Below are 56,504 nucleotides of genomic sequence, written 5' to 3' on the forward strand. Positions count from 1 at the left end.
GGAACCAAGCTGCACAAAATTTGAAACCAGCTGTAAAAACCAGACCACACCACAGGGGCGGCGCAACCTGGTCAATTCAACCAATTCATATAAAATAAACCGGTATCAACAAACTTGGCACACTATTGAGTTCTCAAACAACAGACACATTCGAATACTTCTCGAAACAATTCGCAAGTCTATTCGCAAATTTCATTTGTTTCGCATTTCTTCGCTGCGATGTTTTTAGCTTATTTCATTCATATTCACTTTGCAAATCCGGGTTGTTTTCCCGATATTCACTTCGTGGTACGAATCCGCCCATAGCAAATGGAAGCTTTTCTTCATTTCGTGCGTTGCACATGAAGAATCGCTTCTCAAGTGAAGGGGGGTTTGTCACCACTCAGCGGCGGCGACTCAGAAAACATTACACGCTCCCCCGCGGCCGTGCAAATCGGCTGCGAAGGAGCGTGCAATTGGGTTTTTGCGGCGCCAGAAGTGCTAGACGCCTGACACCTGAACGGTGGCCAGGTTCTTCTTTCCCCGGCGCAGCAGCAAGTACTTTCCGTGAAGCAGCTCGGATGCAGGAATCACAGCATCCGGATCTGACACCTTGGCATTGTTGACGTAAGCGCCGCCCTCACCGACGGTCCTGCGGGCAGCGGATTTGCTCTCCGACAGTCCTGAGGCAACCAGGAGATCGATGATGCCCAGGCCCGCCCCGTCCACTGACGCGGAAGGCAGTTCGGCGGTCGCGGCCGCGAGGGTCTGCTCGTCAAGCAACGAGAGGTCGCCGTTGCCGAACACGGCGGCCGACGCAGCGATGACCTTTTCTGTGGCGTCGACGCCGTGAACCAGCGAAGTCACTTCGTAAGCAAGCTTGCGCTGGCCCTCCCGGGCGAAGGGACGCTCAGCAATGGATTCCGCCAGTGCCTCAATCTCTGCCCTGCCTAGGAACGTGAAGACCTTAAGGCGGTCCACAACATCGGCATCCGCCGTGTTCAGCCAGAACTGGTAGAACGTGTACGGGCTGCACATGGCCGCGTCCAGCCAGATGGCGTTGCCCTCGCTCTTGCCGAACTTGGTGCCGTCGGAGTTGGTGATGAGCGGGGTGCCGAGCGCGTGGACGGTCTTGCCCTCCACCTTGCGGATGAGTTCCGTACCGCTGGTGAGGTTGCCCCACTGGTCGGATCCGCCGGTCTGCAGAACACAGCCGTAGTCGCGGTGGAGCTGGAGGTAGTCCATCCCCTGCAGGATCTGGTAGCTGAACTCCGTGTAGCTGATGCCTTCGTCCGAGCTGAGGCGTGACGCGACAGCGTCTTTGCGCAGCATGGTGCCTACACGGAAGTGCTTTCCGATCTCGCGCAGGAAGTCGATCGCGCTCAGCGGCGCGGTCCAGTCGAGGTTGTTGACCATGCGGGCAGCGTTGCCGCCCTCGAAGCTGAGGAACCTGCGGACCTGGGCCTGCAGGTAGCCCACCCACTCAGTGACGGTGTCCTTCGTGTTCAGGGTGCGTTCCGCCGTCGGCCGCGGATCCCCGATCAGGCCGGTGGAGCCGCCCACGAGACCCAGGGGCTTGTGGCCGGCCAGTTGCAGCCTCCTCATAAGGAGGAGCTGGACCAGGTTTCCCAGGTGCAGGCTCGGCGCCGTGGGGTCGAACCCGCAGTAATACGTGACCGCATCCCCTGCGAGGAGTTTCTCCAGCTCCACCTCGTCGGTGGAGACGTGGACAAGGCCGCGCCATTTGAGCTCCTGCCAGACGTTGGCAAAGCTGGGGTCGTTCTGCTGGGATTCGAGGTCGTTTAGGTGTGACACGACTTCTAAGTTAGCAGGATCGGCGGCGCCTGGCCCCCGATGAAGGTTCGGATGTCAGGCGCCCGGGCCGTTCTCTTCAACTTCTAGCGTTCGATGCCCGCCGGAATGCCGTCAGCAGCGATGAGCCGGAGCCGTTGGGTGGGCCGGGTCATCGCCACATAGAGGTCTCCCACGCGTCCGTGTTCATGATTCAGCATCACGGACGGTTCAAGGACCACCACGCCGTCGAACTCGAGGCCCTTGGCTTCCCTGGGACTGATCACCACAACGTCCTGTTCGTAGCTGCCGGCGCCCGTCCCGATGCGGCGGCCGTAGGCCGCGCGCAGCGCTGACGTCGCTTCCGCCAGGAGATCGCCGTCGGCAATCACCGCCAGCAGGCCGCCGTCGATCGCGTCCAGCTCCTCCGGGAGCACCTCCACCAGCCGGCTCACCAGGCCGCCCGGCTCCACGCGGTCGATGACGGGCGACCAACGGCCCTCACGGACAGCCTTGGGTGCGGACACCACGAGCCCGGCGGCGTTTGCCATCCGGGCTGCGGCCTCGGCGATCTGCGACGGTGTCCGGTAGTTGACCGTGAGCTCTTCGAGCTGCCAGCGGTCTCCGAACATCGGAGCGAGTGCACCCTGCCACGAATTCGCGCCGGCCACGGAGCTGGTCTGGGCAATGTCCCCCACGATGGTGAAGGACTTCAGCGGGCAGCGCCGGACGAGGAGGCGCCACTGCATGGGCGAAAGTTCCTGGGCTTCGTCGACCACGATATGGCCGAATGCCCAGGTGCGGTCGCTGGTGGCACGCTCGGCGGCGGTCAGCCGTGCCTCGCGTTCCTCGTTCTGCTCAACCAGTTCCTCGGCAGAGACCAGGACATCGACGCCGGCCGTCTCCATGTTGACGAGCGTCTGCCGGGCGTTTGCCAGATCGCGGGCGCGGTCGTGCTCCTGCTGTGCCAGTCCGCGGCCCGCGGCGGGATCGAGCTCGCCGAGGAGTTCGGCTGCCTCGTCGAGCAGGGGAACGTCGGCCTCGGTCCACCGGGCGTCAGGTGCCCGGAGCAGGAGTTCGCGCTCCTTGGCGGTCAGCTTGGGCGTGCAGGCTTCCAAAATCGCGGGTTTGCTCAGCAGTTCACTGACAAGCTTTTCGGGCGTCATCGGCATCCAGCAGAGGTTCAGGGCCACGCGGACATCCCGTGCGGAGCGCACATCCTCGGCGAGGTAGGACCGGTCGGCATTGTTGCCGATGTTGCCGGCTTCCACCAGTTCCGTCATCTGCTCCGTCAGTTCCCGGAGCAAAATCTTGACGAAGGTAACGCGTGCCTCGTTGTGCGGCTTGCCGGTGGAGCGGGCGCGCTCCCGGGCCCGCCGGACCTGCCGCGGCGTGAGGACCAGCTTGCGTCCGTCCACTTCCAGAATGCGGTTTTCGGCGGGGATGCGCTGGCGGTTTGCCACGGCGTTGGCGACGACGTCGGCCATGTCCAGCCGCCCCTTGATTGCAGCGACGTCCGCCTCCGGCTCGGGCACGGCATTGATGCCCGGCATCAGCCGGCCAACGCTCGCCATCACCACTCCGGTCTCGCCGAGCGAGGGCAGGACGCGTTCGATGTACTTCATGAACGACGACGACGGTCCCACGAGCAGCACGCCGGCGGTCTTGAGCCTGTCCCGGTGCGTGTACAGCAAGTATGCGGCGCGGTGGAGCGCAACGGCGGTTTTGCCCGTTCCCGGACCACCCTGGACGACAAGGGCTCCGGAGATGGAGGACCGGATGATGCGGTCCTGTTCGGACTGGATGGTGCCGACGATGTCCGACATCCGGCCGGTCCGCTTCGAGTTCAGGGCAGCGAGCAGGGCACCTTCACCCTGCAGGGAGTCGTTGTCTGCCAGCATGTCCGCGTCGAGGACGTCGTCTTCGATGGCCTTGACCTCGCGGCCCTGCAGGATCAGGTGCCGGCGACGGCGAACACCCTGGCGGTCGAAGGCCGTGGCCTGGTAAAAGTGCCCGGCTTCGGGCGCACGCCAGTCCACCATGAGGCGCTGGAGGTCCTCGGTGGTCAGGCCGATGCGGCCGATGTACTGCGCCTCGCCCGAGTCGAGGTCCAGCCGGCCGAACACGAGGCGGTCGTCGACGGCGTCGAGTTGCGCCAGGCGGTCTTCGTACAATGCAGCAAAGGCGTCGCGTTCTGAAACGTTCTGCATGGTGCCCACAGCGCCGGCACGGCGCACGTGCGCCAGCTGGGTGCGCTTTTCCTCGCGCAATTCATCAAGCCGTGCGTACAGACCGGCAACATAGTCCCGTTCGTGGGCCAAATCGGCGTCGAGCATCTAAACGTTCCCCTATCGCAAAAGACAGACCGTCCATTCTACAACCATTTTTGTCAGCGCGCCCGTGGTGCCATGTATTTCCGGCGCCTCAGAGAACTGTCGCCAGCGCTGGATGCTCACACGAGCTGCTAGAGGCGGAGCAGCGAGCGGACGCGGTGCCCGGCAAGGGCTGCGCGGCCGCGCAGCTCCCCCAGTTCCATGACCACTCCCACGCCGGACACGTGGACACCGCACCGTTCGAAGAGCCGCACCGCTGCACTGAGTGTTCCGCCGGTGGCCAGGACGTCGTCCAGGATCAGCACCCGGCTGCCGGCGGGCAGGTCCGTCTTGTGGAGTTCAAGCGTGGAGGTTCCGTACTCCAGGGCGTAATCCTCGGCGTAGACGTCACGGGGCAGTTTGCCCGCTTTCCGCACGGTGATGACCCCTGTTCCCGTGGCGTAGGCTGCGGCGGCGGCAAGCAGGAAGCCGCGGGCCTCGACGCCTGCCACGGCATCGAACTGGCCCTTGAACGGTTCCACCAGGGAGTCCACGACGGCCCGCAGCGCACGGCCGTCGGCGAACACGGGAGTCAGGTCCTTGAACACGATTCCCGGCTTCGGATAGTCCGGCACGGTGGCGCAAAGCCGGGTGATCAGCTGGTCCACGGGAACGGATTTGGGGGCCGGGGTCTGCTCGCTCTGGTTCACCCGTCAAGCCTACGACGTGTTGCCGAGCCGCCGCGTTACTGAACCCCGCCGGTCACGGACTAGGCCGAACGCACCTTCGCCGCCTTATAGCGGGAAACCGTGGGGTCCCCCGTCAGCCAGAAACGCCAGGGATAGTCGTGCGATCCGCCGTCCCCGGCGACGCCCACTCTGGGTCCGGCGCTTACGCCGGCCACCGGCGCCGGGGGAAGTTCGAGGCTGAACGGGTGCGTGAGCGCGTCCCGGCCGCTGTCCGCCGTCGTCAGTCCGAGGGCGGTGGCCAGGCGGGCAGGTCCGCTGGCCAGGTCCTTGGCCGATTTCGACGTCGGCCGCCTCGCCAAGGCAAGCGGCAGCCCGTCCACAATCTCTCCCGCACGCAGCAGCACGGCGGAGGCGTGGCCGGACGGCCCGCAGACGATGTTGGCGCAATTGTGCATGCCGTATGTGAAGTACACATAAAGATGCCCGGCCGGGCCGAACATCGGCGCGTTCCGGCGCGTGGGGCCGCGGAATGTGTGGGACCCGGGATCGGGATGCAGCGAATCGCCGGGCCCCATGTAGGCCTCGAGTTCCGTGATCCGCACGGACACAGGACCATCCGGGCTGTGGTGGGTGAGGACGGCGCCCAGGAGCAGGGGCGCTACCTCGCGGGCATCGCCGGTGAGGAATTCCCGCACGTGATCCTCGTCCTCCGATGCGGGGTGGCTGCTGCTGACGGTCATGCTCCGACTTTACCCACCCGTGCCCCCGCCACCGACGGGAGGGCGCAAACTATCGCACGGCGATGTCCGATTTCCGCTAGCTGCGTCCTGCTTCGGCTGGCAGGATGGAGTCATGGACTTCTTGCAGCGCTACCGTGCAATCGACGCACGGGACACCCGTTTCGACGGGCAGTTCTATACGGCGGTGCGGACCACGGGAATCTATTGCAGGCCCTCGTGCCCGGCCAGGACGCCGAAAGCCGAGAACGTCACCTTTTACGAAACCTCGGCTGCGGCCCACGACGCCGGCTACCGCGCGTGCAAGCGCTGCCTTCCGGAAGCAGTGCCGGGAACGCCTGCGTGGAACGTGCGCTCGGACATCGCGGGCCGTGCCATGCGGCTCATCAACGACGGCGTGATCAACCGCGACGGCGTGGAAGGACTGGCCGCACGCCTGGGATATTCGTCCCGGCAGCTGAACAGAATCCTCAGCCACGAGCTCGGCGCCGGGCCGCTCTCCCTCGCCCGGGCCAGCAGGGCACAGACCGCCCGAACACTGCTGGTGTCGACGCCCATGAAACTCGCGGACATCGCTTTCGCGGCCGGGTTCAGCAGCGTTCGCCAGTTCAATGAGACCGTGGGCGAGGTGTTCGACATGACCCCCACCGCCCTGCGCGCCACCGCGCGGATTCATCCGTCGCCGGCTGCCAGTACCGCGCTCACGCTGAACCTTCCCTACCGTGAACCCTTCGACCCGGGCATCTTCGGCTTCCTTGCGGTCCGCGCCATTCCCGGAATCGAGGCGGGCACGCCGTCGTCCTATGCCCGTTCGCTGCGGCTGCCGCACGGTGACGCGCGCTTCAGGGTCGAGTACGACGCCGGCGCCCCTGGGCGGCCCCTGGTGCTCACCATCGGCGCGGTGGACCTGCGCGACCTTTCAGCCCTGCTGAGCAGGGTCCGCCGGCTCTTCGACCTCGACGCCGACCCCCTCGCCATTGACGGAGCACTCGGCACAGATCCCCGGCTGTCAGAGGCTGTTGCCGAAACTCCCGGCATCCGCATGCCCGGCGCCCTGGATCCGCACGAGCTCCTGGTCCGCGCCATGGTCGGGCAGCAGATCACGGTGGCCGCGGCCAGGACGGCCCTCACCCAGCTGGCCGCCGCGGGCAGCCCGAGCACCGCTCCCGGCGAAGGCTTGGACAGGATGTTCCCGACGCCGGAGCAGATCGCACTGGCCGGCCAAGGACTGCTGCGCGGGCCGCGGCGGAGAATAGACTCCCTTGTGGCAACCGCCGCGGCGCTTGCTTCCGGGGACCTGGACCTGGGCTACGGGGACGATCTGCCCGGTCTTCGCGCGAATCTCCTTCCCTTGGCGGGCGTGGGCCCCTGGACAGTGGGATACGTTGCGATGCGAGTGATCGGCGCACCGGATATCCTCCTGGCCAACGACGCCGCGGTACGCAATGGAATCCGGGCACTCGGGCAGGTGTCCGCCACTCAAGGCGCCTCGCCTGATTCCACGCTGTCCTCAGATTTCAGCGAAGTCAGCCCGTGGCGGTCGTACGCCACCATGCACCTCTGGCGCGCCGCAGCGGCCGCGCCGAAAACCACCACAAAGAAGGCTTTGAAATGACATCTCAGCACAACGGCGCAGACATGAATGCGCAGCTGCTCACCATGACCACGCCGGACGGCCCATTCACGATCATCGCCCGCGACGGCGTTGTGCTGGCTTCGGGCTGGACCGCCGATTCGGGCGAACTCACCGGGCAGATCCATCCGGAGCTGCAGCCCGTGGCGTACGACAGCGTGGACGACCTCGGCCCCATCTCCTCCGCGGTGGAAGCCTTCTACGCGGGGGATCCTGTTCCGGCCATGAGCGTGCCGGTGCTGCAGAAGTCAGGCCCGTTCCGCGCCCATGCCTGGGATGTGCTGCGCACCGTCAGCCCCGGCGCGCCGGTGACGTACACCGAATACGCGGTGCTGTCCGGCAACGCCAAAGCGGTCCGCGCCGCGGCCAGCGCGTGCGCCTTCAACGCTGCGGCCCTTTTCGTGCCGTGCCACCGTGTGGTCCGCACCGACGGCACGTTGGGCGGTTTCCGGTGGGGGCTGCGGATCAAGGAAAGCCTGCTGGCCCGTGAAAAAGAGGCCCTCACCCGGACCTAGGTCTTAGGCGGCTGTCGGCCCGGTGGGGCGTGCGCGTTTGTGGGCCTTGGCTTGGTGCCGGAGTTCGCGTCTCTGGCGGGTTTGAGGCTGTGGCATTTCCGGACCCTGAACGCCGCGCTGCCGGCATCGCCGGAGTCACCGGCGGGCTCAAACGCGACGGCGATCCGGGCCTGAGTGGCCGCCGCCGCGGACTTAAGATCCTCCAGCTCCCGCAACTGGTCAATCATGGTGCCGCTACTGGCTTCTGGTTGCCGTCCATAACCAGAGTCTGCCAGCGACCCCTGACAAAAATGCGATAGGGCGGGCAAGGGTCCGGCATCCGGCTAGTGCGGCACTCCCGAGGGCCAAGGAAGCAGCTCCGGCAGGTCCACTCCGTCGGCGGCTGCCGAGGCACGCAGGCTGCCCAACGAAGGTTCGCGCCCGGCCAGCCACGCAGCGATATCCGTGACCATCCCGCTGATCACCGTGGAACGCCCGCCGGCTCCGATGGCCACGGGCGGCAGGCCCAGCGGCTGGAGCACAAACTTCTGCCCCTCCGGAACCCGTGCCGTCAGGAAGTCGAACAGATGCTCGCAGAAAAGCCTGCTCCACGCTTCAGGGCCAGGACCCGTGCCGAGGTCCGAGGCATGGATCACGAGTTCGCGCCAGAGGGCGCGGCCGCCGTCGAAGACCACTCCCCCGCGGTAGGCGATGGGGACCTGCCAGCCGGCGGCATCCAGCGCGTCGAAGGCCCGGAGCGCCCGTTCCAGCGCGGCGTCCAGGTCGGCGCGGTGTTCGTCGATGCTGTGCCCCGCGGCCATCCCGATCGCCTTCGTGCGGCCCTCGTAGCCGCCGTCGTACAACTCCACGGAAGCGCCGCGAGCGGCGAACTCCAGCTGTCGGGCCATCGCGTTCGAGATCCCGGTGATGTGGGCCAGAACATGTCCCCGTGTCCAGCCCGGAAGTTTCGACGACGCCGGGACGTCATCAGCGGTGAGTTTTGCCGCCTGGGAGGCAACGGCGTCGGCCGCTTTGTGCAGTTCCGTGAGTACTGTCTCAGGTGTGATTGCGGTCATACGGCAATCGTAGCGGACGGTTAATCGGCCTTAACGCAGCTCGGCGTTCCCCGCCGGCCGGTAGAAGTGCCTGATGTGCCTGCGGTCGTGCCGGGCCTGCCAGAACTCGATCTCCAGAGGCTGGATGGCGTAAAGCTGCCAGTCCGGATTGTGGCTGCCGTCCGCCGCTGGCCGGGCGTCCCAGTCCGCCGCCGATGCCTCCGCGGACAGCTCCACCGCGTGGCCAACCACACGGACCTGCCTGCCCTGCAGCGGCCAGTAGAAGTTCAGCGCGGCCCTGGGGTTCGCCGATAGTTCCCTCCCCTTGCGTGAGGTACGGGACGTCGCGATGTGCCAGCCGTCGTCGTCGATGTCTTTCAGGATCAGCATCCGGGACGACGGCTGGCCGTCGGAATCCGCCGTGGCCAGGCTGCACGCATGCGGCTGCCGCTCCCCGGCATCCAGGGCAGCCGCCAGCCACTTCCGGAACAGCTCGGCCGGGTCCGCGGGGGCAGTAGCCGCATCAAAGTCCGGAAGGTTTTCGTGGAAATCCGGCAGGGCACGCAATTGCCGGCGGAAGGATTCGCTCATGGCGCAATGGTAGCGGGGAGTTTTCGCTCGTTAACGCGCAACGCTCTCTCACTTTTCGCAGGAAAATCGGCAACGCTCTCTCCCTTTCTTGAGGAAAGTGAGAGAGCGTTGCCCAAAAAGCTGCAGGAAGTGAGAGAGCGTGCGGCTGTTAGCCGGCGTACTCCCGCACACCGGCGAGCTCGGCTTCCAGCGCACCAAGCTGGCGTTCGACGGCGGCCGGTGCCGTGCCGCCCTGCGAGTTGCGGCTGTTGAGCGAACCCTCGGTGCTGAGGACTGTGCGGACCTCCGGCGTCAGGTGCTCCGAGATGGCGGCGTATTCCTCATCCGTAAGGTCCCAGAGCTCGACGCCGCGGCCTTCGGCCTGCTTCACCGCGGCACCGGAGAGCTCATGCGCCTCGCGGAACGGGACGCCCTGGCGGACCAGCCATTCGGCAATGTCGGTGGCCAGCGCGAAGCCCTGCGGTGCCAGCGACTCCATCCGTTCGGTGTTGAACTTCAGCGTCGCGATCATGCCGGAGACTGCCGGGAGCAGGAGCTCCAGCGTGTCGGCGGCGTCGAACACCGGCTCTTTGTCCTCCTGGAGGTCGCGGTTGTACGCGAGCGGCAGTCCCTTGAGCGTGGCCAGCAGCCCGGTCAGGTTGCCGATCAGCCGGCCGGCCTTGCCGCGTGCCAGTTCAGCCACGTCCGGGTTCTTCTTCTGCGGCATGATCGAGGAGCCCGTGGAGTAGGAATCATGCAGCGTGACGAAGGAAAACTCCTTCGTGGCCCACAGGATCACTTCCTCCGAGACACGCGAGAGGTCCACGCCGATCATGGCGGTCACCCAGGCGAACTCAGCGAAGACATCGCGGGAGGCGGTGCCGTCGATCGAGTTGTGCGTTGCCGAGAAGAAGCCCAAGTCCGCAGCAACAGCTTCCGGGTCCAGGCCCAGCGAGGAGCCCGCAAGAGCGCCGGAGCCGTAGGGCGAAACGCCGGCGCGTTTGTCCCAGTCCTGCAGCCGCTGGACATCGCGCAGCAGCGCCCAGGCGTGGGCCAGCAGATGGTGGCTGAGCAGGACCGGCTGCGCGTGCTGGAGGTGCGTGCGGCCAGGCATGGCCACGCCCCGGTGCGCCTTGGCCTGCTCCACGAGAGCATCGATGGTGGCCAGGACTCCTCGGGCAATGATCCGGGCGTGGTCGCGCAGGAACATGCGGCCGAGGGTGGCCACCTGGTCGTTGCGTGACCGGCCGGCGCGGAGCTTGCCGCCCAGCTGGGTGCCGGCGCGCTCGATCAGGCCCCGTTCCAGCGAGCCGTGCACGTCCTCGTCGGACTCCGCGGCCGTGTAGGCGCCGGAGGCGACGTCCGCGTCCAGCTGCTTGAGGGCCGCGAGCATGCCCTCCAGCTCGGCATCGTCCAGGAGGCCTGCCTTGTGCAGCACGCGTGCGTGCGCCACCGAGCCGGCAATGTCGTAACGGGCCAGGCGCCAGTCAAAGTGCGTTGACTTGCTCAGCGCTGCCAGGGCGTCTGCGGGGCCGCCGGCAAAGCGGCCGCCCCACAGGGCTCCAGTGTTCGTTGCTTCCGATTTGGTGGTTTCCTGCTCAGCCACAGGGGCTACTTTCCGGCGACGCGGAGGTCGCGGCCGGAGGCAACCTTGGCGGACATGCCCCACAGTTCGATGAAGCCGCGGGCCATCGACTGGTCGAAGGTGTCGCCGGTGTCGTACGTGGCGAGGTCGAAGTCGTAAAGCGAGGTCTCGGAGCGGCGGCCGTTGACGATCGCCTGGCCGCCGTGCAGCACCATGCGGATGTCGCCGGAGACATACTTCTGGGTGTCCTCGATGAAGGCGTCCAGGGAGCGCTTGAGCGGGGAGAACCACTGGCCGTCGTACACAAGCTCGGCCCAGCGCTGGCCAACGGTGGCCTTGAAGCGTGCCTGTTCGCGCTCGATGGTGATGTCTTCGAGGTGCTTGTGCGCGGTGATCAGCGCCATGGCACCAGGGGCCTCGTAGATTTCGCGGGACTTGATGCCCACGAGGCGGTCCTCGACGACGTCGATGCGGCCCACGCCCTGCGCGCCGGCGCGGCGGTTGAGTTCCTTGATGGCCTGCAGCGGGGTGACCTTGACGCCGTCGATCGCTACCGGCACGCCGGCTTCGAAGGAGATGGTGACCTCATCCGGGGCCGGCGGGAATTCCGGCGTGGCGGTGTAGTCGTAGATGTCCTTCGTGGGGGCGTTCCAGATGTCCTCGAGGTAGCCGGTTTCGACGGCGCGTCCCCAGACGTTCTGGTCGATCGAGTACGGGTTCTTCTTGGTGGTCTCGATCGGCAGTCCCTTTTCCTCGGCGAAGGCGATGGCCTTGTCCCGGGTCAGGGCAAGGTCACGGACCGGCGCGATGCACTTCAGGTCCGGGCCGAGGGTCTGGATGCCCACTTCGAAGCGGACCTGGTCGTTGCCCTTGCCGGTACAGCCGTGGGCCACGGTGGTGGCGCCGAATTCACGGGCAGCCTTGACCAGGTGCTTGACGATCACCGGGCGGGAGATGGCGGAGACCAGCGGGTAGTGGCCCTGGTAGAGGGCGTTGGCCTTCAGCGTGGGCACGCAGTATTCGTTGGCGAACTCGTCGCTCGCGTCCGCCACATAGGCTTCGACGGCACCGCAGCCCAGCGCGCGCTGGCGGATGGTCTCCAGCGATTCGCCGCCCTGTCCGACGTCGACCGCTACGGCGATGACCTCGGCGCCGGTGGCTTCACCGATCCAGCCGATGGCTACAGAAGTATCCAGGCCACCGGAGTAGGCCAGAACAATACGCTCAGTCACTTCACATGCTCCTTAGTTGTTTGGTTGAATTTGTTCGTCTGATGAAAGCCTGTCACACCCTTGTGCCGGGCCCAATTTTTGTACGTCGCTGCTGCTTCGGGCCGGCGGCTACGGGCTGGTGCCGGCTTCCTCCGCGAGCTGCAGAAACCGGGCGGCAAGGTCCGGTCCGCCCTGCGGATCCCGGGCGACCAGCAGCACGGTGTCGTCCCCCGCGATGGTGCCCAGGACGGACGGCATCACGGAATGGTCGATCGCGAGGGCCAGGAAATTCGCGGCCCCGGGCGGCGTGCGCAGCACGGCAATGTTGGCAGACGCTTCGGCCGTGACCAGGAGTTCGCCGCACAGCCTCGCCAGCCGTGCGTCAAGGATTTCCTGGCTGACTCCGCTCTTGGCCCCCCGCTCCCCGCCCTCGCCGGGCACGGCGTAGACCAGGACGCCTTCTTTACCGCGGACCCGGACGGCGCCCAGCTCCACGAGATCCCGCGACAGGGTTGCCTGCGTGACCTGCACCCCGTCGTCCGCGAGCAGCGCCGCCAGCTCCGCCTGGGAGCGCACGGACTCGCCGGTGAGGATCGCGGTGATCCGCGCCTGGCGGGCTGTCTTGGTGGCCGGGCTCGCGCCCGCGGACGGAGGCTGGACTGACAATTAGGCCTGCCCTGCCACCGGCGGCAGTCCCTCAACAACGGCCAGGCCCGACCGGTGCATGAGCCAGGCCATCAGCGCCTTCTGCGCGTGGAGCCGGTTTTCGGCCTCGTCCCAGACGATCGACTGCGGGCCGTCGATGACGGCCGCCGAGATCTCGTAGCCGCGGTACGCGGGAAGGCAGTGAAGCACGACGGCGTCTTCCGCCGCCTGTGCCATAGCCGCCTCATCGACGGAGTACTCGCGGAAAAGCTGCAGCCGGGCTTCCTTTTCGGCTTCCTGGCCCATGGAGACCCAGGTGTCCGTCGCGACGACGTCCGCTCCCTTGAGGGCTTCCCCGGCGTCCGTCGTGACGAGGACGGAGCCGCCGGTTTCCGCGGCGCGCTCCTGGGCCGCCGACACGATGCCCGCGGCTGGCAGGTAGCCTTCCGGCCCGGCGATGCGGACGTGCATTCCGGCGGTGACACCGGCCAGCAGGTAGGAATTGGCCATGTTGTTGGCGGCGTCGCCAAGGTAGGCCATGGTGAGCCCCTTGAGCTCGCCCTTGTGCTCCTTCACGGCCAGCAGGTCCGCCAGGAGCTGGCACGGGTGGTAGTCGTCGCAGAGGGCATTGATGACCGGCACCCGGGAGTTTTCCGCCATGGCGACGAGGCCCGAGTGGGCGCCCGTGCGCCACACGATGGTGGAGACCATGCGCTCAAGCACCTTGGCGGTGTCCTCCACTGATTCCTTGTGGCCGATCTGGGCCTCACCGGGGTTGATGATGAGGGCGTTTCCACCCATGTCCGCCACACCGGTGGCGAAGGAAACCCGGGTCCGGGTGGAGGTCTTGTCGAAGATCACGGCGACCGTCTGGCGGCCGCTGCCCTCTGCCGCGAAGGGCTGCGCACTGTACGGCGCGGCCTTCAGTCGCATGGCGAGGTCCAGCACCTCGGCCTGCTCGGCAGGAGTCAGGTCGGTGTCCTTCAGGAAGTGGCGGATCTTGACGGATGATGTCGCTGGTGAAGTCACTGTGCTTCCTTTGCAGTGTGCAGGATGTCAGGAAGGGCGGCCAGGAAACGGTCCGCCTGCTCTTCCGTGAGGATCAGGGGCGGGGCCAGCCTGATGGTCCGCGGACCGGGGCTGTTGATGATGAACCCGGCATCCAGGCCGGCTGTCACGACGGCGGGGGCTACGTCCGCGTCCAGGTCGAAGCCGATGAGGAGGCCTTCGCCGCGGACTTCCGTGACGCCGTCGATTCCGGCCAGCCTCGAGCGGAGGTGCTCCCCCACGCTGCGGACGTTATCCAGGACGTGCTGGTTTTCGATGGCGTGCAGGGTGGCCAGGGCGGCCGCCGTAGCCACCGGGTTCCCGCCGAACGTGGTGCCGTGCTGCCCGGCCGTCAGGAGCGCGGACGTTTCAGGGCCGAACGTGACCAGCGCTCCGATGGGGAACCCGCCGCCCAGGCCCTTGGCGAGGGTGACGGCGTCCGGCACGATGCCGGCGTCTGCACTTGCCAGCCATTTGCCGGTGCGTCCGATGCCGGTCTGGACTTCGTCGAGAATCAGCAGTGCGCCTGCCTTGGTGGTGGCTTCGCGTGCGGCCCGCAGGTAGCCGGCGGGCAGGGGGCGGACGCCGGCCTCGCCCTGGATCGGTTCGAGGAAGACAGCCGCCGTGGTTTCATCGATCGCCTCCACGAGGGCGTCGACGTCGCCGAACGGAATGTGGACCACGCCGCCGGGCAACGGTTCGAACGGCGCCCGGTACGCTTCCTTGGCGGTCAGGGCGAGGGCGCCCATGGTCCGGCCGTGGAAGGCGCCCTCCAGCGCGATGATCTTGGTCCGGGGCGTTCCGTTCCCGGCCGTACCGGAGCCGTTGTTCCGCCGGGCCAGCTTGAACGCGGCCTCGACGGCCTCCGTTCCGGAGTTCGCGAAAAAGACCTTGGAACCGGCCGGCGCCTTGCTCAGTTCGAGCAGTTTTTCGGCCAGTGCGATCTGCGTGGGGCTGGTGAAGAAGTTGGAGACGTGGCCCAGGGTGGCAAGCTGGCTGGAGATCACCGACGTCACGAACGGGTGCGCGTGGCCCATGGCATTCACGGCGATGCCGCCGAGCAGGTCCAGGTACTCCTTGCCGTCGGCATCCCAGACCAGGCACCCGGCGCCGCGGACCAGGACACGCTGAGGGGTGCCGAACACTCCCATGAGCGAGGAAGAGTAGCGGCTCAGCCACTCGGCTCCGGTCGTGTGGCCGCGGGTCTCGACCAGGTCGACCACCGGGGACTTTTCAATCTGGCTCATGCATTCACTTCCTCGTCCGGTACCACCTGCGTGCCAATGCCCGCGGTGGTGAAGGTTTCCAGCAACATGGAGTGCGGGAGGCGCCCGTCCACAATGTGCGCGCGCTCCACACCCTCATCGACGGCCTTCAGGCAGGCAGCCATTTTGGGGATCATCCCGGACTCCAGCCGCGGCAGCATCTCCCGCAGCTCCGAGGCCGTCAGCGACGAAATAAGCGATGACCTGTCCGGCCAGTTGGCATAGAGGCCTTCGACGTCGGTCAGGATCACCAGCTTGGAGGCGCCAAGGGCCGACGCGACGGCAGCGGCCGCAGTGTCCGCATTGACGTTGAGCACCTGTCCGGTGGTCTGGAACCGCCGAGCTCCTTCGTCATTGCTGTCCTCGTCAATGATTTCCGGAGCGACAGTGGAAATCACCGGGATCCGGCCTGCCGCTAGGATATCGACGATTCCCTCCGGGTTGACACCAACGACTTCGCCGACGAGACCCAGGTCCACTTCCTCGCCGTCCACGACCGTTCCGGTGCGGACGGCGCGCAGCAGACCGCCGTCCTCTCCGGACATGCCCACAGCGTACGGGCCGTGGGAATTGATCAGTCCCACGAGTTCGCGTCCCACCTGGCCGGTGAGGACCATGCGGACCACGTCCATGGCTTCGGGGGTGGTGACACGCAGGCCGCCCTTGAACTCGGACTCGATGCCCAGGCGGCTGAGCATGGCGTTGATCTGCGGGCCGCCGCCGTGCACCACCACGGGGTGGATGCCCACATGGTGCAGGAACACGACGTCTTCAGCGAAGGCCCGGCGCAGTTCGTCGTTGACCATGGCGTTGCCGCCGTATTTGATCACCATGGTGGTTCCGGCAAAGCGCTGGATCCACGGCAGGGCCTCGATCAGTGTGCCGGCTTTGTCCTGGGCGTCACTCATGGACGTGGTCTCGCGGGTCTGGGTGTTCATGCTGCTGTTCTCCAGGGGTGGCTGGTGGATCTAGCTTGAGTACGCGCTGTTTTCGTGGACGTAGTCGTGCGTGAGGTCGTTGGTCCAGATGGTGGCTTCCGCGCCGCCTGCCTGCAGGTCGATCTCCACGAGCACCTCGCGCGGTTCGAGGTCCACGAGCTTGCGGTCCTGGCCGATGCTGCCGTTCTGGCAGATCTGGATGCCGTTCATGGAGACGTTGAGCTCGTCCGGCTCGAAGGCGGCGTCGGTGGTTCCGACGGCGGACAGGACACGGCCCCAGTTCGGGTCCTTGCCGAAGATGGCGGCCTTGAAGAGGTTGGACCTGCCCACCGCGCGGCTGACGGTTTCGGCGTCGCGTTCGCTGGCGGCATTGAAGGTCCGGATGGCGATGTCGTGGCTTGCACCTTCTGCGTCGCCGATCAGCTTGCGGGCCAGCTCGGCGCACACCTGGGTGAGGCCGTCGCCGAAGGTCTCCGCGGACGGCACGGCGCCGGAGGCGCCGGAAGCCAGCAGCACCACGGTGTCGTTGGTGGACATGCAGCCGTCGGAGTCAGCACGGTCGAAGGTGACGCGCGTGGCGTCTCGGAGGACGACGTCGAGCATTTCAGCTTGGACATCCGCGTCAGTGGTGAGCACCACCAGCATGGTGGCCAGCCCGGGCGCGAGCATACCGGCGCCCTTGGCGATGCCGCCGATGGTGAATTCGTTTCCCTCGGCGTCAACGCCGGTGAAGATTGCCTGCTTGGGAACCGTGTCCGTGGTCATGATGGCCGTTGCGGCGTCCGCACCGCCGTCCGCGCTCAGGGCGGCCGCCGCGGCGTCGATTCCCGGAACGATCTTGTCCATGGGCAGCTGCTCGCCGATCAGGCCGGTGGAACAGACGAACACGTCCGTGGCCGAAATGCCGAGGACTTCAGCCGTTTTCTCCGCGGTGGTGTGCGTGTTCTGGAAGCCCTGCGGCCCGGTGCAGGCGTTGGCGCCGCCCGAATTCAGGACAACGGCGTCCACCCGCCCGTCGGAGACCACCTGGCGCGACCAGTGGACGGGAGCGGCCGCCACGCGGTTCGACGTGAAAACCGCCGCGGCTGCCTTGGAGGGGCCGTCATTGACCACGAGCGCGAGGTCCGGATTCCCGGAGGCCTTGAGGCCGGCTTTGACGCCTGCGGCGCGGAATCCTTGGGGTGCGGTAACAGTCACGGGGCAACTCCCTGCAGGTTGAGGCCGGCGGTTTCCGCCAGTCCGAGGGCAATATTCATGGACTGCACGGCTCCGCCTGCGGTTCCCTTGGTCAGATTGTCGATGGCACAGGTGACGATGACGCGGCCGGTGTGTTCGTCGAAGGCCAGCTGCATGGCGGCGTGGTTGGACCCCTGCACGGACTTGGTGGAGGGCCACTGACCCTCCGGGAGCAGGTGGACGAACGGTTCGTCGTCGTAGGCCTCGGCCCAGGCGCGACGCAGCTCCTCGGCCCCAATGCCGGGCTTGACCCTGGCCGTGGCCGTGGCCAGGATGCCCCGGCTCATCGGCGCCAGCGTGGGCGTGAAGGATACCGTCACGGACTCTCCCCCGGCGTTTGACAGTCCCTGTTCGATTTCCGGGGTGTGGCGGTGGCCGCCGCCCACGCCGTAAGGGCTCATGGACCCCATGACCTCGGCGCCGATCAGGTTTACCTTGGCGGCCTTGCCTGCCCCCGAGGTGCCCGAGGCGGCGACGATGACCACGTCCTCGCCCTGCAGCAGCCCGGCGGCGAAGCCAGGGGTGAGTGCCAGCAGGGCCGACGTCGGGTAGCAGCCGGGAACGGCGATCCGCCGGGCTCCCTTGAGCTTCTCGCGCTGGCCGGGCAGTTCCGGAAGTCCGTAAGGCCAAGTGCCGGCGTGCGCCGAGCCGTAGAACTTCTCCCATGCGGCGGCGTCCTCCAGGCGGTGGTCCGCTCCGGCGTCGATCACCACGGTGCCCTCAGGCAACTGGGCAGCGATTTCCGCCGACGCCCCGTGCGGGAGCGCCAGGAACACGACGTCGTGCCCGGACAGGTTCTCCACTGTGGTGTCCTCAAGAATCCTGCTCGCCAGGCCATGGAGATGTGGCTGCAGTTCGCCTAGTCTGGAACCGGCGTTGCTGTGCGCCGTGATGGCACCGATGGTGACGTCGGGATGCCCGGACAATAGGCGCAGCACCTCGCCGCCGGCATAGCCGCTCGCGCCGGAGACGGCAACAGAAATAGTCATGGGAACGACTATACAGCAAGAGTATGCATGGGTCCTGATATTTATGCATGACCTCGGTGCGCGCCGTAACAGCGTATGGTTGACAGAGGGTGATCCTGACCGCGCAGCCGAGTGTCGGCTGCAGCGTTGCCCGTAATCAGTTACGAGGCAAGCCGTCCATGACGCCCACCATCACTTCCGAGCGCCCGAAGTCGCGGGTCCGCCAAGCCAATCCGGTGACCCAAAGCTACTCGGACCTGCTTAAGTCCGTGCGCGCAGCCGGCCTGCTGGAACGGCGCCAAGGCTTCTACATCACCGTTTTCTCCAGCCTGGTGGTCCTCATGACCGCCACCTGGTTCGGCTTCGCGCTGATCGGGCAGAGCTGGTTCCAGCTCCTGATCGCTGCCGCTCTCGGCATCATCTGCACACAGCTGAGCTTCCTCGCCCATGAGGCAGGCCACCGCCAGATTTTCGCCTCCCGGCGCGCCAACGACTGGTCCGCCAGGCTGATTGCCACGTCTGTGGCCGGAATCAGCTACTCGTGGTGGGAGCAGAAGCACGGGGCGCACCACAACCACCCGAATGTCATCTCCAAGGACCCCGACATCGCCACCGGTGCCATCGCATTCCACACCGAAGCCGCTGCCGGCCGCCAGGGACCGCTTTCGTTCCTCACGCGCAAACAGGGCTGGTTCTTCTTCCCGCTGCTGTTCCTGGTGGGCCTGGGCTTGCAGATCGATTCGGTCCGCTTCATCTTCCGGCGCGCCAAGGTCACCCACCGCTGGGTGGAACTGCCCATCCTGCTGGTCAGGCTCAGCATCCTTCCCGTGCTCGCGTTTTCCTTCCTCCCGCTCGGGATGGCCTTCGCCTTCGTCGGCGTGCAGCTCGCCGTCTTCGGCTTTTACATGGGTGCCTCCTTTGCGCCAAACCACAAGGGCATGCCGGTTCTTCCGGCGGACAGCCGGGTGGACTTCCTGAGCCGTCAGGTCCTCACGTCCCGGAACATTTCCGGGGGCCGCTTCATGGACATCCTTCTCGGCGGGCTGAACCGCCAGGTGGAGCACCACCTCTTCCCGGACATGGCCCGGCCCCAGCTGCACAAGGCGACGGCGATCGTGCGCCAGTACTGCGACACCCACGGCATTCCCTTCACCGAGACCACGCTGACGGCCTCCTACGGCATCATCGTGCGCTACCTCAACGACGTGGGCCTTGCAGCCGGCCGCCGCTTTGAGTGCCCCATGGCCACGGTCACGCGGCGCTACTAGGAACCGCACCCTGAGGCACGGCCATCCTCAGGTGTTCTTGCCGCGGGCCGCAACGGTCCACCGGCCAGTGAACACCCCGCCGCTGACCAGGCTCGCCTCGTCCACCAGGTTGATGGTCAGGCATACGTGGTTGGGGACCACCCTGAGCCGCCGTCCGAGCGCCGGCATTGGAGTGCCGTCGGGCCACTCCACCGTGGCGTGGTGTTCGGACAGCGACGTGATCCTGGCACCGGGATAGTCGAGCAGGCGGCCGTAGCCGCTGGCCCACGCCGCGCGGTCGCTCCCCAGGATCTTGCTGCCGGCATCCATGATGAACCGCCCAGGCTCGCCTGGACCCGTCCTGTGATGGCTGACCACCGTACTCGCAACCGTCAGCGCGATGCTCTCTGGCGTGCACCGCTCAAGCTCCAGCTGCTGGGCATCACCGAAAACGTAGACGCCCGGCCGCAGTTCGGTAGCTGCTGTGTCTCCTCCCACCAAGGCGGTCGGAGTGGAGCCGCCGCTAATTTCTGACACGTTGAACCCCTCCGCCGCCATGCGCGTGGCCGCCCGGATCAGCGCTTCATCCTCCTGCCGGGCCGCTGCCGCAGGCATCCCGGGCGCATAGCTGTGGCCGGGAAACGTGAAGACGCCGACAACCTCCAGCCCGGCGTCCGCGGCCGCGCGGGCAACGCCTGCGGCTTCGTCAGGATGGACTCCGCTTCGGTGGTGTCCGCTGTCGATCTCCACGCGAACGGCAATGTTGCCGGCGTCCGTTCCGAGGTTTTGTCCCATGAACGCCGCGCTCTCCGCAGAGTCCACACCGACGGTGATGCGGGCTTGGGCCGAAAGGCGGCGCAGCCGTTCTGCCTGACCCTGGGTTACCCACAGCGGGTAGGCGATGAAGATGTCCTTCACCCCGCCGTTGGCAAAGACTTCCGCCTCGCCGATCGTGGCCACGGTGAGCCCCACTGCTCCTGCCGCGAGTTGCCTGGCCGCTACCTCGAGGATCTTGTGTGTCTTGGCGTGCGGGCGAAGCTTCACTCCGCGGGCACGGGTGGCGGCGGCCATCCGTGCGATGTTGCGGTCCAGCACGTCCACATCGATCATCACTTCCGGCGTGGTGATTTCATCGGGAATGCACATTCAGGGACCTCGGATTCTGCGATGGATGGTTCATGTGGCCGTGGTGCGCGTCTGCGCCTGCGGCCCTAACTGACACGTTTCGCGGGGGCGGGGCCAGCGGCTCCGTTGTCGCCAACGTCCACAAGCTGAACGGTGGCGCCCGCTTTGCGGAACAGCTGGATCTGGAATGCATCGGCGTGGCTGTCAGTCACCAGCGTCCAGGGAAGGGGAATCCGCGCCCAGGCGTGGAAGGGCCTTTTGCCCAGCTTGGTGGAGTCGGCAAGGACATAGACAGTGTCACCGCGCCGTGCCATGAGTTCTTTGAGCCTGGTCTGGGCATGGTCTGCCTCGCACAGTCCGTCCTCGGCCGTCACGGCATCTGCGCTCAGGAAGACCCTGTCGAAGCTCATGCGTTCGAGCGCGGCTTCGGCGAGAGGACCGACGAACGTCTGGCTGACGCCGCGGAGTCTGCCGCCGAGGCAATCCACCTGCACGCCCGGCGAGTCAGCGAGTTCCTGCAGTGTGTTGATGCCGGGTGTTGCCACGGTCAGGTTGTTCCGCTCCCGGAGGGCGTGCGCGAGGGCGCCGACAGTAGAACCGCCGTCGAGCAGTATGCTTTCGCCGTCCTTAACCTCCGCGGCGGCCCAGGCCGCAATTGCCTGCTTTTGTTCGAAGGCCTCGCCGGTACGCTGACGCAGCGATGGTTCCGGATGCGCGCCCAGCGCAACGGCCCCTCCGTAGGTCCGGGCGAGCTTCCCCTGTTCGTTCAGCTGTGCCAGGTCCCGGCGGATCGTAGAGGCGGTCACGTTGAAGTGACGCGACAGCTCCTCCACGGAGGCCAGCCCTGTGGTGACGGCGAGGTGGTAGATCTCTTCTCGCCTGGCTTTGGCGGTGGTCATGTTCCGTTCTCCTTCGGGAAGGGCGCGCTGTCATCATGCCACGGGCAGGCCTGCCCGGCCTGCTACAGAGACGCGCCGCCGCAGATCACATAGTTCTGCCCGGTAATGGACTTGCCGTGCGGCCCGAGCAGGAAACCGGCCAGTGCCGCAACGTCTTCCGGATCCACCAGCCGGCCCAGGGCCGGGAGTTTCGGCGGCGTGGCCGACCTGCCGGGATCGTCGAGCATGGGTGTGTCCGTCGGGCCGGGAGAAAGGACATTGACGGTGATGCCTCGCGGGGCCAGTTCCTGCGCCCAGGTGCGGCCCATGCCAAGCAGCGCCGCCTTCGTGGCTGCGTACTGGCTTTTGCCGGGCGAACCCGTAGACGTTCTGCTGCCAATCAGCAGGACGCGGCCGCCGGCCGGCATCCGCGGCACGACGATGTTGGCCAGAGCGCTGGCGGCGGCCACGTGCACCGTGAACATACCGGCGAGCGCCTCCGGATCCAGGTCGCCCAGGACGGCGGTCCGCTGGAACCCGGCCGCATGCACCAGGGCGTCGACAGGGCTGACTCCGGCGACGGTTTCAGCCAGCGACGCCGGGTCCGAGAGGTCTGCCCGCAGCCACCGGAACCCTGGTCCCAGCGAAGTCTCGCTGCGGCTCAACCCGGTGACCGTCCAGCCGTCGGCCAGCAGTCGCTCGGCGATGGCCTTGCCGATGCCCGAACTGCAGCCGGTGACGACGGCGTGCCGCTCAGCCTGCGGACTGCTCACGAGTCCCCGCCGGGCGTCGCGGTCCCTTCGTAGGCCCACTGCGGGTCCACTCGCACGTATTTGATGGCCTGGCGGAAGTACGTGTAGGCGATGTTCAGCGCGCCGTCCGGGCCCTGATGGATGGACGGGTAGGAGTACTCACGGTTCAGGCCGTCCCGGGAGTTGTTGGACAGGCAGTAGCCGTCGCCCACATCCAGGTTCCGCCGGACGGGCCAGCTGCGGCCGGAGTCCTCCGATATCGCCAGCGTCATCGGCGAGCGCGGCGTGCCCCAGAAGGCCGTCCGCTCCCCGGCATCGGCGGGACCCGAACCGCGGGCCTGCACAGCCGGTCCCACCTGTGCGTCAGCGAGTTGCCCCTGTTCGTCGGCCAGCCCGTCGTCGTCGATCTCGTCGTAGAGCGAGAGCCGCCGTTCGGTGTTCTCCTCCGCCCTGGCGTGGTTGTAGACCAGCGCCAGCCGGCCGTCAGCCAGTGCCGTGAACTGGATGGAGGAGTTGTTGTTGGGCATCTCGGTGGGGACCGGTTCACTCCAGGTGGTGCCGTCATCGGTGGAGCGGGACTCGTAGATCGAGTCCGCCCAGCGGCTGCGGAACAGCGCCAGCAGCGAACCGTCGGCCACCGGCTGGATGTTCATGTGGACGCAGCCCAGGCTCCCCGGCAGGACGTGCTCGCTCCAGCTGGCGCCGGCGTCGTCGGAAATCATGACGGCGCTGTCGTCACTATTGCCCACCCACTTTTCACCCGGGGTGGTGATGCAGCGGAAGATCGGGATGATCAGCCGGCCCGACGGCAGGACCACCGGCAGCTGCCGGACGAACACGCCGCCGGTTTCGTTGGCCGGGAACAGCGTCTCCACCGGACCCCACGTCCGGCCGCTGTCCGTGGAAGTCCGACGGCGGACCTCGGCGGTGTCCTGGTTGCCCGCCTTCTGCGCGGTGTAGAGCAGCCACAGCGAGCCGTCCGGTGCGGTGAACAGGATGGGGTTCTGCTCGGACCGGGTGCCGTCGTCGGAGAGCTGCTCCGCCGGGGACCATTGCGTGCTCCCCGGTTCGAGCGTGGAGAACCAGATGGAGATGTCCGGCACGCCCTCCTGGGTTCCGCCGAACCAGACACAGCCCAGGCGCCCGTCCGGCAGGGTCAGGAGGTTCGCGGCGTGGCTTTGCACGGTGGGCGCGGGCAGGTAAGCGAAGTCCGCGCCGTCGGCGTGCCTGACGCTGCCGTCGGGGGTGATGGAGCTGTACTCGGTGCCGTGCGTCGTGGGGGTGGGCGTCGTGGGGCTCGTGGACATGGATCAGTCCTTCGCGGTTGCGGCGGCCAGGTGGGCTTTGGCGGCCAGTTCCAGGTGGGTCAGGTCCGAGGCCACCGTGGTGAACGTGTAGCCCTGGCGGAGCCGTTGGGCGGCGATGTCGCCCGAGGCGGTGTGGATGCCGGCGGCCACGCCAGCCGAGGCCGCCGCTTCGGCGATCGTCTCCAGCGCGGCGTTGAACTCGGCGTCGATCGCGGGGTCGCCGGGGTACGCGCCGCCGACGGCGATGGCCAGGTCAGACGGGCCCACGTAGATGCCGTCGAGCCCGGGCGTCGCGCAGATTTCCTTGACGTTTTTCAGGCCGTCCGGCGTCTCGATCATCGCGAATACCAGGGTGGCGGCGTTGGCGTCGGCCGGAACCGGCCCGATCCGCAGGGCGGAGCGCATGGGCCCGTACGAGCGGCCGCCCATCGGCGGGTACTTGGCCGCAGCAACTGCCGCGGCGGCGTCCGCCGCCGTGTTCACCAGCGGCACGATCACGCCGACGGCGCCGGCGTCCAGGGCCTTTCCGATCGCGGTCAGGTTGTTGTCCTCAACGCGCACCATGCCGACGGCGGTGTGCCCGGCGTCGATGGCCATGAGGCCGCTGAGCACGCCCGAGTAGCCGAGCAGGCCGTGCTGCGCGTCGAGTGCCACATAGTCGTAGCCCAGACGGCCGATGCGCTCCGTGGCCACGGGTGCATCCAGCACGGCCCAGTAGCCGACCGCCTGTTCACGGGCGCGGATCTTACGGGCGAATTCGAGGGCCAGTTCCGATGTCATCTTTTTCTACCTTCAGTCATGTGTGTGGAGCGGTGCCGGATGTTTACGGGCCGGATATATAAGGGCCGGATTTGTATACAGGCCCGGTCAGCGGTTGTAGGCGGGCATGGGGCCGCGGAGCCCGGCGCCCACGGCGTCGCAGGCTTCGGACACGTCGGCTGGCAGCGGGCCCTTGGCCACGGCCGCGATATTGGCGCGGAGCTGTTCCACCTTGGATCCACCGAGCAGCATGGAGCCCACTCCGTCCCGGTACGCGAGCCAGCGCAGCGAGAGTTCCGCCAGAGTGACTCCGGCGTTCTCCGCAATGCCTGCCAGCGCGTTGACAGCTTCGAACAGCTGCTTGTCCCAGTAGCGCTGCGTGTACATGGCAGCGAGCTTGGAGTCGCCGAAACGGCCCTCGGAGGGCTTGGACTCGAAGCTGTGCTTTCCGGTGAGCAGGCCGCCGCCCAGGGGGTTGTAGACCATGGTGTGGACGTCGTGCGTGGCGGCGAATTCGAGGTATTCCTCCTCCACACGGCGGGCCACGAGGTTGTAGAGCTGCTGCGCCACCACCGGCCGCGGTGCGCCGACCTCTCGGGCCACATGGATGACGTCGGCGATCTGCCAGGCCGCGAAGTTGGAGACGCCCAGGGCGCCGATCTTGCCTTCGGCGGCGAGCTCGGCCACGGTGCGCAGGGTGTCGTGCAACGGCGTGGCACGGTCCGGCTGGTGCAGGTAGAACAGGTCAATGCTGTCCGCGCCCAGGCGCCGGAGGCTGCCCTCGACGCTGTTGCGCAGCCCCTCGGGTGACAGCGGCGAGTGCTGGCCATGGTCCGGGTGGGGCATGCCCGCCTTGGAGGCGAGGATGATGTTCTCCCGGCGGTCCTTGAGGAGCCGGGCCAGCATTTCCTCGGTGGCCCCGCCCACATAGGCGTTGGCGGTGTCAATCGTGGTGATGCCGGCGTCGAGGGCCTCGTCCACCATGCGGCCTGCGGTGGCCTCGTCGGCCGTATCACCAAAGGTCATGGTGCCCAGGACGAGCCGGGAGATGGGTAGCTTCAGGCCGTCCACCGGGGTGCCTGCTGGCTGCTTGCTCATGTGTTGCTTCCTCATGGTTGCGGTATCGGTTTTGGTCGGGTTCAGTTCAGTTCAGGCGCTGGTTTTCAGCGCCAGCGACGAGACAAGGTGGCGCGGCTTGAGCCCGCGCATGGTGGACGGGTCCAGTGCCGCGCGGCGGAGCCGGCGGGTGTAGTCCTCCTTCGGCGAGGTGAGCACCGAGGCGGTGGTTCCCGCTTCCACGAGCTTGCCGCGCTGCATCACCATGACGCTATCGCTGATCTCCTGCACCACGCCAAGGTTGTGCGAGATGAAGACGTAGGTGATGCCGGTTTCGTCCTGGATGGACTTCAGCAGCCGGAGTACCTGGGCCTGGACGGAGACGTCGAGCGCGCTGGTAGCCTCGTCACAGACCAGCAGTTCGGGCTTGGACGCCAGCGCGCGGGCGATGCCGATCCGCTGCCGCTGGCCGCCCGAGAATTCCGAGGGGTGCTTGTCCAGGGAATTTGCTGGCAGGCCCACCTGGTCGATGAGCTTCGCCGCGGCCTTGTTCCGCTCGGCCTTGGACCGGACGCCCTGCAGCTTCAGCGGCTCGGCCACGATTTCCTGCGCGGTGAGGTGCGGGTCCAGGGAGCCGTAGGGATCCTGGAACACCATCTGGAATTTGGAGCGGAGCGGGCGCAGCTTCGCCTCGCTGAGCGCGGCCAGGTCCGTTCCGTCCAGCTCGATCCGGCCGCTGGCCGGCGTCACCAGCCGCATCAGTGCCTTCGCGATGGTCGACTTGCCGCAGCCTGATTCACCGACGACGGCGATCGTCTTGCCCTTCTCCACCGAGAAGGAGACGTCGTCCACCGCCCGAAAGGTTCCGCCCGGCACGTGGTAGTCCACCACGAGGTTTTCGACGGAGAGGAACGGCTTACTCATGGCGGGCTCCAGTGTTGGTCAGGGCGGCGTCGGGCGTTGTGGTGGTGGCAGGAAGCCCTGGGGTTTCGTCCCAGGGACCCAGGACCGGCACGGCGGCCAGCAGGTCGCGGGTGTACTCCGTGGCGGGATGATCCACGATCTGCTGGACGTCTCCGGATTCCACGAAGGAACCGTCCTTCATCACATGGATCCGGTCCGAGATGAGCCGGGCCACGCCGAGGTCGTGCGTGATCATCAGGATGCCGATGCCGCGCTGTTCCTGGAGCTCCAGCAGGAGGTCCAGGATGCCGCCCTGCACGGTAACGTCCAAGGCGGAGGTGGGCTCGTCGGCCACGAGGAGCTGCGGTTCGCTGGCCAGGGCGATGGCGATCAGCACGCGCTGGAGCATGCCGCCGGAGAGTTGGTGGGGGTACTTCTTGAGCTGCTTTTCCGGCGTCGGGATGTGGACCTGTTCCAGAAGGCGGATGGCCCGGGCCTGGACGGCACCCTTGTCCGTGGAGGCGGCACCGGCGATCCTGATGGCTTCGGAGAGCTGGCTGCCGATCGAGTGCACCGGGCTCAGGGCGGTCATGGGGTCCTGGGGAATCAGCGCGAGCGTCTTGCCGCGGACCTTCTCGATGGCCTTGGGCTCGGCGATCACGTCCACTCCGTCGATCTTGACCGATCCGGACAGCACAGCGAGGTCCTCCGGCAGCAGCCGCAGGATGCCCATCGCCGTCGTCGATTTCCCGGAGCCGGACTCACCGATGATGGTGACGGTCTCGCCCCGGTGGATGCTGAAGCTCACGGAGTCCACGGCACGGATGATGCCGGCGTCGGTGATCAGCTCCACCTGGAAGTCACGGACCTCCAGCAGGGCCTGCTCCTTGTGGCCGGAGTCAGTGTGGCCTGCGTCTGTGTGTGCGTTCATGTCAGGCACCCTTCTTCTTGCGGCGGGGACGGTCGCGGAGGCCGTCACCCAGCAGGTTCACGCCCACCACCATGAGCACGATCACAAGGCCTGGCAGAGTGACCATCCACCACGAGGTGGTGATGTAGTCCTGGCCGTCGGAGATGATGCGGCCCCAGGTGGCGAACGGCCGCTGCGGGCCGGCGCCGAGGAAGCTGAGCGCGCTCTCGAGCAGCACGGCCTGGGCCAGGAGCAGGAGCACCACAAGGGTTGCCTGCTTGATGACGTTGGGGATGATGTGCTGGATCAGGATCTGGATCCTGTGCAGGCCCAGGATCCGGGCTGCCGAAACGTACGGTTTTTCGCGTTCCACGAGGACCATGGACCGGGTTAGGCGGGCCACTTCGGGCCATTGGGCGATGGCGATGACGCCAGTGATGACAGGAATTGACGGCCCGAAGAGGGCCACCACGAGCAGCAGCATCATCAGCAGCGGAAGGGACATCTGGGCTTCGAGGACGCGGGACACCACGGTGTCCACCCAGCCGCCGAAGTAGCCGGCGGCCGCGCCAAGGATGATGCCGATCGCGCCGGACACCACCACGGCCAGGACGCCGATGGTCAGTGACACCTGGCCGCCGTGCAGGACGCGGGAGAGCAGGTCGCGCCCCAGTTGGTCGGTGCCGAACAGGTGCCCGTCCATCAGGGGCGGGAGCCGGCGGGCCGAGAGGTCCTGGTGGTTGGCGTCCGGCAGGGGCAGGACCTGGGCCAGCAGGATGGGGATGATGACCAGGAGCGTGCAGAGGGCGCCGATCCGCATCTTCCATTTGGCGGAATTACGACGGCGGGTGGCGCCGGCCTTCGCGATCAGCGCCTTGGTGACGGCGCTGGGGGACGGTTTGCGCTCCGGGGTGCCGTCAGGCAGGCCGGCGGTCGGTGCTGCGGTGTCGAGGCTCATGCTGCTGCCGCCTTTCCAAGACGAACGCGGGGATCAAGAAGCGGGTAGGCGAGGTCGATGACCAGCTGGACGCCTACGGCCAGCAGGGCCGTGAGGAGGACTGTTGCCTGGATCAGGGGGTAGTCGCGGGTTTCGAGGGCACGGACGATCAAGGAACCGACGCCTGGCCAGGCGAACACCACTTCCACCACCACCACGCCGTTGAGCATGGCGGCGAAGCGGGTACCAAGTGCGGTGAAGACCGGAATAGCTGAGTTGCCCATGGCGTAGCGCCAGGTGAGGATCGAGTTCCGGATTCCCCGGGACCGGGCCACGGTGAGGTAGGGGGCCGCGAAGTTGGTGGTCATTTCCCGCCGTACCATCCGGGAGATCAGGGCGATCTGCAGGATGGCGATGGTGACGGTGGGCAGGACCAGCCCACCCCAGGTGGCGAACCCGGAGGCCGGGAAGATCGGAATGAGGACGGCGAATCCGGTGAGGAGCATGATGCCGGTCCAGAAGTCGGGCATGGACTGCCCTGCGATGGTCAGGACGTTCACGCCGAACTCGCTTTTGGTGTCTGGCCGCCGGGACATCCACACGCCCAGCGGGATGGCCACCACGGCGGTGAGGAGGATCGACGCCGTGGCGAGCGTCAGCGTGTAGGGCATCCGCTCGGCCACCACCTGGAGGGCCGGGGCCTGGAAGGAGTACGAGGTGCCGAGGTTGCCGGTGAACAGCTGCTGCAGGAAGATCCAGTACTGCTCCAGCACGGGGCGGTCCAGTCCGAACTGCTCGCGGACCCTGGCCAGCTGCTCGGTGGTGGCCAGCGGTCCGGCGTAGGAGACCGCAGGGTCGCCGGGGGCCAGACGGATAAGGATGAAGACGGTGGAAACGGTGAGGAACACGGTCAGCAGGCCTTGGCCCAGCCGTTTGAGGATGTAGTTCGTCATGACTCAGGCCTCCAGCCGGACGTCAACAAGTGGGTAGGAGTTGGTGGGCGCCAGTGAAAGGCCGTCCACGCGCTTCTGGTGTGCCAGCACGGACTTGGGCACGAACGCCCAGGCGCACGGCCACGTATCCCAGATGGCCTTCTGCGCCGTGGCGAGCAGCTGCTGCCGGCGCACCGGATCCACTTCGGACGACGCCGCCTGGATCTTGGCCTGCACCTCCGGGACCACGTAGCCCTGGTAGGTGTCGCGGGTCTTTTCCTTCTCGGCAGTGCCGGCGTACATGCCCTGCATCATGGTGATGGCCAGGCCGGTGGGGCTGCTGAAGCCGTTGCCCAGCAGGTCCCAGTCGCCCTGCTTGCCCTGGCGCCAGGCCAGGATGTTGCCGCCGGGCTCGAACTGCTGGAGCTGGGTTTTCACGCCCACGGCGCCGAACATTTCCACAAGGGCCTCCATCACGGAGGTATCGGACGCGAACTCGCCGGTTTCCCAGATGATCTTCAGGTTCAGGTCGGTGGCGCCCAGGCTCTTCAGCGTTGCCTTGGCCTTCTCCGGATCGTAGGTGTAGGAGCCGGTCTTCGAGTAGCCGGTGAGGCTCGACGGCACCACGCCTTCGGCCGCGCTGACCGAATCGACCAGCACGTCCTTGACCAGAGCCTCGCCGTCGACGGCCCAGCTGAGGGCCTCGCGGACCCGGACGTCGGCCAGCGGGTGGCTGGCGGGCTTGCGGAAGTTGTAGAAGATCTGGTTCAGCCGAAGGCTCGACGCTTCGGCAAGGACGACGCCGGGAAGCCCGGCCAGCTGTTCGCGCGAGTCCGGCGTGATGGAGTCGATGACGTCCACCTCGCCGCTGCGCAGGGCGATCACGCGGCTGGATTCCTCAGGGAGGAACCGGACCTCGACGTTGTCCACCTTGGGCGCCGGGCCCCAGTAGTTCTCATTGCGCTTGAGGCTGTAGGTGCCGGCGCCGCGGTTGAACTTGGTGACCATGTAGGGGCCGGAACCAACGCCCTCCTGGAGCTCTTCGGGCTTGTTCTTCGCAGCCGGGCTGATCAGGATCATGCTCATGAGCGAATCCAGGATGGGGATGGGGTTCTTGGACTCCATCAGGAAGGTCCGCTCGTCAACGGGCACCACGGTGGGAAACTCCGGGAAGAACCCGGCGACGAAGGATCCCTGCACCTGCTGGTACATCTTCAGGGCCGTGGCGATGTCCTCGATGACCACCGGCGTGCCGTCGGAGTAGCGGACTCCCTCGCGGAGCTTGACGGTCCACTGCGTGGGCTTGGTCATCTTGAAGCTTTCCGCGAGAACGAGGACCGGCTTGGTTTCCGGCCCGATGGCCGTGAGTCCCTGCCGGACAGCCCGCTGGACGGTGACGGCCGCATCGAACTGGTTCAGTTTGTTGTCCAGGCTGACAAGGGACCTGTTGAGCGCCAGGGTCAGGGTGCTGGGACCCGGCAGGCCCGTGGGGCCGGCACACCCGGCGATGGAGCCTGTGCCCAGGAGAAATCCGGCGGCTGCGCCGAACTGCAGGAGGCGGCGCCGTGAGATCTCACTTCCTTGAGGAAGAACGGTCATCGTTGACCTCTCGGTTGAACGGGACGGCTGGCGGCCGGTTGGCCTGCGCCGTGTTACATGGATCACTCTGCCATTCATGCGCGAAATGCGCAAGCACTATGGCGCATTCCGCGCAATCGTGCCATGATGGTGCTACCGACGACTCGGCCTGGGACCCATCCCGGCCGGTTCGCAGTCGGTGGATCTTTACAAGAGCGGATCTACAGAAGAAAGGAGGACGACGTGACCGCAGTCCTTATTCAGGCGGATGACTTTTCCGGCGCGGCCGAGGTGGGACAGTGCTTTGCCACCCAGGGTCTTCGAACGCGCCTCCTCCTGGCCGGCACCGCGGACTCAGGCGTTGCCGACAATGACGCTCCGGACGTCCTCGTGGTTGACACGCATACCCGGGCCCTTTCTCCGGAAGCAGCCGAAGCGGCCGTTTCCGGAGTCTTTGACGGTGCCACGGCAGCCGGTGCACAGGCCCTGTTCAAGAAGATGGATTCGCTGTGGCGCGGCAACGTGGGCCCGGAACTGGCCGCACTGACGGGCCTGGGCTACCACGTCGTGGTGGCGGGTGCACTCCCCCAGCTGCGGCGGACCGTGGTGGGCGGCCAGCCGTTTGCCGACGGCATCCGCCTCGACCTCACGACTCTCTGGAAGGCGGAGGACGCCGCGCCGCCATCGTCAGTAGAACAGGTACTGAACCGGCCTGAGGGCTCCTCCCTCACCCTGGCCGGCCTCGACATTGTGAGGTCCGGCGGCCTGGCGGCCTTCATAGCTGAAGCCCTGCAAGCCGGGGGCCCGGCCACGGTGATTGCCGACGGCGAGACCGAGGCGGATCTGGAAGCCGTCACGGACGCCCTGCTGGACCTGGAGTTCACCGCCGCCGGCCGCCGGATCGTGCTGGCCGGAACAGGCGGCATCGCCGCCCTCCTGGCCACGAAACTGGGTGCGAAACTGGGCAACAAATCTGCGCGAAACACGCAGAGCCAGCTTTCCCGGCGACAAGATCAGGCAATGGCGCGTTCCACCCCAAGAGTGCTTGCCGCCGTCGGCTCCGCCTCCGCGGCGGCGGCTGCGCAGCTGCTGCAGCTGGAAAGCGCCGGGTTCAGCGCACTGCGGATAGCTCCCGCCGAACTCCGGGATCCTGAAGCCTGGGCGCAGCGGCTCCTTTCGGCCAAGCAGCTCCTGGTTGCCGACACGCCGACCGCTCTGACTGTCAGCGCCGACGTCGTGAATCCGCAGGAATCCGGCGCGATCGTCCGCAGCCTCGGTCGCCTGGCGGCAGATGCCGCCGGCACCGCCGACCTCATCCTCACCGGCGGCGAAACCGCCCGCGAGGTGCTCGATGACCTTGGCATCCGCCAGTTGACGCCGCTGGCGTCCGCGCAGCACGGGGCCGTGGTCAGCCTGTCCGATGACGGGAGACTCGTCGGCACCAAACCGGGCAGCTTCGGGGACGGCCACGCGCTCGTCGAGCTGTACCAGTCCATGAAAGACCTCCGGGCCGTATCCCTTCACGCACGTCCGGCCGGAGAACACCCCCACAAGCCCTCCCACCAATCTGGAGCAGACATGACATCCGCAGTAGCGAACATTACTGAGCAGGACCGCCGGCCGTTCATCGCCGTGACCATGGGGGACGGCGCCGGCGTCGGCCCCGAAGTGACAGTGGGCGCGCTCATTGCTGAGAACGCCTACCGCGACTGCCGGCCGGTGGTCATCGGAGACACCTACCGTTTGCAGCTCGGTGCCAAGGCGCTTGGCGTCAAGGCCGACATTGTGGAGATCGCGAGCGTGGGCGAAGCCGTCTTTGAGGCCGGCCGCATCAACGTGATCGACCCCAAGCTACTGTCCAGGGACCTGCCTTGGGGCCAGGAGTCCGCCGAGGCGGGCAACGCCGCATACCACTACATCAGGATCGCCTGCGAGCTGGGCATGAGCGGCCAGGTGCAGGGCATCTGCACCGCGCCGCTGAACAAGGCCGCCCTGCACAAGGCCGGGCACATCTACCCCGGGCACACGGAACTGTTGGCGCACTTCATGGGCATCGAGGAAGTGTCGATGATGCTTTCGACCCCGAAGGTGAAGGTCATCCACGTCACCACCCACATCGGTCTCCTCGACGCCATCAACAGGATTGAGCCCGGGCTGGTGGAACGGACGGTGCGCCGGGGCCACGGTGCCATGCAGCGCGCTGGCATCGCCAACCCGAAGATCGGCGTCTGCGCCATCAACCCGCACGCCGGCGAGAACGGGCTGTTCGGCTACGGCGAAGAAGCGGAGAAGATCACCCCCGCCATCGAAAAGCTCCAGGCCGACGGCATCGACGCCCGCGGCCCCCTGCCGGCCGACACCGCCTTCTTCCTCGCCGGCCGCGGCGACTACGACCTCATCGTCGCGATGTACCACGATCAGGGCCACGGTCCGGTCAAGGTCCTCGGCATCGAGGCCGGCGTCAACATCACGGTCGGGCTGCCCGTCATCCGCACCTCGGTGGACCACGGGACCGCCTTCGACATCGCCGGCAAGGGCATCGTTGAGGTGGGCAGCATGATCGAGGCACTGCGCCAGGCCGCCGAAATGTCGCCGAGTCCGGCACAGCAACGCTGACCGCCCCCAGCGCCAGGTTGGCGCGGCCCGGACCCCCGGATGAAGCCCGACTTCGCCTGCGGCGCCTGACGTCCCTAGGATGGACTGAGGATCCGGCCGCCGGAAGTCCCGGCCCGGGAAGGAGAGCTTCCATGACGCACGCCATCGTCGCCCAGCAGCCGGGCGGACCCGAGGTCCTGGACTTCGCGGAGATCGACCGCCCCGTTCCCGGTCCGGGCCAGCTGCTTATTAAGGTGGCGGCTGCCGGCGTCAACTTCATTGACACCTACCAGCGCGGCGGCATGTACAAGGTGCCCTTTCCCTTCACTCCGGGCTCGGAGGCTGCCGGCACGGTCGAGGAAGTCGGCGAGGGAGTCGAGGACTTCGCGGTGGGCAGCCGGGTAGCCACGGCCGAGGGCTCGAAGTGCTATGCGGGATACACGGTGCTTGACGCGGCCAAGGCCCTGCCGGTGCCCGACGGCGTGGACGACCTCACGGCTGCGGCACTCCCCCTGCAGGGCATGACCGCCCACTACCTGATCAACTCGTCGTTCCGGGTTGAACCGGGCCACAGCGTGCTGGTGCACGCGGGCGCCGGCGGCGTCGGCCTGCTCCTGATCCAGCTCCTGAAGGCCCGCGGCGCCCGCGTCATCACCACGGTCTCCACCGATGAGAAGGAAGCTCTGGCTCGGGAAGCCGGCGCCGACGAGGTGCTCCGCTATGACGGGTTCGCGGCCACTGTCCGTGAGCTGACCAACGGCGACGGGGTGAACGTGGTGTACGACGGCGTGGGGAAAGACACGTTCGACGGCTCACTGTCCAGCCTGCGCACGCGCGGCTCGCTCGTTTTGTTCGGCGCAGCCTCAGGGGCGGTCCCGCCGGTGGATCCGCAGCGGCTCAACGCGGGTGGTTCGCTGACGCTCACGCGGCCCTCGCTCGCCCACTTCCTGGGCAACCCGCAGGAACGCCTCTGGCGCTCCACCGAAATTTTTGGCGCCGTGGCCGATGGCAGCCTCAGCGTGCGGATCGGCGCCACTTATCCCCTGGCCGAGGCCCGGCGGGCCCATGAGGACCTCGAAGGCCGGCGCACCACGGGCAAAGTACTTCTTGTTCCCTAAACGGCCACCCGGATCCACTGGCAAGTGAACGCCCGGTAAACCGCGACACCTTCCGTTCACTTTGCCGGGAGAGAATCCACCTGTGAATGAGCAGCCTCCGCAGACCACCCGCACCCTAGGCATCCCTGCGGGCGGTGCTGCGCCTGCCACGGTGCATGCAGCCCAGCTTCCCGGTGCCCACGCTGCGCCGCCGGAGCGGACCCTGATGGACATCCTGCAGGACACCGCGGCAACGTTTCCGGACGCGTCAGCCCTGGATGACGGCCGGCAGTCACTCAGTTACGCGCAGCTGATGGCATCCGTCCGGGCAACCGCCCGCCGGCTTCATTCGGCCGGCCTGGGCGCAGGTGACAGGATCGGCGTCCGAATCCCGTCCGGCACCAACGAGCTCTACATTTCCATCCTTGCGGTCATGCTCATCGGGGCGGCCTACGTTCCGGTCGACGCCGACGATCCGGACGAGCGCGCCAAACTGGTCTTTGGCGAGGCCCGGGTGGCCGGGATCGTGCGGGCCAACGGCGATATTGTCACCGACCAGAAGCGTCCCCGGCCTTTTCCCCAGCCCCGGACGGCAACTCCCGACGACGACGCCTGGGTCATCTTCACGTCAGGTTCCACGGGGACGCCGAAGGGCGTGGCCGTCCGCCACCGGTCGTCGGCGGCCTTCGTCGACGCCGAGTCGAGGATTTTCCTGCGCGATGAGCCCGTGGGGCCGCAGGACCGTGTCCTCGCGGGGCTGTCCGTGGCCTTCGACGCCTCGTGCGAAGAGATGTGGCTGGCCTGGCGCCACGGAGCCTGCCTGGTGCCGGCTCCCCGGGCACTTGTCCGCACGGGCATGGACCTCGGGCCGTGGCTGATCAGCCACGGCATCACTGTTGTCTCCACCGTCCCCACGCTCGCGGCATTGTGGCCTGCGGAGGCACTCGAGAATGTGCGGCTGCTGATCTTCGGCGGGGAGGCTTGCCCGCCTGAACTGGCTGAACGCCTGGCCGTGGAAGGCCGCGAGGTGTGGAACACCTACGGGCCGACCGAAGCGACGGTGGTGGCCTGCGCTGCTCCCCTTGGCGGCACCGGTCCGGTCAGGATCGGGTTGCCTCTCGACGGCTGGGACCTCGCCGTGGTCGCTTCCGACGACGTTCCCGTCGCCGAAGGGGAAATCGGTGAACTCATCATCGGGGGCGTGGGCCTGGCCCGCTACCTCGATCCTCTGAAGGACGCGGAAAAATATGCACCCATGCCGGCACTGGGGTGGGACCGCGCCTACCGCTCAGGCGACCTGGTCCGCTACGAACGTGCGGGCCTGATCTTTATCGGACGGGCCGATGAACAGGTCAAGCTCGGCGGCCGCAGGATCGAGCTCGGCGAGATCGACGCTGCGCTCCAGTCGCTTCCGGACGTGGCGGGCGCCGCTGCCGCGGTACGCACGACGGCGGCCGGCAACCAGGTCCTGGTGGGATATCTCGCCCCCTCCGGTGATGCTGTCCTTGACCTCGCGGCGGCCCGAAAGCTGCTGCTTGCGGTTCTCCCCGCGCCGTTGATCCCGCTGCTGACCGTCGTCGGCAGCCTGCCGACCAAAACCAGCGGGAAGGTGGACCGGCATGCGCTTCCGTGGCCCTTGCCGGGGGCCGGCGGCGCGGACGACGCTGCCGCCCCGCTGAACCTCCCGCACGACGCACAGTGGATTGTGGAGCAATGGGCGGCAGTCCTGGGAAGCAGGGTGGCGAGTCTTGACGCGGACTTCTTCGCCCACGGCGGCGGATCGTTGGCCGCAGCCCAGCTCGTCTCGGCGCTCCGTGTCCGCTACCCCACCATCACTGTGGCGGACATCTATGCCACCCCGCGCGTCGGCGCCCTGATTGACACCGCACGCCAGTCGCTGCCGGACGGCATGGCCGCCGGGCCCGCCCCGGAGCGGCCGGTGCGGCCCACCGCCCTCAAGTCACAGGTGTTCCAGACCCTCATGGGCATCCCGCTGCACATTCTCGTGGGCATGCGCTGGCTGACATACCTGATGGCCGCGAACAACCTGCTGTCGGCCTTCGCCGGCTTCTCGGCTGCCCCGGTCCTTTCCTGGTGGTGGGTTGCGGCGTCGTGGCTGGTCTTTGTCAGTCCTGCGGGGCGGATGGCCATCGCGGTTGCCGCTGCGCGCCTCCTGCTGTGGAACGTGACACCCGGAACCTATCCGCGCTCCGGACGGGTTCACCTGCGGCTTTGGCTGGCCGAGCAGATCCAGGATCTCTCCAGCGCCATCAGCCTGGCCAGCGCTCCGTGGGTGCCCTATTACGCACGGGCGCTGGGGGCAAAGATAGGGGTCAACGTCCACCTGCACTCCCTGCCCCCGGTGACCGGCTTCCTCTCACTGGGCAACGGCAGCAACATCGAGCCCGAGGTGGACTTGTCCGGGTGGTGGATCGACGGTGACGTCGTGCACATCGGCCGGGTCCACGTGGGAGCAGAGGCTTCCGTCGGTGCCCGCAGCACACTCATGCCCGGGACCAGTATCGGTGCCAGAGGCCAGGTGGAACCGGGCTCGGCCGTTCTGGGGAAGGTCAAAGCGGGCCAGGTCGTGGCGGGATCGCCCGCTGAGCGCCGCGGCAAGGCCAAACAGGGCTGGCCCGCTGCCCAGCCTGCCAGCTCCCTGATCGGCAGGCTGTGGTTTGCCGCTTTCGCCGCGGCCTCGGCGGTCCTGGCCATGATTCCGTACGCTTCAGCTGCATGCGCAGCGCTGGTGGTGTTCCTGTTCATCAGGGGAAGCGACACCCTGATCGGTGCCTGGCCCCAGCTTCTGGCCGCGCTACCGCTGGCTGCCCTCACCTGGTTCCTGACGAACCTGCTCCTGATCCTGGCAGCCACGAGGCTGCTGGGCACGGGCCTTGCGGAAGGCTACTACCGCGTTCGCAGCCGCATCGGCTGGCAGGTCTGGGCCACGGAGCGGGTCCTGGACATGGCCCGTGACCTCCTCTTCCCGATCTATGCGAGCCTCTTCACGCCTGTCTGGCTGAGACTGCTGGGCGCCAAGGTCGGCAAGAACGTTGAGGCTTCCACTGTCCTCCTGCTGCCCAAAATGACGACCGTGGGCGAGGGCGCCTTCCTTGCGGACGACACCATGGTGGCCTCCTATGAGCTGGGCGGTGGCTGGATCCGGATCGCCCCTGCCAAAATCGGCAAACGCTCCTTCCTTGGCAACTCGGGAATGACGGCGGCCGGGCGCAACGTGCCGAAGAACTCCCTGGTGGCAGTCCTGTCGGCAACGCCCAACAAGGCGAAGTCCGGTACGTCCTGGCTCGGCAGCCCTCCGGTCAGGCTTCGGCGGACAGCGGTGGCGTCGGACAGCACCCGGACGTTCCAGCCGCCCGCAAGGCTGAAGGTGGCCCGGACGCTGTGGGAGTCGTGCCGCTTCGTGCCCGTGATGCTGACCGTCGCCCTGGCCATGGGGGTCATGGTGACGTTCGATTGGCTCGCGGCCCTCTGGGGCTACGCGGCGGCCGCCGCGCTCGGCGGGCTGGTGCTTTTGGCTGCCGGTGGGATAGCCGCAGGCAGCGCCGTGGCTGCCAAATGGCTCCTGGTCGGAAGAATCAAACCGGGCGAACATCTCTTATGGAGCTCGTTCATTTGGCGCAACGAGGTGGTGGACACCTTCATCGAGATGGTCACCGCGCCGTGGTTCGCCCGGGCAGCCACGGGAACACCTGCACTGGTGTGGTGGCTCCGCGGCCTGGGCGCAAAAATCGGCCGCGGCGCCTGGTGCGAGAGCTATTGGCTGCCTGAAGCTGACCTCGTCACCCTGGGTGACAGCTCAACAGTTAACCGCGGCTGTGTGGTCCAGACGCACCTCTTCCACGACCGCATCATGAGCATCGACACTGTTACGCTCGAAGACGGGGCCACCATGGGACCGCACGGCGTCATCCTGCCGCAGGCGCGGATCGGCAAGGGTGGGACCGTGGGCCCGGCATCCCTGGTAATGCGCGGCGAGACGGTCCCGGCCGCAACTTACTGGATGGGCAACCCGGTCAGCCCCTGGACGGGCCCGGGAGTTCCGGCTCCCCGCCTGAAGTAACTGCCCGCAGAAGACCAACCGATCCGCCCGACAAACCTGATTGAGGCACACGCCTGATGAGTTCTCCAGATTCCCCCGGCCCCGCTGCTGTGCTGCCTGTGCCGGGTCCGGCCGGCACCGCCGATCCCTACGTTCCCGGGCACGGAACCGATGCTTATCGGGTCCTGCGCTATGAACTGGAGCTGGACTACAAACTGGCCAGCAACAGGCTCAACGGCCGGGCGGTGGTGCGGGCGGTTGCCGCACGCCGCATCTCCGCAGTGGTGCTGGACATGACCGGCCTCCGTGCCTTGAAGATCCAGTTGGACGGGTCCCGTGTCAGGAGATTCACCCAGCGGGCGGAGCAGTTGGTGGTTCACTGCGAGCAGCCCCTGGACCCTGGAGCGGAATTCACCCTGGACATCCGCTATACCGGTAATCCGGAGCCGCGCAAGGGCCTCTGGGGAGAAGTGGGGTGGGAGGAGCTCACGGACGGAGTGCTCGTTGCGGGCCAGCCCAACGGGGCACCGTCCTGGTTTCCGTGCAACGACCATCCGCGGAATAAGGCAAGCTACCGTATCTCCGTCACCACCGACGCCGGTTACCGTGCCGTGTGCAACGGCCTGTTGGTGGGACATACCAGCCGGTCGAGCAGGCAGACCTGGGTCTATGAACAGGCGGAGCCGATGGCGACCTACCTGGCCACTGTGCAGATCGGCCGGTATGAACTGTTGACGCTGCCCGACGAAGGCGGAGTGGCGCAGCACATCGCCGTGCCCGCCTCGTTTGCCGGTTCCGCGAGGGCCGCACTGACCCGCCAGCCGGACATGATGCGCGCGTTCATCGGCTGCTTTGGACCGTATCCCTTCCGGGAGTACACCGTGGTGGTGACCGACGACGACCTCGAGATTCCCCTTGAGGCCCAGTCGCTTTCGATCCTTGGCCGCAACCACCTGGCCGCGGATTGGGAGTCGCAGCGGCTCATCGCGCACGAACTTGCGCACCAGTGGTTCGGCAACTCCCTGACCCTCAGCATCTGGAGCGATATCTGGCTGCATGAGGGCTTCGCCTGCTACGCGGAATGGATCTGGTCCGAGGAAGCCGGCATCATGCCCGTGCAGGAGAGGGCCGCGGCAGCGTGGCGAAAACTCGACTCCGGCATCCAGGACATCCTCGTAGGAGACCCTGGTCCCGAACTGATGTTCGACGACAGGGTGTACAAGCGCGGCGCACTGGCCCTGCACGCACTCCGCCGGCGGTGCGGTGATCTGGCATTCTTCGCGCTGCTGCAGGACTGGACCCGGAGCAGAGTCCATGCCTCAGTATCCACAGCCGAGTTCATTCTGGCTGCGGACCGGGTGACGGGCCTGGACTCGGAGTCCCTGCTGCACCCGTGGCTGTTCGAGGAGGCACTTCCGGCGTTGCCCGGCGCCTAACGGGCCCGGCTGTCCGGTGCCCGGTCAGCCCAGTGCCACTGCAGCCACGAGCCAGGCCGGCAGGCCGGCCGCCGCGGCGTCGACATCGGAAATTTCCGGATGCCCCAGTGCTTCTACCGTTCCTGGCTGCACGGTCAGCCCCTCGCCGGTCATCTTGAGCCACGCCTCTTTCCGCGCCCAGAGCCGGGCGCGGGCCTGAAGCAGTTCAGTGTCCCGCAGCCCCGTTACGGCCGCGCGCTCCGACTCCGTCAGCGCTACAGCTTCGAAACCCGAAAAGTCGGTGCCGCGGGGATCCTCAATGTCGATGCCCAGCCTGGTTCCGGGCTGCGGCTCCAGGACAGCACCCACGAGCGTCCAGCCCGCCGCCCTGGACAGGCTGAGGAGCAACGGAAGCCCCACGCCCGCCCGCGAATATCCCGGCCGGCCGTGCGATAGGCCCGGGCCGCTGCCGCACCTCGGACAGCTGTAGTCGCAGGTCAGGTCCCGGGCGGGGGTCCCCAGCAAATCGGCGGCCAACTCCCGCTGCGCCAGCCGACCGGACACAAAAGCCCGGCGCAGGCCGGGCTCCATGGCGGCTGCGCGTTCCAGCTCGGGAGGGTCAAGCAGCGATTCGTCGGCGGGACCGTCCGGGGAAGCGCGAAAGACCACGCCGGAGGGCGTGGTCCTTCGCGTTGTTCCCAAACTGGTGCCCAGTCGACTCGTCCCCCGGCTAACGCTGCACGGCGCCAAACCGCGCGGCGGCAACCGCGACCGCACTCTCGCGTGCGGCAGAGGCTTCATCGGCGGTCAGCGTCCGGTCATTGGCACGGAAGCGGAGACCGAAGGCCAGCGACTTCTTGCCTTCCTCGATCCCCTTGCCGGCGTACACGTCGAACAGCGCGACGTCCTCCAGGAGTTCGCCCGCTCCTTCCCGCAGCGCGGCCAGGACGTCATCTGCAGGAATTTCCTGCGGCACAACAAGTGCCACGTCCTGGGTGGCCACGGGGAAGGTGGAGATATGGCGTGCCACGATGACATCGGCAGCCGCCTCGAACAGGGCGTCGGCATTGATCTCAAGTGCCGCGGAACGGGCCGGCATGTCGTGGGCGGCAAGGAGCTTCGGGTGCAGCTCCCCCGCGTAGCCCACAACCTCGCCGGTGCGCAGCGAAAGCTGCCCGGTCCGGCCCGGATGGAACGCCTGGTGATCGCCCTGGCCCACAACCAGCTCAACACCCAGAATGTCGCCAGCCAAGCGGGCGATGTCCAGCGCATCAGCCCAGTCCCACGCCCTGGGCGAGTGACCCGCAGCGGCGGGTGAGTCGTGGCCGGTCAGGACCGCGGCGACGTGCAACGGCTGGTCCGGCACGCCGTCGTACAGGGCATCCAGCACCTCATCGGAGGGCTTGACGCCCAGCGGCGGGATGGAGGACGTTCCCACGGTGTCGCCGGGCAGGAAGACAAGGCCTGCCTCGAAGAGCGCCAGGTCGCGGAAGCCGCGCGAGTGGTTGCGCTTGGCTACCTCGATGAGTCCGGGCAGGACCGAGGTCCGCAGGTAGCCGTGTTCCTCGCTGATGGGGTTGGCCAGCTTGACCGCCGTGCGGACCGCGCCGGCTTCGGCCACGCCGAAGGTGTCGTTGGCAGCCTTCGACACGAATGGGTAGGCCAGGACCTCGGTAAGCCCGGCGTCGGCGAGGGCCTGGATCAGTCGCCGCCGCTGCTGCTGCACGCGGGTCAGCCCGCGTCCCGGAGGAGCGACCGGAAGGGTCGCCGGGATCTGGTCGTATCCCACCAGGCGGGCGATTTCCTCGGACAGGTCTTCCTTGGTTTCGAGGTCGTTCCGCCAGCTGGGCGCCGAAACCGTCCAGCCGCCGTCGGCCTTTTCCACCACGGCGCCGAGATCCTCAAGGGAGGTGACAATCTGCTCTTCAGTGAAGTCGATGCCGATCCGTGCGGCGGCGAAGCCCGCCGGCAGGGCGATGGTCACGGCGTCCGGTGCGGTCCCGACGTCGGTGCCCGCCTCGTCAGCGACGCCCCCGGCGAGTTCCACCATAAGGTCCACAACGCGCTGGGCGGCAATGTTCGCTACCTGCCAGTCCACGCCGCGTTCAAATCGCTTTGACGCTTCGGACGGCAGCTTGTGCCGGCGGCGGGAGCGTGCGATGGAAACCTCATCGAAGTGGGCCGCCTCGACCAGCACGTTGGTGGTGGAGTCGGACACCTCAGTGGCCGCGCCGCCCATGACGCCGGCGATGCCGATCGCCCCGGAGCCGTCCGTGATGAGGAGATCCTCGACGTCGAGCGTCCGTTCCTTGTCATCCAGGGTGGTGATCTTCTCCCCCGCCACGGCACGGCGGACCACGATGTCGCCGGACAGCTTGTCCAGGTCGTAGCAGTGCGTGGGCTGGCCGAGCTCCAGCATGACGTAGTTCGAGATGTCCACGGGAAGGGAGATGGAGCGGATACCGGCAAGACGCAGCCGTGAAACCATCCACTGGGGTGTCGGTCTTGTGGCGTCGACTCCGCGGACGGTCCGGGCCACGAAGCGGTCACAGCCGGGCTTGCCGTAGATGGGCGCGTCGTCGTTGAGCTTGACGCCGTGGCCGCCGGCCAATTCCGCCGGGGCCGACACCTTGGACGCGGGGTCCGTGAAGGACGTTCCGGTGGCGTGGGCGTATTCCCGGGCCACACCGCGGATCGAGAACGCGTAGCCACGGTCAGGGGTGACGTTGATCTCGGCGGCTTCGTCGTAGAGCCCCAGGAGCTCCATGGCGTCGGTACCGATTTCCGGGTCCAGGCCGATCCTCGACAGCACCAGGATGCCATCGTGGTCTTCACCGATGCCCAGTTCGCGTACGGAGGCGATCATGCCCGCGGAGAGGTGCCCGTAGGTTTTCCGTGCCGAGATGTGGAAGTCGCCGGGCAGCACGGCACCGGGGAGGGTGACTACCACCTTGTCCCCTTCGACGAAGTTGTGGGCTCCGCAGATGATGCCCTGGACACCGGAGGGATCGATGCCCTTGCCGGTGAGGGTCTGCTCTTGGCCTTCGGGGACCACGCGGACCTGGCACCAGTTGATGGTCTTGCCGTTGGTCTGCGGTTCCTTGACCAGGCTCAGGACCTGGCCCACCACGACGGGGCCCTTAAGGCCGTCCGTGGGACGGTGGACCGCTTCTTCTTCAAAGCCGACCTTGACGAGCTCGGCCATGACGTCTTCGGCCGTTGCTCCGGCCGGTACCTGCGCGAATTCACGCAGCCAGGAAAGTGGGATACGCACTGTTAGATCTCCATCCCGAAGTGCTCGCTGAAACGTACATCGCCTTCGATCATGTCGCGCATGTCGCCGACCTCGTTGCGGAACATGAGGGTGCGCTCGATGCCCATGCCGAAGGCAAATCCTGAATAGGTGTCGGGGTCGATGCCGGCAGCCCGGAGAACATGGGGGTTGACCATGCCGCAGCCGCCCCATTCGATCCAGCGCGGACCGCCCTTGGCGCCCGGGTGCCAGATGTCCAGCTCGGCGGACGGCTCGGTGAACGGGAAGTAGTTGGGACGCAGCCGGATTTGGGCCTCGTCACCGAACATCTGCCGGGCGAAGTGCTCCAGCGTTCCGCGAAGGTCCGCCATGCTGAGTTTCTTGTCGATGGCCAGGCCTTCGAACTGGTGGAACACCGGCGTGTGCGTGGCGTCCAGTTCGTCGGTGCGGAACACCTTGCCGGGGCACAGCACGTAGATGGGAACCTCGCGTTCCAGCATGGAGCGGACCTGCACCGGGGAGGTGTGGGTGCGCATGAGGAGGTGCGCTTCCGGTGGTTCCACGAAGAAGGTGTCCTGCATTTCGCGGGCCGGGTGGTCCGGCTTGAAGTTCAGGGCATCGAAGTTGAACCATTCGGATTCGACTTCCGGGCCCTCGGCGATTTCCCAGCCCATGCCCACGAAGATGTCCGCCACGCGGTCCTGCAGCGTGGAGAGCGGGTGGCGCGCCCCGGCACGGCGGCGTCGCGGAGCAGCGGTGACATCCACGGTTTCCTCAACCAGGATGCGGGCGTCGTTCTCGGCTTCGAGCTCGACGGTGCGGTCGGCGAGCGCCTTGTTGACGCGTCCGCGGGAGGAACCCATGAGCTTGCCGGCGACAGCCTTCTGGTCTTTGGGAAGGCGCCCGATCTCACGGTTGGCCAGGCTCAGCTGCGATTTCTCGCCGGTGTGGGCCAAACGGACAGCCTTGAGTTCATCGAGCGTGGAGGCACCGGCAATCGCGGCGATTGCCTGGTCGACGGCGGCGGTGATGGCGGCTTCATCCAGAGGGTTCGGGGCGGCAGCGCCCGGCAAAGTTTCAGTCATCTACTGTTCTTAGCTACGAGTCGGGTGATGCCAATGGCCGGGGCTGCTGTGCCGGTTCCCCGGCAGCGCGTCCGTCACTGGCATGTCATTGGATGGAGTCATCCAATGACATCATCCAAAGACAAGGGCAGGCTCGCCGGAGTTTGGCCGGCAGGCACTGTTCCCAGTCTAATTGACGGGGCCCGGCTGCCCGAACGGCAGGGCGCGCGTCGCCGCAGTGTGCAGCGAATATGGCTGCCGCTACCATGGCAGGATGACCCCCGCACAGCGGTTGCGCCAACTTGCGAACGTGCTCAACGCCTCCACAACCCTGGGACTCCTGCTGGCCAGACTGGCAGGCACCGAAACGGTTGGCGGCCCCCGCGGTCTGGTGATTGCCGCCGGCTACCGCTGGCGTCTTCCCTTCGCGCAGGCCTTCACGGTCGGCAACGTGGTCATCTTCCGGGCCGGAGCGGAGGAAGCCCTGGCCAATCCTGTGCTGCTGGGACACGAGGAACGGCACAGCAGCCAATACGCCTGCCTGGGCCTGCCGTTCCTGCCGCTGTACTTCATCGCCGCGGGGTGGTCCCGGCTGCGGACAGGCAACCCGGGGTCCGCCAACGTCTTTGAACGCCTGGCGGGCCTGGAAGCAGGCGGATATGCGGAGACCGGAAAACGCGGAACGGGCAAAGCTTCCCCCGAACGGAATCGAGGCGTGACATGACGGAAATTCCGAGGACCATCTCTGTGACCGGGGCCGGAACCGCGGAAGCCGTGCCGGACCTGCTGACCGTTTCCCTTGGCGTGGAGTGCCGCCGGGAGGACGTGGGGGCCGCCTATGCCGCGGCGGGGCGGGCTGGATCTCGGTTTTGCCGATCCCGCCGCCGTGATGTCACGGGCTCGGGAGGCAGCCTGGCAGGATGCCCTCGCCACTGCCACGCAGTTCGCCGCACTGGCTGGCGCCGAACTGGGCCCGGTGGCCTCGGTTACCCAGCAGCCCGGCGCCGCCGTGCCCATTCCGGTAGCGAAAATGCAGCGGGCCGTATCCGCTGATGCCGTGGGGATCGAAGCCGGCCAGTCGAGCGTCTCCGCGACGGTGGGCGTCGTCTGGGAACTCCGCGCAACCGGCTAGTGGACGGTACCGGCGGACAGTTTGAGGTCCGCCGTGGTCGCCAGTGCAGTGCGGACGACGGCGGCGATCGCCTCGGCCATCAACGTCACGGCCAGAGAGGGGGCTGCGCTCCCCTCCGGCAGCTGCCCGGGCTCGAACGGGACATGGACGAACCCGCCCCGCACATCCGCCCGGGACGCGAGCTCGTGCATCAGGGTGTAGAAGATGTGGTTGCAGACATATGTCCCTGCCGTCTGCGAGATCTCTGCGGGGATGCCGGCCAGAGTCACGGCACGGAGGGCTGCCTTCACCGGCAGTGAGCTGAAGTACGCGGCCGGCCCGCCCTGCACCACTTCGCTGTCGAGCGGCTGGTTCCCGGCATTGTCGGGAATCGGGGCGTCATCGCAGTTGATGGCGACTCGCTCCAGCGACACACGGTCACGGCCTCCCGCCTGACCGATGCACACCACGAGTTCCGGCTCCAGTTCGTCCAGGGCATCGCGGAGGACGGCACCGGCTGCACCGAAGATGCAGGGCAGTTCAACCGCCCTGACGGCCAGGCCTTCGCTGCGGAGCAGTTCCCGCGCGTGGAGTGCTGCTGCCCATGACGGGTTGGAAGACTGGCCGCCGAACGGTTCAAATCCGGTGAGGAGGATCATGAAGCAAGCGTAGCGGCCGGGCGAAACACCGACGCCGGGCCTTGACATTGATTAGAACATACCTTCGAATTGAGATCATGAGATGGGACGCACAAGCACTTAATCCGGCACCTGGAGAGCAAGGCGCAAACAGCCTAACCGCGGCCGCCCCAGCCGCAGTGCCGCTGCTGCCCCTGGCCGGGCTTGTGCGTTCCGTCTCCACCCCTGAATTTGCCGGGGTCACCTTCCACGAGGTCACTGCCAAATCGGTGCTCAACAAGGTGGCTGCCGGTTCACGGATGCCCTTTGAGTGGACCGTCAACCCCTACCGCGGATGCAGCCACGCGTGCGTCTACTGCTTCGCCCGCAAGAGCCACACCTATCTTGACTTCGATGCCGGGCTCGACTTCGACAGCCAGGTGGTGGTGAAAATCAACGCCGCGGACGTCCTGCGCAAGGAGTTGGCCAAGCCGTCCTGGGGACGCCAGCAGGTTGCGCTCGGCACCAATACCGATCCCTACCAGCGTGCCGAAGGCCGTTACCGGCTGATGCCCGGAATCATCAGCGCGCTGGCGGACTCGGGCACACCCCTGTCCATCCTCACCAAAGGGACCCTGCTTGCCAGGGACATCCCCCTGCTGAAACATGCCGCCACGCAGGTCCCCGTGGGGATCGGAATCTCGCTCGCCATGACGGATGAACAGCTTTCCGAGGCCGTTGAGCCCGGAACGCCCGGTCCGCGGGCCCGGCTCAAGCTCATTTCAAGGCTGCGCGAAGCCGGGCTCCCCTGCGGAGTGATGGCCATGCCCATCCTGCCCTGGCTGTCGGACAGCGACGAAGCGCTGGACTCACTTTTCAGCTCGCTGGCCGCTGCCGGAGCCACCGGAGTCACTGCCGGGGCGCTTTACCTCAAGCCCGGCACCCGCGAATGGTTCATGCAATGGATCGCCGCCCGGCACCCGGAACTTGCCGGACGGTACCGCAGGCTTTACGGCACGGGCTCGTACGCTTCCAAGGAATACCGGACCTGGCTCGCCGGCAGAATTCGCTTCTTCAAGGCGCGGCACGGTTTTTCGGGCTCACAGGGGTTCAGCCACCGCGACGTCGATGACCCCCGCGGGGAGGAAGCGGCGTACCCGGAGGGCAGCCTGCCCGCGGCGCGTGCCGGCCACCCCAGCGGAGCGGCGGCCGCACCACAGCCGACACTTTTCTGAACGCCCTCTGACAGAGCAGACTGATTTGGCACCTTCCTACCCGGCGTGACTCTTACGCGCGGGGGGCGGCCCCCGCAGGCAGCGGCGCGCCCAGCGCGGTCAGCAGTGCCCTGACAATCGGAAGGTCGGCGGGGATCCAGGGAAGGTGGAGAGCTTCGTCACGGTCCTGAATGCTGACCCACCGGAGTTCATCGTGGTCCTCGAGGGGCCGGGGGTCGCCGTCGGCTACCTCGGCGAACCATACGCGCATCGACGCGCGTTCGTTGAGGGGCCAGCCTGAGCTCTCCGGTGCTTCCAATTCGGCGCCGAGGATGACGGCGATCCCGAGTTCCTCCCGCAACTCCCGGTGCAGGGCATCTTTAGGGGCCTCGCCCGCCTCCACCTTGCCGCCGGGGAATTCCCACATGCCGGCGAACTGCGGCGGTGCCGTGCGCCGGGCCACGAGCAGCCGCGCGGGCTCAGCCAGCGAATCGAGCACGGCGCCGCCCACAACGTTGATCAGTTCAGTGTTGGTCAGTTCAGTCACCGCCCCAGTCTATGGGGCAGAATGGGTAGGGCCCCCAGCGCGGGAACCCCGATCCCGTGTATCTGCAGGGAATACCCTTCAGCCCCGCGACGTTCTATAAATCAGATTTAACTTGCCCTGGTGTCCATCAGCCCCAGAGGCCGTCTCCACACTTCCGCTCCGAAAAGCAGGCTCATGACTTCTACTGTTCAAGCCCCCGGCACTTCCAAAGCCGCCGGCACCCACCTCGGACTCGCGATCCTGGCCCTGGCCATGGGCGGCTTCGGTATCGGCGTCACCGAATTCGCCATGATGGGGCTCCTCAAAGAGGTGGAGCTTGGACTCAACATCAGCACCCCCGAGGCGGGCCACCTGATCTCCGCCTATGCTCTTGGCGTTGTCATCGGCGCTCCGGTGCTGGCCGCCGTCGGAGCGAAGCTGCCACGCAAGTACCTTGCCCTCGGCCTCATGCTGTTCTTCAGCATCGCCAATCTGACCTCTTACGTCGCACCCGACTACGGGAGCATGCTGGTTTCGCGGTTCGCCGCCGGACTGCCGCACGGGGCTTTCTTCGGAGTGGCAGCGGTCATCGCAGCCTCCCTCGTGGCGCCGACGAAGCGGGGGTGGGCCATTTCCATGGTCATGGCCGGCCTGACGGTTTCCAATGTCATCGGCGTACCCTTCGCCACGTGGCTCGGCCAGACTTTCGGCTGGCGGCTGCTCTTTGTCTTGGTCGGCGCGCTCGGTCTGGTGACCCTGGCCCTCATCTGGAGGTTCGTCCCGTTCCAGAAGGCGCACGCCGACGCGAGCATCCGGCGTGAACTCGGCGCACTGAAGCGCGCACAGGTCTGGCTTGCCATCATGATTGGAATCGTTGGGTTCGGCGGCTTCTTCGCAACGTACACCTACATCGCTCACACCATGACGTCGGTCGCCGGCATCCCATCTGCATGGCTTCCCCTGGTGGTGGCCCTTTATGGGCTTGGGATGGTTGCCGGCAACATCGTGGGCGGCAGGATCGCGGACAAGTCCGTGATGGGAACCATTTACCGCGTCCTGCCCGCCATCGCCGTTGCGCTGGTGGTGTACGCCATCGCCGTTCACTGGTCCTGGTCCGCGTTCGTCATGGTCTTCGTCGTCGGGGCGGCCGGTTCAATGCTGGTTCCGGCGCTGCAGACGCGTTTGCTCGACGCATCCCCGGATGCGCCGTCGCTGGCCTCCTCGCTCAACCACGCGGCACTGAACGTGGCCAACGCCCTGGGCGCCTTCCTCGGCGGACTGGTCATCGCCTGGGGCTGGGGCTACGTGGCCCCCGCCCTGGTGGGTGCGGTACTGGCGGTTCTGGGCCTGGGCGTCGCCGTCCTCAGCGGCATGCTGGAACGCAAGAGACCGCTGGCACCGTAACCCTCAAGTCACAGCGAACCCTCAGGTCACAGCGCCAGCGGCCCCGGCTGCCCGGGGCCGGTCAGGCCCCCTGCTCCCCCGCGAACGCCTGCCCGCTTGGTACGTCAGCACGGTGCACGTCAGGTTCGAGATAGATGACCCGGGCAATCGGCACTGCGGTGCGGATCCTGTCCTCCGCGGCGTCGATAAGCCGGGCAATTTCCAGTCCGGAATCGGCCGCGCCGATGGTGATCTTGGCAGCCACCAGGAGCTCTTCCGGCCCAAGGTGCATGGTCTTCAGATGGATGATTCCGGTACCGTCCGACTCAATGGCGTCCCTGATCTTGGCAACATCTGCCTTGGTGGCCGATTCCCCCAGGAGCAGCGATTTGGTCTCCACGGCGAGGACGACGGCGATCGCCACGAGCAGCAGGCCGATCATCCCTGTTCCCAGCGCGTCCCAGATGCCGTCTCCTGTCAGCAAGGTGAGTCCCACACCGAGCAGTGCGAACACGAGCCCCAGCAGGGCCCCGAAGTCCTCCAGGAGGATGACCGGAAGTTCCGGCTGCTTGGCGTTCCGGATGAACTTTGCCCAGCTCTGCTGGCCCCGAACGTGGTTCGATTCGATGATGGCGGTCCTGAAGCTAAAGGACTCCGCGACGATGGCACCTACCAGTACGGCCAGCGGTACCCACCAGAAGTCACCCTCAATGGCGTGCGGGTCCTGGATCTTTTCCCAGGCCTCAAACAGCGCGAACAAACCGCCCACGCTGAACAGCACAATTGAGACGATAAAGGCGTAAATGTAGCGTTCGCGGCCATAGCCGAACGGGTGCTCCGGGCTTGCCTCCTTCTGTGCGCGCTTTCCGCCTACCAGCAGGAGCAGCTGGTTGCCGGAGTCAGCCACCGAGTGGATGGCTTCGGCAAGCATCGAGGAGGACATCGTCAGCAGGAAGGCGACGAACTTCATTACAGCGATGGTCAGGTTTGCGGCCAGAGCCGCGACGATCGCCTTGGTACCGCCATTTGCAGCCAAGGGAGCTTCACCTCTTCAAGTGGGAATTACAACGAATTGGATACAGCCGCGAACCGCGGCCGTCTAGTAAATACCGTACCTGCACGGTCCACGGCGGTGCACCAGCAGTGGCGGGTTCACGCCACGGAAACCCCGAAACTAAGCGTGCTGACAAATAAACGCGCGCTGTGTTAGCTTGAAGCCATATCGGGACTGATAAGAATCGATCCCGACGAATATGAAGGAGGAGACAATGGGTTTTCTTGCTTGGATTATTCTCGGCCTGATCGTAGGCGCAATTGTGAAAGCCGTCATGCCCGGTAGGGTCGGCGGTGGCTGGGTCACCAGCCTGGTTCTGGGCGTCGTTGGCGCCATCGTTGGCGGCTGGATCGGCAGCCTTCTGTTCGGCAAGGGTGACCTGGCCTTCTTCGACCTCGGCACCTGGATCCTCGCCATTATCGGCGGCCTGGTCGTCGCCGGCGTCTACGGGGCAATCACCGGACGCAGCAACCGGACCACGCGAGCCCCTTAAAAGGCCCGCCTCGACGCGGACCTGCTGAAAAACTAAATGCGGGGACCCACCATCTGGTGGGCCCCCGCTTTTTTCATGCCGACTTTTACGAGCTCCTAGGCCGGTTGCTGCGCCCTCGCACTGGCATAGAGACAGACGGTGGCGGCCGTGCCCAGGTTCAGGCTCTCGGCGGCGCCGTAAACGGGAACTGCCACCCGGTGGTCTGCCAGGGCGAGCTCCTTCTCAGACAGTCCCTGCGCCTCGTTTCCGAACAGCCAGGCAGTGGGACTTTCAAGGGCATAAGCCGACCCGGCGGTAGATCCACCGAGCCGCCGCGCCGCACTCTCGTCCTGGAGACGGTCGAGATTAAGCTTGCCGTAGCCATCGGCCGCCAGCACCCCGATGCCCCGGGCCCTGCACTGGGCCGCCAGGTCTTCGACGTCGGCGCCGAGGACCACCGGCAGGTGGAACAGCGATCCTGCCGTCGAGCGCACGGCCTTCGGGTTGTAAATATCCACACTGGAGCCTGTCAGCACAACAGCATCCGCGCCCGCGGCATCGGCAGCGCGCAGAACGGTGCCGGCGTTGCCGGGGTCCCGCACCTGGCACAGCACGGCTATCAGCCTCGGCCGGGCGTCCAGCGCATCTGCGAGCGGAACGTCGACGAAATCGCAGACAGCGATGATTCCCTGCGGGCTCACGGTATCCGCCATGGCGGCAAGAACGTCGTCCGTTGCCAGCCGGGCGCTGGTTCCGGCAGCCAGTTCCTCGAACTCCGGGTAACGGTCCAGGCATGCCTCGCTGGCAAATACTTCGCTCACGATGCCCGGCTCCCCCGCGTCCGTCCGCTTGCGGTGCAGGACCAACGCCTCACGGACAGCCTGGGGTCCCTCTGCCAGGAACTGCCGGCGCTTTAAACGGGCCGGGCGCCCTGCAAGCTTTGCCACATCCCTGACCCGATCAGCTCGGGGGTTGGAGAGTGGAAAGTCTTGCGGGCGCCCGGTTTCGTTCATATAAGAACCTTAGTTGCTGTCGCAGCAGGTTCTCGAACTACCAGAACGGGGGAACTACTCGGCGGCCTCGTCAGCGGCCGGCTTCTCTGCAGCAGGCTTCTTGGCGGCGGGCTTCCTGGTGGCCTTGGCCTTCGGAGCCGGTGCGGCTTCAGCCGAGACGGCGGGAGCGGAGGTGTCGGCAGGCAGCGAGTCCTTGGCGACCTGGACCAGCGCAGCGAAGGCGTTGGCGTCGGAAACGGCAAGCTCGGCCAGCATGCGGCGGTCGACCTCGACCTCAGCGGCCTTCAGGCCCTGGATCAGTCGGTTGTAGGTCAGGCCGTTGGCGCGGGATGCAGCGTTGATGCGCTGGATCCAAAGACGGCGGAAGTCGCCCTTCTTCTTCTTGCGGTCGCCGTAGCTGTACACAAACGAGTGCAGCAGCTGCTCTTTGGCCTTGCGGTACAGGCGTGAACGCTGTCCACGGTAGCCCTTTGCGCGTTCGAGGATAACCCGGCGCTTCTTGTGGGCGTTTACCGCCCTCTTCACACGTGCCACGTGCGTACTCCTTCAGAATTCTTATCCCAAGCGTCTACTGCCGGTAACCCGGCCGGCCTGAGAAGGCTTATTTAGTTGACTGGTGCCAGGTGGCAGTCAGTCAGAGAGCTTGGAAATTAGATGCCGAGCATCTTCCGGATGACCTTGGCGTCGCCCTTGAAGACGATCTTGTCGCCGGCGAGGCGACGGGTCAGCCTGGAGGACTTGTGCTCGAGGTAGTGGCGGCGGTTGGCCTGCTGGCGGCGCAGCTTGCCGCTGCCGGTCAGCTTGAAGCGCTTCTTAGCACCACTGTGGGTCTTCATCTTCGGCATGGGAACCGATCTCCTAACGTATCCGCAGACTATATGTCTGCAGTCTTTCGTGCAGCCGCCCCTGCGGGCGGCATGCTGGTTGCTGACTGCCTGAAGGCGGTACCTTCCGCAGCTGTGAACTAGGTGGTCTTCTTGCCTGCCGGCTTCGGCGTGGCCCGGGGTGCTGCAGGTCGCGCAGCGGGCTTCGGCGCAGCAGGCCTGGCCACCGGCTTCGGTGGAGCAGGAACAGCCGCAGGCTTGGGCGCGGCCGGGGCCGGGGCCTCGGAAACCTTCGCCGCGGCGGGTGCCGCAGCCTTCGGTGCCGGCGCCTTCGCCGGTGCAGCCTTGGGCGCTTCGGCCTTGGGTGCCTCGCGCTTCGGCTCGGCAGCCTTGGGAGCTTCGACCTTGGGTGCCTCGCGCTTCGGCTCGGCAGCCTTGGGCGCTTCCTGCTTCGGCGCTTCCTGCATCGGAGCTTCCGCGGTAGGCGCTTCGGCAGCCGGAGTCTGTGTGGTCGGCGCTTCGACGGCGGCTTCCGGAGCAGCGGCTGCTGCCGGGGCTTCCGGAGCAGCTTCAGTGTTGACCTGGAAGCCTTCCGGGAGCAGGTCCGCGAGTGACTGCGTCAGTGGTACCTGGTCGTCGCCCGAGACGTCGATACGGCCGGATGCCTTGGCTTCATTCTGGGCCTTGGCTTCGGCGCGCTGGGTGGCGCGGCGGGCTTCAGCCTTGGCCTCAGCCTTGTTCTTCAGCGGACCGATCACCATGACCATGTTGCGGCCATCGATGCGCGGGCTCGACTCCACCACACCAACTTCGTTGACGTCTTCGGCGAAGCGCTGGAGCAGGCGCAGGCCCATTTCAGGGCGCTGCTGTTCGCGGCCGCGGAACTGGATCATGGCCTTAACCTTGTCCCCGGCTCCGAGGAAGCGCAGGGCGTGGCCGCGCTTGGTCTCGTAGTCATGGGTGTCGATCTTCAGGCGGAACCGGATTTCCTTAAGAACCGTATTGGTCTGGTTCTTGCGGGCCTCACGGGCCTTGACGGCGGCCTCGTACTTGTACTTGCCGAAGTCCATCAGCTTGCACACCGGAGGCTTGGCCTGAGGTGCAACTTCAACGAGATCAAGATCGGACTCGGCAGCCAGGCGAAGAGCATCCTCAATACGGACGATTCCCACCTGTTCGCCGGCAGGGCCGACCAGCCGCACCTCAGGGACGCGGATACGCTCATTGATTCTTGGCTCGCTAATGTTAAAGCTCCTGTGTTTGTGGTGAGTATTCCACCGGCAAATAGAGAAGGCCCCCAATTGCCGGAGCAATCAGAGGCCTCGAGGATCGGATGCGCAGGCCCGTGGGCTGCGCACGCTTCGACAGGACTGTGCCCGCCGGAAACGCCCGACCATTACCCGGCAACCTTGCTTACCTCTGGAATCCGAGGAAAAACGGCCGACGCGGGTGGGAGAGAACTCCGCTTGCAAACTGAATATCAATTCTACAGAAAACTACCCGCTCCCCGCACATTGCGGAAGTGGGACTCATCCACAGCAAAATAACGACATCCAGTCGGTCTGTGACAAGCTTACCAGTATGAGCACTCCAGACAGTAATTCACACGTTTACCAGGCCCCCGGCGAGCAGGCTGATGTCTCACAGCAGATCCGGGACATCTCTGAGGTTCCCGCCATCGAGGTCATCACCACAGCCGCCGTGCACCTTATGAGTGCCGCAGCCGTGAAGCTCGGCCTGGCAGCCGAAGAGAACGCCGAAGAGCTCAAGGACCTGGACGAGGCCCGGAAGCTCATCACTGCCCTCGCCGGACTCGTGACGGCGGCCGCTCCGGAGATCGGCTCCCAGCATGCCGGGCCGTTGCGCGACGGACTGCGTTCACTGCAGCTTGCCTTCCGGGAAGAGTCGATCATTCCCGATCCCCCGGGCAAGGGTCCTGGCGAAAAGTACACCGGCGCGGTGAACTGACGCCCGGCATCCGGCTTTAGCCGCCGCGTGGCTGCGCGGACATGTCGCGGCCCACAGGAAAGTAACGACGACGGCGGGCCGACCTTTGAGGTCGGCCCGCCGTCGTTCTGTCTTAAGTCGTAGGTCCTACGCCCTCGCAGCCCGCCGGCGTCGGCGGTGCTGCAGGGCGATGCCGGCTGCGCAGAGCACGACGCCGGCCACGCCCACGGAGACGAAACCCCCGGACGGGCCCACGCCGTCGATAAACACCCCGGCCAGGGGCGCACCGAGTGCCACGCCGGCGGTCAGCGCCGAGCCGTACCAGCCCATCGCCTCGCCCCGCCGGGCCTCGTCCACGAGGTCCGCCACCTTCTCCGACGCCGCCGACAGTACCGGGGCGCACAACAGACCGGGCAGCAGCGACAGCAGGCTCAGGGTCAGCGTGTCGGTGGCGAAGCCCATCGGAATGGTCAGCGCCGCCATGCCCAGCAGCAGAAGGAACGGCGAAACCGGGCGGTGCATGGCGCCATAGATGACGCCGCCCACGACCGACGCCGCGCACCAGAAGAGGAAAACGATCCCGATTTCGCCCTGGTGCCCGCCGGTCTCCAAAGCCGCCACGATCCCCACGTCGGTGCCGCTGAGCACCATTCCCGCCCCGGCTGCGACGGTAAACACCGCCGCAACAGCCACGGTGAACCACCTGAAATTGTGGGCGACCTTGTGCCTGAGGCCGGCACGCCGTCTGTTGCCCGCAGCTGCCGGGCCGAGCTCAGCGGCCGCCTCCTGGACGTGGGCCGGGGCGGCAGCCACCACCGCCACCTCGGCAGCCTCCCGCTGGTCCGCCTCGCATGCCTCATCGCGGGCCGCGCTGCGGGTGGGCGGGTTGAACCACATGAGAAACAGCCCGGCCAGCGAGGTGGAGACACCGACGATCGTCAGGCCGAGGACCGAATGGCCGCTCGTGGCCACAATCGCTCCGGCAGCGGGCCCGATCATGAAGACCACCTCGGTGGTGATGGCGTCGAGCGCGAAGGCGGTCCTGCGCTGGTCGCCGTCGGCAAGCACGCCCAGCGATTGGCGCACCACGCTGAAGATGGGCAGAGTCAACAGCCCTCCCACAAAGACCAGCGGCAGCAGCCACTGATAGGACACGTGCGGCACGACGGACCAGATGACCGTCTCGGAAACCACCGACGGGATGAGGGCTGTCCGGAGTCCCGCGGTGTCCACCCGGCGGCCGCGCCACGGGGCGCCTACCGCAATGCCGATGGTCATGACGGCTGCTGCTGTGCCCGCAGCTGCATACCCCTGTCCCAGGGTCAGCACTATGTGCAGGGTCAGCAGCACGCCTGCGGCCGAATGGGGTATGCGGGCAATCATGCCGACCACCAGGAGCCGGCGAATGGGCCTGATGGCCAGCAGCTCCCGGTACAGGGTGAAATTCACGGGTGGGTCCTTCGTTCCGCCGCCGGGCAGCATAGGGACGGACCACAGGTGGACCGCCGTTTACTCCGCGGCGCGCCTTAGCTTGACTTCGATCGAGTCAACACGCTCACCAAACAATACATTCCGGCTCCACTCATTCTGGAGCCCTGCAACGAGCGACTGGACGCCGGCCGCATCCAGTCCGCCCGCCAGGTAAAGCACCACTCGCACCTCGGGCCCCGGACCGCCGCCCGAAACGGGGCGGCCGGAGGCAGTCGACGTTGCCACGCCGCCCCCGGGAAGAACCTCCAGGCGGCGGACAGCCGGCAAGTCTGCCGCCGCAGAACCCAGCATGTCCGCCAGTTCAGCATCGCGGTACGCGGGAATCCACTTCTGTTGCCGGGCCAGGGACCAGACCGCGGGCCGCCTCACCACGAACGTCACTTCCGAGCCCGGGTCCACGACCAGCAGCTCCGCGCCCTCGGCCACGGCCGACAGCGCTGCCCTCGCTGCGTAGACCGCGACGGGCCTCGCCTCGGGGTGCCATGCCGCCAGCGCTGCCGACGAGCTGAATACCGGCATGGCAAGCCGCCCGTCCGGCGCCTTCAGCGTCACGAGTGCCATGTCCGCCTGTTTGTCGGCGTGCAGCCCGCCCACGCCTTCGGCCTCTTCCGCCAGCTGGGCCACGACCGGAACGAAAACGCGTGCGGTCGCCAGCGATGCAACAACGGCTGCTTCGTCGGCTTCACCGCTGAGCAGCCGATCAACTGCGGCGAGATAGCCACTGTCCGGCGAGCCGTCGTCGTCCTCAAAGTTGTGGATGGCGGCGTTTTCGCCGGCGAGGCTCCGCCCGGCCCAGGGCTGGCCGGCCGAATCGGTGGCACCGCCGGCG

50 protein-coding genes and 1 pseudogene (1 of these 51 running past the window's edge) are annotated in these 56,504 nt (G+C 66.7%); 14 read left to right on the top strand and 37 right to left on the bottom strand.

Annotation, left to right across the window (positions count from 1 at the left end):
• Positions 1-480: 480 nt before the first annotated feature.
• The 4 genes from tyrS to AC1DD3_RS02215 all read right to left on the bottom strand — a co-directional run bounded on the left by tyrS (position 481) and on the right by AC1DD3_RS02215 (position 5,511).
• Complete coding sequence (gene tyrS, locus AC1DD3_RS02200) at positions 481-1,794, bottom strand: tyrosine--tRNA ligase (RefSeq protein ID WP_476880862.1); 1,314 nt, start codon at positions 1,792-1,794, stop codon at positions 481-483.
• Between the two features lie 83 nt (positions 1,795-1,877).
• Positions 1,878-4,106 (bottom strand): HelD family protein, encoded by a 2,229-nt coding sequence (locus tag AC1DD3_RS02205; protein ID WP_230117636.1) that lies wholly within the window; start codon positions 4,104-4,106, stop codon positions 1,878-1,880.
• A 128-nt stretch (positions 4,107-4,234) separates the two neighbouring features.
• Positions 4,235-4,792 (bottom strand): adenine phosphoribosyltransferase, encoded by a 558-nt coding sequence (locus AC1DD3_RS02210; RefSeq protein WP_230117635.1) that lies wholly within the window; start codon positions 4,790-4,792, stop codon positions 4,235-4,237.
• Between the two features lie 59 nt (positions 4,793-4,851).
• Entirely contained in the window at positions 4,852-5,511 is a 660-nt protein-coding gene (locus AC1DD3_RS02215) for a DNA-3-methyladenine glycosylase (RefSeq protein WP_476880863.1), read from the bottom strand.
• A gap of 112 nt (positions 5,512-5,623) precedes the next feature.
• Between AC1DD3_RS02215 and AC1DD3_RS02220 the strand changes: the two genes are divergently transcribed.
• Together AC1DD3_RS02220 and AC1DD3_RS02225 are read left to right on the top strand one after the other, a co-directional pair.
• The gene (locus tag AC1DD3_RS02220) at positions 5,624-7,123 is read left to right on the top strand and encodes a DNA-3-methyladenine glycosylase 2 family protein (RefSeq protein WP_230117633.1); all 1,500 of its coding nucleotides are present in this window, start codon (positions 5,624-5,626) and stop codon (positions 7,121-7,123) included.
• A gap of 23 nt (positions 7,124-7,146) precedes the next feature.
• The gene (locus AC1DD3_RS02225; RefSeq protein ID WP_230117644.1) at positions 7,147-7,656 is read left to right on the top strand and encodes a methylated-DNA--[protein]-cysteine S-methyltransferase; all 510 of its coding nucleotides are present in this window, start codon (positions 7,147-7,149) and stop codon (positions 7,654-7,656) included.
• Positions 7,657-7,979: 323 nt separating this feature from the next.
• On the opposite strand, the gene AC1DD3_RS02230 is transcribed toward AC1DD3_RS02225, so the two are convergent.
• From AC1DD3_RS02230 to argC, 10 genes are all read right to left on the bottom strand, one after another.
• Positions 7,980-8,711, bottom strand: a complete 732-nt coding sequence (locus AC1DD3_RS02230; RefSeq protein WP_230117632.1) for a maleylpyruvate isomerase family mycothiol-dependent enzyme — start codon at positions 8,709-8,711, stop codon at positions 7,980-7,982.
• A 30-nt stretch (positions 8,712-8,741) separates the two neighbouring features.
• Entirely contained in the window at positions 8,742-9,281 is a 540-nt protein-coding gene (locus AC1DD3_RS02235; RefSeq protein ID WP_230117631.1) for a pyridoxine/pyridoxamine 5'-phosphate oxidase, read from the bottom strand.
• Positions 9,282-9,429: 148 nt separating this feature from the next.
• Positions 9,430-10,866 (bottom strand): argininosuccinate lyase, encoded by a 1,437-nt coding sequence (argH, locus tag AC1DD3_RS02240; RefSeq protein ID WP_230117630.1) that lies wholly within the window; start codon positions 10,864-10,866, stop codon positions 9,430-9,432.
• Between the two features lie 5 nt (positions 10,867-10,871).
• The gene (locus AC1DD3_RS02245) at positions 10,872-12,077 is read right to left on the bottom strand and encodes an argininosuccinate synthase (RefSeq protein ID WP_230117629.1); all 1,206 of its coding nucleotides are present in this window, start codon (positions 12,075-12,077) and stop codon (positions 10,872-10,874) included.
• A gap of 108 nt (positions 12,078-12,185) precedes the next feature.
• The gene (locus tag AC1DD3_RS02250) at positions 12,186-12,722 is read right to left on the bottom strand and encodes an arginine repressor (protein ID WP_476880864.1); all 537 of its coding nucleotides are present in this window, start codon (positions 12,720-12,722) and stop codon (positions 12,186-12,188) included.
• A complete protein-coding gene (gene argF, locus AC1DD3_RS02255; RefSeq protein ID WP_230117627.1) occupies positions 12,723-13,730 on the bottom strand; it encodes an ornithine carbamoyltransferase in 1,008 nt (335 codons plus the stop codon).
• Positions 13,727-14,995: an acetylornithine transaminase gene (locus AC1DD3_RS02260; protein WP_230117626.1), complete on the bottom strand. Its 1,269-nt coding sequence runs from the start codon at positions 14,993-14,995 to the stop codon at positions 13,727-13,729. The genes argF and AC1DD3_RS02260 overlap by 4 nt, the downstream gene beginning before the upstream one ends.
• Positions 14,992-15,951, bottom strand: coding sequence for an acetylglutamate kinase (gene argB, locus AC1DD3_RS02265; protein ID WP_230117625.1), 960 nt, complete (start codon positions 15,949-15,951; stop codon positions 14,992-14,994). The genes AC1DD3_RS02260 and argB overlap by 4 nt, the downstream gene beginning before the upstream one ends.
• A gap of 30 nt (positions 15,952-15,981) precedes the next feature.
• Positions 15,982-17,148 carry a bifunctional glutamate N-acetyltransferase/amino-acid acetyltransferase ArgJ gene (argJ, locus tag AC1DD3_RS02270; RefSeq protein ID WP_230117624.1) on the bottom strand — a complete coding sequence of 389 codons (1,167 nt, stop codon included), beginning with the start codon at positions 17,146-17,148 and terminating at the stop codon, positions 15,982-15,984.
• Positions 17,145-18,176, bottom strand: coding sequence for an N-acetyl-gamma-glutamyl-phosphate reductase (gene argC, locus AC1DD3_RS02275; protein WP_230117623.1), 1,032 nt, complete (start codon positions 18,174-18,176; stop codon positions 17,145-17,147). Before argC ends, argJ begins: the two co-directional genes overlap by 4 nt.
• Positions 18,177-18,334: 158 nt before the next feature.
• Between argC and AC1DD3_RS02280 the strand changes: the two genes are divergently transcribed.
• Positions 18,335-19,423: a fatty acid desaturase family protein gene (locus tag AC1DD3_RS02280; RefSeq protein WP_230117622.1), complete on the top strand. Its 1,089-nt coding sequence runs from the start codon at positions 18,335-18,337 to the stop codon at positions 19,421-19,423.
• A 27-nt stretch (positions 19,424-19,450) separates the two neighbouring features.
• On the opposite strand, the gene AC1DD3_RS02285 is transcribed toward AC1DD3_RS02280, so the two are convergent.
• The 11 genes from AC1DD3_RS02285 to AC1DD3_RS02335 form a co-directional block, all read right to left on the bottom strand.
• Positions 19,451-20,548, bottom strand: coding sequence for an alanine racemase (locus AC1DD3_RS02285; RefSeq protein WP_230117621.1), 1,098 nt, complete (start codon positions 20,546-20,548; stop codon positions 19,451-19,453).
• Between the two features lie 65 nt (positions 20,549-20,613).
• The gene (locus tag AC1DD3_RS02290) at positions 20,614-21,426 is read right to left on the bottom strand and encodes a DeoR/GlpR family DNA-binding transcription regulator (protein ID WP_230117620.1); all 813 of its coding nucleotides are present in this window, start codon (positions 21,424-21,426) and stop codon (positions 20,614-20,616) included.
• 62 nt (positions 21,427-21,488) lie between these two features.
• The gene (locus tag AC1DD3_RS02295; protein ID WP_230117619.1) at positions 21,489-22,178 is read right to left on the bottom strand and encodes an SDR family NAD(P)-dependent oxidoreductase; all 690 of its coding nucleotides are present in this window, start codon (positions 22,176-22,178) and stop codon (positions 21,489-21,491) included.
• The gene (locus AC1DD3_RS02300) at positions 22,175-23,464 is read right to left on the bottom strand and encodes a sialidase family protein (RefSeq protein WP_476880865.1); all 1,290 of its coding nucleotides are present in this window, start codon (positions 23,462-23,464) and stop codon (positions 22,175-22,177) included. The genes AC1DD3_RS02295 and AC1DD3_RS02300 overlap by 4 nt, the downstream gene beginning before the upstream one ends.
• A 3-nt stretch (positions 23,465-23,467) precedes the next feature.
• Positions 23,468-24,244 (bottom strand): HpcH/HpaI aldolase family protein, encoded by a 777-nt coding sequence (locus AC1DD3_RS02305; protein WP_230117617.1) that lies wholly within the window; start codon positions 24,242-24,244, stop codon positions 23,468-23,470.
• Between the two features lie 87 nt (positions 24,245-24,331).
• A complete protein-coding gene (locus AC1DD3_RS02310; RefSeq protein WP_230117616.1) occupies positions 24,332-25,321 on the bottom strand; it encodes an aldo/keto reductase in 990 nt (329 codons plus the stop codon).
• 51 nt (positions 25,322-25,372) lie between these two features.
• Complete coding sequence (locus AC1DD3_RS02315; RefSeq protein ID WP_476880866.1) at positions 25,373-26,203, bottom strand: ATP-binding cassette domain-containing protein; 831 nt, start codon at positions 26,201-26,203, stop codon at positions 25,373-25,375.
• Complete coding sequence (locus tag AC1DD3_RS02320) at positions 26,196-27,113, bottom strand: ABC transporter ATP-binding protein (RefSeq protein ID WP_230117614.1); 918 nt, start codon at positions 27,111-27,113, stop codon at positions 26,196-26,198. Before AC1DD3_RS02320 ends, AC1DD3_RS02315 begins: the two co-directional genes overlap by 8 nt.
• Before the next feature lies 1 nt (position 27,114).
• Entirely contained in the window at positions 27,115-28,050 is a 936-nt protein-coding gene (locus tag AC1DD3_RS02325) for an ABC transporter permease (RefSeq protein WP_230117613.1), read from the bottom strand.
• Positions 28,047-28,982 carry an ABC transporter permease gene (locus AC1DD3_RS02330; RefSeq protein ID WP_476880867.1) on the bottom strand — a complete coding sequence of 312 codons (936 nt, stop codon included), beginning with the start codon at positions 28,980-28,982 and terminating at the stop codon, positions 28,047-28,049. The genes AC1DD3_RS02325 and AC1DD3_RS02330 overlap by 4 nt, the downstream gene beginning before the upstream one ends.
• Positions 28,983-28,985: 3 nt before the next feature.
• Positions 28,986-30,560, bottom strand: a complete 1,575-nt coding sequence (locus AC1DD3_RS02335; RefSeq protein ID WP_476880868.1) for an ABC transporter substrate-binding protein — start codon at positions 30,558-30,560, stop codon at positions 28,986-28,988.
• 222 nt (positions 30,561-30,782) lie between these two features.
• Between AC1DD3_RS02335 and pdxA the strand changes: the two genes are divergently transcribed.
• From pdxA to AC1DD3_RS02355, 4 genes are all read left to right on the top strand, one after another.
• Positions 30,783-33,155: a 4-hydroxythreonine-4-phosphate dehydrogenase PdxA gene (gene pdxA, locus AC1DD3_RS02340; RefSeq protein WP_476880869.1), complete on the top strand. Its 2,373-nt coding sequence runs from the start codon at positions 30,783-30,785 to the stop codon at positions 33,153-33,155.
• A 131-nt stretch (positions 33,156-33,286) separates the two neighbouring features.
• Positions 33,287-34,252: a quinone oxidoreductase family protein gene (locus tag AC1DD3_RS02345; protein ID WP_476880870.1), complete on the top strand. Its 966-nt coding sequence runs from the start codon at positions 33,287-33,289 to the stop codon at positions 34,250-34,252.
• 205 nt (positions 34,253-34,457) lie between these two features.
• Complete coding sequence (locus AC1DD3_RS02350) at positions 34,458-38,312, top strand: Pls/PosA family non-ribosomal peptide synthetase (RefSeq protein WP_476880988.1); 3,855 nt, start codon at positions 34,458-34,460, stop codon at positions 38,310-38,312.
• A gap of 56 nt (positions 38,313-38,368) precedes the next feature.
• Positions 38,369-39,727: a M1 family metallopeptidase gene (locus AC1DD3_RS02355; RefSeq protein ID WP_230117607.1), complete on the top strand. Its 1,359-nt coding sequence runs from the start codon at positions 38,369-38,371 to the stop codon at positions 39,725-39,727.
• Positions 39,728-39,751: 24 nt separating this feature from the next.
• Here the strand turns inward: AC1DD3_RS02355 and AC1DD3_RS02360 are convergent, their stop codons facing one another.
• From AC1DD3_RS02360 to pheS, 3 genes are all read right to left on the bottom strand, one after another.
• On the bottom strand, positions 39,752-40,375 hold the full coding sequence (locus AC1DD3_RS02360; RefSeq protein ID WP_230117606.1) for a 4'-phosphopantetheinyl transferase family protein: 624 nt from the start codon (positions 40,373-40,375) through the stop codon (positions 39,752-39,754).
• 61 nt (positions 40,376-40,436) lie between these two features.
• Positions 40,437-42,980, bottom strand: a complete 2,544-nt coding sequence (gene pheT, locus AC1DD3_RS02365; protein ID WP_476880871.1) for a phenylalanine--tRNA ligase subunit beta — start codon at positions 42,978-42,980, stop codon at positions 40,437-40,439.
• 2 nt (positions 42,981-42,982) lie between these two features.
• Entirely contained in the window at positions 42,983-44,044 is a 1,062-nt protein-coding gene (gene pheS / locus AC1DD3_RS02370) for a phenylalanine--tRNA ligase subunit alpha (protein ID WP_230117604.1), read from the bottom strand.
• Between the two features lie 253 nt (positions 44,045-44,297).
• On the opposite strand from pheS, the gene AC1DD3_RS02375 reads away from it, so the two are divergent.
• The 3 genes and pseudogenes from AC1DD3_RS02375 to AC1DD3_RS02385 all read left to right on the top strand — a co-directional run bounded on the left by AC1DD3_RS02375 (position 44,298) and on the right by AC1DD3_RS02385 (position 45,155).
• On the top strand, positions 44,298-44,747 hold the full coding sequence (locus tag AC1DD3_RS02375; protein WP_476880872.1) for an eCIS core domain-containing protein: 450 nt from the start codon (positions 44,298-44,300) through the stop codon (positions 44,745-44,747).
• A pseudogene (locus tag AC1DD3_RS02380) lies at positions 44,744-44,825 on the top strand (SIMPL domain-containing protein); the annotation flags it as partial. The gene AC1DD3_RS02375 and the pseudogene AC1DD3_RS02380, both read left to right, overlap by 4 nt.
• Positions 44,826-44,861: 36 nt before the next feature.
• Positions 44,862-45,155 (top strand): SIMPL domain-containing protein, encoded by a 294-nt coding sequence (locus tag AC1DD3_RS02385; RefSeq protein WP_354962127.1) that lies wholly within the window; start codon positions 44,862-44,864, stop codon positions 45,153-45,155.
• Here AC1DD3_RS02385 and pcp read toward each other — a convergent pair.
• Positions 45,152-45,793 carry a pyroglutamyl-peptidase I gene (pcp, locus tag AC1DD3_RS02390; RefSeq protein WP_230117602.1) on the bottom strand — a complete coding sequence of 214 codons (642 nt, stop codon included), beginning with the start codon at positions 45,791-45,793 and terminating at the stop codon, positions 45,152-45,154. The two genes, AC1DD3_RS02385 and pcp, sit on opposite strands and share 4 nt — an antisense overlap.
• Positions 45,794-45,870: 77 nt before the next feature.
• Between pcp and AC1DD3_RS02395 the strand changes: the two genes are divergently transcribed.
• Positions 45,871-46,986: an Rv2578c family radical SAM protein gene (locus AC1DD3_RS02395; RefSeq protein ID WP_230117601.1), complete on the top strand. Its 1,116-nt coding sequence runs from the start codon at positions 45,871-45,873 to the stop codon at positions 46,984-46,986.
• A gap of 52 nt (positions 46,987-47,038) precedes the next feature.
• On the opposite strand, the gene AC1DD3_RS02400 is transcribed toward AC1DD3_RS02395, so the two are convergent.
• Positions 47,039-47,512 (bottom strand): (deoxy)nucleoside triphosphate pyrophosphohydrolase, encoded by a 474-nt coding sequence (locus tag AC1DD3_RS02400; protein ID WP_476880873.1) that lies wholly within the window; start codon positions 47,510-47,512, stop codon positions 47,039-47,041.
• Between the two features lie 174 nt (positions 47,513-47,686).
• On the opposite strand from AC1DD3_RS02400, the gene AC1DD3_RS02405 reads away from it, so the two are divergent.
• On the top strand, positions 47,687-48,895 hold the full coding sequence (locus AC1DD3_RS02405) for an MFS transporter (RefSeq protein WP_230117600.1): 1,209 nt from the start codon (positions 47,687-47,689) through the stop codon (positions 48,893-48,895).
• Between the two features lie 61 nt (positions 48,896-48,956).
• Here AC1DD3_RS02405 and AC1DD3_RS02410 read toward each other — a convergent pair whose 3' ends face one another.
• Positions 48,957-49,910 (bottom strand): cation diffusion facilitator family transporter, encoded by a 954-nt coding sequence (locus AC1DD3_RS02410; protein WP_230117599.1) that lies wholly within the window; start codon positions 49,908-49,910, stop codon positions 48,957-48,959.
• A gap of 232 nt (positions 49,911-50,142) precedes the next feature.
• On the opposite strand from AC1DD3_RS02410, the gene AC1DD3_RS02415 reads away from it, so the two are divergent.
• A complete protein-coding gene (locus AC1DD3_RS02415) occupies positions 50,143-50,421 on the top strand; it encodes a GlsB/YeaQ/YmgE family stress response membrane protein (protein WP_230117598.1) in 279 nt (92 codons plus the stop codon).
• Positions 50,422-50,516: 95 nt separating this feature from the next.
• Here the strand turns inward: AC1DD3_RS02415 and AC1DD3_RS02420 are convergent, their stop codons facing one another.
• From AC1DD3_RS02420 to infC, 4 genes are all read right to left on the bottom strand, one after another.
• Positions 50,517-51,413, bottom strand: coding sequence for a TrmH family RNA methyltransferase (locus AC1DD3_RS02420; protein ID WP_230117597.1), 897 nt, complete (start codon positions 51,411-51,413; stop codon positions 50,517-50,519).
• A gap of 54 nt (positions 51,414-51,467) precedes the next feature.
• Entirely contained in the window at positions 51,468-51,947 is a 480-nt protein-coding gene (gene rplT, locus AC1DD3_RS02425; protein WP_230117596.1) for a 50S ribosomal protein L20, read from the bottom strand.
• Positions 51,948-52,063: 116 nt separating this feature from the next.
• Positions 52,064-52,258, bottom strand: a complete 195-nt coding sequence (rpmI, locus tag AC1DD3_RS02430; protein ID WP_009358635.1) for a 50S ribosomal protein L35 — start codon at positions 52,256-52,258, stop codon at positions 52,064-52,066.
• 119 nt (positions 52,259-52,377) lie between these two features.
• Complete coding sequence (infC, locus tag AC1DD3_RS02435; protein ID WP_476880874.1) at positions 52,378-53,439, bottom strand: translation initiation factor IF-3; 1,062 nt, start codon at positions 53,437-53,439, stop codon at positions 52,378-52,380.
• A gap of 379 nt (positions 53,440-53,818) precedes the next feature.
• On the opposite strand from infC, the gene AC1DD3_RS02440 reads away from it, so the two are divergent.
• A complete protein-coding gene (locus tag AC1DD3_RS02440) occupies positions 53,819-54,205 on the top strand; it encodes a DUF1844 domain-containing protein (RefSeq protein WP_230117594.1) in 387 nt (128 codons plus the stop codon).
• 126 nt (positions 54,206-54,331) lie between these two features.
• Here the strand turns inward: AC1DD3_RS02440 and AC1DD3_RS02445 are convergent, their stop codons facing one another.
• Both AC1DD3_RS02445 and AC1DD3_RS02450 read right to left on the bottom strand, forming a co-directional pair.
• On the bottom strand, positions 54,332-55,633 hold the full coding sequence (locus AC1DD3_RS02445; RefSeq protein ID WP_230117593.1) for an MFS transporter: 1,302 nt from the start codon (positions 55,631-55,633) through the stop codon (positions 54,332-54,334).
• A 60-nt stretch (positions 55,634-55,693) separates the two neighbouring features.
• A protein-coding gene (locus tag AC1DD3_RS02450) for an SseB family protein (protein ID WP_230117592.1) crosses the window boundary here: on the bottom strand, positions 55,694-56,504 show its 3' portion. It continues 101 nt past the right edge of the window; only the last 811 of its 912 coding nucleotides appear in the window; its start codon lies beyond the right edge, outside the window — the gene reads right to left on this strand; it ends in the stop codon at positions 55,694-55,696.

Source organism: Arthrobacter sp. 05T444, from assembly GCF_056395905.1.

What these genes read in the sequence shown, in the direction of transcription:
- AC1DD3_RS02205 (WP_230117636.1), bottom strand. Translation starts at nt 4,106, where the DNA reads ATGCTCGACGCCGATTTGGCCCACGAACGGGACTATGTTGCCGGTCTG.
- AC1DD3_RS02215 (WP_476880863.1), bottom strand. Translation starts at nt 5,511, where the DNA reads ATGACCGTCAGCAGCAGCCACCCCGCATCGGAGGACGAGGATCACGTG.
- AC1DD3_RS02220 (WP_230117633.1), top strand. Translation starts at nt 5,624, where the DNA reads ATGGACTTCTTGCAGCGCTACCGTGCAATCGACGCACGGGACACCCGT.
- AC1DD3_RS02225 (WP_230117644.1), top strand. Translation starts at nt 7,147, where the DNA reads ATGAATGCGCAGCTGCTCACCATGACCACGCCGGACGGCCCATTCACG.
- AC1DD3_RS02230 (WP_230117632.1), bottom strand. Translation starts at nt 8,711, where the DNA reads ATGACCGCAATCACACCTGAGACAGTACTCACGGAACTGCACAAAGCG.
- AC1DD3_RS02235 (WP_230117631.1), bottom strand. Translation starts at nt 9,281, where the DNA reads ATGAGCGAATCCTTCCGCCGGCAATTGCGTGCCCTGCCGGATTTCCAC.
- AC1DD3_RS02260 (WP_230117626.1), bottom strand. Translation starts at nt 14,995, where the DNA reads ATGAGCCAGATTGAAAAGTCCCCGGTGGTCGACCTGGTCGAGACCCGC.
- argB (WP_230117625.1), bottom strand. Translation starts at nt 15,951, where the DNA reads ATGAACACCCAGACCCGCGAGACCACGTCCATGAGTGACGCCCAGGAC.
- argC (WP_230117623.1), bottom strand. Translation starts at nt 18,176, where the DNA reads ATGACTATTTCTGTTGCCGTCTCCGGCGCGAGCGGCTATGCCGGCGGC.
- AC1DD3_RS02280 (WP_230117622.1), top strand. Translation starts at nt 18,335, where the DNA reads ATGACGCCCACCATCACTTCCGAGCGCCCGAAGTCGCGGGTCCGCCAA.
- AC1DD3_RS02285 (WP_230117621.1), bottom strand. Translation starts at nt 20,548, where the DNA reads ATGTGCATTCCCGATGAAATCACCACGCCGGAAGTGATGATCGATGTG.
- AC1DD3_RS02290 (WP_230117620.1), bottom strand. Translation starts at nt 21,426, where the DNA reads ATGACCACCGCCAAAGCCAGGCGAGAAGAGATCTACCACCTCGCCGTC.
- AC1DD3_RS02300 (WP_476880865.1), bottom strand. Translation starts at nt 23,464, where the DNA reads ATGTCCACGAGCCCCACGACGCCCACCCCCACGACGCACGGCACCGAG.
- AC1DD3_RS02305 (WP_230117617.1), bottom strand. Translation starts at nt 24,244, where the DNA reads ATGACATCGGAACTGGCCCTCGAATTCGCCCGTAAGATCCGCGCCCGT.
- AC1DD3_RS02310 (WP_230117616.1), bottom strand. Translation starts at nt 25,321, where the DNA reads ATGAGCAAGCAGCCAGCAGGCACCCCGGTGGACGGCCTGAAGCTACCC.
- AC1DD3_RS02315 (WP_476880866.1), bottom strand. Translation starts at nt 26,203, where the DNA reads ATGAGTAAGCCGTTCCTCTCCGTCGAAAACCTCGTGGTGGACTACCAC.
- AC1DD3_RS02320 (WP_230117614.1), bottom strand. Translation starts at nt 27,113, where the DNA reads ATGAACGCACACACAGACGCAGGCCACACTGACTCCGGCCACAAGGAG.
- AC1DD3_RS02325 (WP_230117613.1), bottom strand. Translation starts at nt 28,050, where the DNA reads ATGAGCCTCGACACCGCAGCACCGACCGCCGGCCTGCCTGACGGCACC.
- AC1DD3_RS02330 (WP_476880867.1), bottom strand. Translation starts at nt 28,982, where the DNA reads ATGACGAACTACATCCTCAAACGGCTGGGCCAAGGCCTGCTGACCGTG.
- AC1DD3_RS02335 (WP_476880868.1), bottom strand. Translation starts at nt 30,560, where the DNA reads ATGACCGTTCTTCCTCAAGGAAGTGAGATCTCACGGCGCCGCCTCCTG.
- AC1DD3_RS02345 (WP_476880870.1), top strand. Translation starts at nt 33,287, where the DNA reads ATGACGCACGCCATCGTCGCCCAGCAGCCGGGCGGACCCGAGGTCCTG.
- AC1DD3_RS02350 (WP_476880988.1), top strand. Translation starts at nt 34,458, where the DNA reads ATGGACATCCTGCAGGACACCGCGGCAACGTTTCCGGACGCGTCAGCC.
- AC1DD3_RS02355 (WP_230117607.1), top strand. Translation starts at nt 38,369, where the DNA reads ATGAGTTCTCCAGATTCCCCCGGCCCCGCTGCTGTGCTGCCTGTGCCG.
- pheS (WP_230117604.1), bottom strand. Translation starts at nt 44,044, where the DNA reads ATGACTGAAACTTTGCCGGGCGCTGCCGCCCCGAACCCTCTGGATGAA.
- AC1DD3_RS02375 (WP_476880872.1), top strand. Translation starts at nt 44,298, where the DNA reads ATGACCCCCGCACAGCGGTTGCGCCAACTTGCGAACGTGCTCAACGCC.
- AC1DD3_RS02385 (WP_354962127.1), top strand. Translation starts at nt 44,862, where the DNA reads ATGCCGCGGCGGGGCGGGCTGGATCTCGGTTTTGCCGATCCCGCCGCC.
- pcp (WP_230117602.1), bottom strand. Translation starts at nt 45,793, where the DNA reads ATGATCCTCCTCACCGGATTTGAACCGTTCGGCGGCCAGTCTTCCAAC.
- AC1DD3_RS02395 (WP_230117601.1), top strand. Translation starts at nt 45,871, where the DNA reads ATGAGATGGGACGCACAAGCACTTAATCCGGCACCTGGAGAGCAAGGC.
- AC1DD3_RS02405 (WP_230117600.1), top strand. Translation starts at nt 47,687, where the DNA reads ATGACTTCTACTGTTCAAGCCCCCGGCACTTCCAAAGCCGCCGGCACC.
- AC1DD3_RS02415 (WP_230117598.1), top strand. Translation starts at nt 50,143, where the DNA reads ATGGGTTTTCTTGCTTGGATTATTCTCGGCCTGATCGTAGGCGCAATT.
- AC1DD3_RS02420 (WP_230117597.1), bottom strand. Translation starts at nt 51,413, where the DNA reads ATGAACGAAACCGGGCGCCCGCAAGACTTTCCACTCTCCAACCCCCGA.
- rpmI (WP_009358635.1), bottom strand. Translation starts at nt 52,258, where the DNA reads ATGCCGAAGATGAAGACCCACAGTGGTGCTAAGAAGCGCTTCAAGCTG.
- AC1DD3_RS02440 (WP_230117594.1), top strand. Translation starts at nt 53,819, where the DNA reads ATGAGCACTCCAGACAGTAATTCACACGTTTACCAGGCCCCCGGCGAG.